Here is a 57,671-nt window from a genome sequence, read left to right on the forward strand (position 1 = left end):
AATATGTCATATTTTTCCTTCTGATTCTTGAATGCTTTTGATTCCTTCTTCCAAAATTTTCATTTGTAAGATTGTTTCTTCATCTTTGATGACTTTTTCTGCGCCATTAACTAATGTCTCGTAAATCCCTTCGTAGACACGGCTGTAATCACCAACCTCGGAAATTACTTTTTCTTCATGATAACTCCCTTGTTCATCTATATAGGTCAATACACCATAATGTTCGGGCAAATCGATACCAAAGTCTTCATGATCAGGCATGTAAAACATTTTCAGATGTTCTTCTTGTCGATCTTTTGTTTGTTTCACGAACATCCCTTTTTTTCCGTAAACGACGAAACTTGGACGTTCTTTGATGCGGAAATAACTGGATTTTATCGAAATTTTCATATTTCCATAGAAAAAATCCAGATCGAAGTAATCATTCATTCGTCCTTTCCCTAAAAGTTGACGTACATCATAGCTGATATCATCTGGTTCGCCGAAATAAGAAAGAACTTGATCTACTGTATGACAAGCATGTCCATATAAATAGCTGTTCGCAGTAGAAAATTCATGCGTATTTTCTGGTACTTCCGGTCTGAAATAATCATAATGCATTTCTACTTCTAAAATATCTCCTAATTTTCCGCTTTCGATTACTTTTTGGACTGTCAAGAAGTCAGAATCGAACCGTCTGTTTTGGTAACATTGGATAAATAGCCCTTTTTCTTTTGCTAATGCAAATAACTCTTCTGCTTCCTTTGACGTTTCTGCAAAAGGTTTCTCTACTAGTACATTCTTACCATATTCGAGTGCCATTTTTCCATATTCATAATGAAATTGACTAGGTGTAGTGATGACAACTAATTGGATCTCAGGATCATCCCAAAGATCAGACAGCTGATCAGTATATTCGATGTCTTCGAATGTTTTCCACACTGGTTCAGATGGGGAAAAAATTTTTTTGATATTGATTTTGTTCGTAAGTTTTCTTGAAAAAGGCAAATGATAGCGATTTGTACTCTTTCCATTGCCAAGATAAGCGATTGTAAGCATGAGTGGTGCCTCCTTTTATTGATGTTTTCAGTATATCCTAGAAAAGCGCAGAAAGTATTTATAATAGCTATTCTGGTAAAAAAGTTCAGAAAAACACTTGTTATCATTCGGTTTGGTGAAATTAATGTTCAAAGTAAGGATAAAAATCAAAAAGATAATAGCGGAACCAAGTGTTTATCAGTAAGATAGAATTTGGAGGTCAGATCATGCTTATTGAAGAAAAACTAACAAAACAAGAGTTGTTTACCACGACAGAGAAACGGATTGCCGATTACATCCGTAGGAATATCGAAGCTGCAGTCTACATGACGATTGAAGAATTAGCAAAAGCTACGTATACTTCCCATTCAGCTATCATTCGTTTATGCAAAAAAATGGGATTCAGCGGATTTAAAGAATTCCGTTTCGAGCTGGGGCGGGAAGTTCATCAATTGATTGCTCAGTTCAATCAAACGATTGATCCTAATTTTCCTTTTTCAAGTGAAGATAGCACTCAGCAAATTGCAAAGAAAATGGCGGATTTATCGATCCAGTCAATAAAAAAAGCACAATTGCAGATTGAACATGAAGATTTAGATCAAATCGGTAAAGTATTGAACAAGGCACAGCGAATCTTTCTTTTTGCAAAAGGTGATTCTCAAATCACGGCAAGGAAATTCCAGAATAAAATGGTCAAGTTGAATAAGTTTTTGATCATGGCCGAAGAATACAGTGATTCTTCTTGGAATGCAGCCAATTTGACTAGCGAGGATTGCGCTATTTTTATTAGCTACAGCGGTCGCATCCATCATTATGAACGAATAATGACCTATTTGAAGCATGTAGAGGCCCCTACCTTGCTGATTACCGGAAATCAGCATTCAGAAATGGCCAAACAGGCTGATATGTGTCTTGTTATATCGCAGGAGGAATATGATTTTGCTAAAGTAGCAACTTTCTCCTCTCAAATTGCCTTCGATTACGTATTAAATACGTTATTCTCAGTGATATATTCTCAAAATTTTGAAGAGAATATCCGCAACTTGAAAAACAAACAAGAATTGATGCAAAAAGGCCTTCTTAAAGAATATCGAAAAACTTAAGAAAAGATCCTCATTTAGTAATAAGAAAGATAGTGTTTGATAGGCTCTCTTTGATATCATCATAAAAACAGGCTGAAGTTTTCTTTTTCAAACTTCAGCCTGTTTGTTTACGGAACGATTCGAATAGATATATTATAGAAATGAGGAATAGCTAATTTCTGTTTCTTATTTTGAACGATTGACGAAAAAGATATATAAGAAGGAGGAAAATCAGTATACATGCAGCTAACAATCCATACAGGAAAAATCGTTTGTTCTCGGATACTTTCTGTACTTCTTTTTGAACTTCTCTTGCATGATAAGGAACCCGGTGCCCTCTGACAAGTAAGCGATGACTGTTGACCATATAAGGTGTACAAGTTAGGAGTGTCACGAAATCCTGCCCTTTTTCGATTCTCAGATCTTTTGTATCAGTCGGTTCTACCGTCTTGATCTGATCGACTTGATAAGCGAGTGTCCGTCCATTGATTTCGATATAGAAAGAATCACCTAAAGTCAGTTTCGGTAAGTCTGTGAACAACTTTGCTTGAGGCAGTCCTCGATGGCTGGAAATAACGGCATGTGTATTTTCTCCCCCCGTAGGATAAGACGTTCCTTCCAATAATGAGGCACCTTTTTCTAGCAGCACAGTATTCGTTTCATCAAAAATTGGCAAATGGACATTGATCTCAGGGATCGTCAAAATACCGATCGTATGTTTCTCAAAATAGGTTCTATCCTTTTTCGCAGGTTCTTTTTTCTTAGTAAAGGGATCTGCACCTGGATTTCCACCTTCTTTTGCTAATTGCTGGTTTTTCTTTGTCATGTTTTCTTGGATTTTAGCCATGACTTCTTCATTTTCTTTGACCGCTTGTTGCTGATAATGAGAGATGATCTGCTGATCCAGATAATTATTCAGCGCGTCGCTAACAAATGGATAAGCTAGTATCCCTATTCCTGAGAGAAGCAAGAAAAGCATCAGCAGATCTAGAAGTTTCCTTTTCTTTGGTTTCATTTGTGTTCTCCTTGTGATGACTGTTTGATAATAAAAGAAAAAGGAGCATTTGCGTAATCCGCTGCTCCTTTTTCCAATTCTTGCAAAAAGACTAAATCTGACTGTGCTTGCGTCTAGCAAAGTACAGTCCAGCAATCAGTAGAAGGACTACTCCTGCACCGATATACACATAGATTCCCTTACCGCCTGTTGAAGGAAGTGTACCTTTGTGTTTATTTGGTATTTTTTCAGGAGAAATCAACTGTCCTGCTGTTACATAAGATTGTTCATCGATAGTAAATGCTACACGGTTTGTTAATGGAACATATTTTTCTGGCGCTTTCGTTTCTTCCAGATAGTACGTGCCATATTTTAGACCTGTCACATCGATTAAACCGTTACTTGTGGTTGTAAAAACCGTTGCTGATTCTTTCGCCGATACCCAGCTGACGGCTTTTGTGGATGGGTCGATCGATAAATATTTCGCTGTGTCACTATCTTGATCACGAACGACGAATTCTGCTCCAGCAAGTGTTTGATCTGATGTAACGTCACCATCTACTTTAACAAATCGTTTGCCCCCAGTAACGACATCGACTGACGGTGGTGTTTGATCATTTGTATGCCCGTTATCGACATTTGCTTGGTTAGAAAATCCTTTGGTTGGATCTGCTTTTTCGTTCAAATGCATATAGTAAACGAATTTCAATGTACCGCCAGGAGTTAATGAAGGAATATAATTCGGATCAACTGAAACCGTGAATCCGTTTGTTTGCTCAGTGACAGAATAATTTACTGGGTCGATTTCTTTATTTCCATCATATAAGGCATAAACATACGTTCCTGAAGAATCATTATCAAATGTCAAAGCAGCGTCATGAGTATCGATAAGTTTGAATGTTGTGTACTTGTTTTGCGTTCCTTCTTTATCAGCGATACCTAATGGGATATTGACAGAAATCTCATATTGAATTTTTTCACCGATTGCGACATCTTTTCCATTCAATTGAGGTGTTGTTTTATCAACTTTAGACGTATCATTTTTGATGGTCTTTTCTACTGGTGTTTGGCTATTTGCCAGGATCTCAAAAGGCGTGATTGTTTGCTTTTCAATCATTTCCGCATTATCAGGAGCTTTTACTTCTTCTAAATTATATTTTCCAACTTCTAAATGATTAACGATCAACTGGCCTTTTTCAATAGATGCCTCGGCAAAGTCATTGTTGCCGATGTCATAAGAATGACCAGTAATGAAATGTTTGGCTTTGGTTTGATCAGTTGTCCAAGTGTACAATCCATCTGTGACACTTTGGATGTATTTTTTGACGCTTGGTGTTCCTTCTTCTTTAGAAATAATAAATTCTGCTCCATTTAGTGCTTCGTTTTCGGCAGTACCGATTTTTGTAACTTTCAACGTTCCATCATTACCGACTGTATTTTTAGGGTAGAGATGGATAGTATCTAGTTCTTCTGTCCCGTATTTATAAGAGCCATCTGCTTGTTTGATCATCTCATATACAGGGAAAGCTAAAACCATGTTTGCGGCAGCTGACACTCCGTCTTTTGGTTCTTCTTTGATCGTGTAGACTGCATCTTTCCCATTTTGTTTTTTAGGTAAAGATAAAGTGACATTTCCATCAGCATCTGTCGTTCCTGAAGCAACTGGTGTACCAGGAGTCAAAGACTGGACTGCTTGTTTTGCTGCATCCACGGACGCTCCTTTATCTCGTTGCGCATAAAATTCTTGAGTGACGTTATAAACTGAAAATGAAATATCGGCTAATCCTTGGTATTGATCGAATTCGCTCATTTCTTTCCCGCTGTTTTGGATTAAAGGATCGGGTAAATCAGTCATTTTCTTTTTATGAAGGATGACTTGAGCTGCTGTCTCCTCTGCAAACACTTTTTTTGCGCCGAAGCTGTTTGTGAGTAATGGTAAAATAAGGAAAAGGACTCCTAACATAACGTTTATTTTTTTATGATTTTTCATTTTTTCACTCCTGTTCTTTTTTTGATAAACAACCAGATTGCAAAGCTTGCGAATACCATACCAACAACGCCTAAAAGTGTATTTTTCGTTTCGTTTGTTTTTGGAAGAAATGGACGGCTATTTTCTTTTTTATTGACTACTTTCAATATACTGTCCGCCTCTTTATCCTCAGAAAGAAAAGTTGAAATGGTAAACGGAATTTCTGTTTCACTTAAAATATAACCAGAAGGTGCTTCGATCTCTTTTAATCGATAACTTCCTGTTTTCAACCCGGAAATTGAAAAAGCGCCATTTTTATCGGAAATCAGGTGAAGCGCATCTGATTCGTTCTTTGTCCACTTGTATCCGTTGGCTGTTTGCTGGAGGTAATTTCCTGCTTTGTTTTTAATAAGGAATACTGCGCCAGCTAATCGTTTATCTGGTTTATTTGTCTCGATTTTGACAAATTGCTTACTCCCTGTATATACAGAAACTTTCTTTGTACTGATACCAAAACCAAAATCCAGTGTTCCGTTGTTGTTGATTTCCTTGTTCGCCTGTGCTGTACTGCTTAGCTGCATCTGATAAGAAATGGTCAGTTTTTTTCCAGCATATTTTTCCAACGAAGGGATCGAAAATAAAACATCAAATCCGTGAGGTTTCTTGTGTATGACAAAGCCTTCTGTCAGCTTTTCTCCATTCGATGAAATCGTTAAACTATTAGGTAAAAACGTTAATGCTTCATCCGCACTATCTGACAATTCGAACTTTTGATAGTCAAGGATATTTACAGGAATTGTCGTATGCAAGGAATAAGTGATTTTTTCACCAATCGTAAAATCATTTCTAGGCTCTTCTAATACCTTCTCAAAAGGTGGATCAGGGTAGTCGTTTTCTTCATTTTTAGGATACAAATGGATAGTTGAAAGTTTTTGATTGTTTTGTCCATGTACAGGAAGAACAACTACCATATTCTCTGCCTTTTCTTTGACGACTTCTGGTACTTTGGATTCAATGAAAAGATACGCTTTATCTCTTTTTTCTTGATCTTTAGCGGCCAGAGAAAAAGAAGCGATACCATCTTCGTTGTTAAGAGTTGTAGTTGTTGCTTCTGCGGTAAACATACCGGAAGACGCACCGTTTTTTGCGATCTCTGCTTGTGCTTCTTCTACCGTTTTGCCCTTTTCCCGTAGATGGTAAAAAGAATCTGTGACATCATAAACTTGGAATGTGACACCATTTAATCCTCGATACGTTTGTAATAAAGCTTTTTCTTGTCCGTCATTTGGATGATTTTTCGGCAGTTGCCCGTTTGGGAAAAGCAATTTGTGTAAAGTAATCTGAACCATTTCTGTTTCTGTTTCTGTTGCTGCCTGAGTAAAAGCTGGTTTAAATAGTAACAAGAAGAGACACACACTAAGCCAACCAAGTTTTTTCATATTTAGCTGCCCCCTCTTTCTTTTTTCAAAAAAAGATACCAAATAGAAAACGCACAACCAATCATCCCTACTAGATAGATTCCTAAACGGCCAATTCCTCCCGTTTCAGGTAATGGTACTTTTGCCTGATTCGTGATGTCTAAAGAAATGTGGTTGTTTTTGGCTCCTGGTGACAGAACAGATTCATGATCTTGTCCATCCACTTGAATTGACCCATCTTCGTGTATAACTATAGTAACTGGCTCTTTTAGACCTTGGTATCCTTCTGGTGTAAAAGTTTCGGTCAGCGTATAAGTTCCAGGTTTTAAATTTTCGAATAGAAAGGTATCTGTTTCTTGTCCATCTTTTGGCAATTCTAAGTCCATTTCTGGTCCTTGCAGTCTGAATTTGGCTCCTTTTAATGTCTGTCCGTTGTCTTCTTTTTTGTGTACCGTTAGATCAAACGATTTTAGTCGATTTTGATGAGTGAGCGTCCATACATTATTTGTCATCTCGGTATTTTTTCCCGTGTAAATGATTTTTCCATATTTATCGATTTGGAATTCATAATTTCCCGGCGAAGTATCATATCCGGCAGGACCAGCTGTTTCAACGACTCGGTATTCTCCAGGTGTGAGTGAATCAAAAATGGCAAGGCCTTTTTCATTCGTTGTTTGGCTGTCCATTGGCTGATAAGCACCGTTTGCTTCTTTTTTCTGTAGGGAAAATGCTGCTCCTTTAAGATTTATCTCTTTGTCCGTCCCTTGCATCGTATACTTACGTACTGCTATAGGAATTTCAACAAAAGGATTTTCAATGGTCAACTGGATCGTATCATCGGAAGTAGTGACTGTTTTTCCATCAATGGTTACCGTACCATCAGAAGCAATCTTGATTTCCCAAGTAGTCTTTTTGCTTAATTCATGACCTTCTGGAGCTTTTGTTTCTGTCAGCGTATAGGTCATTTCTTTTTGCAATTTGACATTTTCTGGAAGAGAATAGGTTCCGTCGCCATGATCTGTTAGTAAAGTATCAATAGAATCTCCTGTTAATTTGAAGACAGCACCGATGAGATTCTTTTCACCTGTAGAGGAATTTTTCGTTATTTTCAAGTTTAACGGTGTGAATTGTTTAGTATTTTTCCATGTCATTGCATCTATTTGTTGAGAATCGTATCCTGGTACAGGTAATTCTTTGATTGTTTGGTAACTGAATGCTTGACCTTGATTATTGTATTGAGGTAGTGATAATATCTCTTGATAACTTTCTCCGCTATTTGCAGATAATTTGTCAATGTCTGCACGTTCCCACGTATTTGTTGTATCTTTAGCTGGTTTAATGATTCGAATATATCCGTTTTTCCAAGCTGCAGCATTTGTCGTATGTTCCCGTTGAATCTCAAAAGTAACTTGATCTGGACGATCAGCTAGATTGTTGTCAAATTCTTCCCATAACTTTTTGATGTGAAGACTGACTCCGGGAGCTTTAGCAGATGGTATACCGAATTCAGCTAATTCATTGGTATCAATGTTTGGCTGGAAAGTTGTCCTGCCGTTCATTTGATACCAGAAATTTGGATGGAAGTCCTCATTTTCTGTTTGGATTCTCACTTGGTAATGGATTTGGATTTCTTGTTCTTTTCCTAAATAGATCTGATTGCTCTTGATGGTATTTCCTTCTATGGAAATAGATGGAGTGACCGTTGTAGGACTTGTCCCCACACTCTTGACTGAAAGTGTACCAGGCTGATAAATGAATGGTTCTGCGATTGGATCATTTATTTGTCCATTGCTTACAGTTGCTGAGATCTGTACAGCTTTTTTGGCTAGGTATTCAGAGATATCTGTTGCATGATCAGCTGATTCATAGTAAAGATCGCCTTTTTCATCTGATGAAACCATTTGTCGCATACGAGACTCTACTTCTGCTTTTGAGAGACCAGCTGCCGGATCGCTTTGAAGTTGGATGCCAAGACCATGTATTTCGATTCCTCGTTCTTTGAGTGCCATCGCTTCTCCGATGGTTGCGATAAACGTACTGTCGATTCTTCTGGATAGATTGTTTTGGTCAGGTGCATAATAGCTATTTGAGATTCGAGAAGTATTTCCCGGCTGATCTTGCGTATTAGAAAACTGAGTTCCGTAATAATTGCTGCTTGATTGTGCGTGTACCCGCTGTACTTTATAGGAAAATGTTGGTACACCATCCGTCAGCAAAACGATCACTTTTTTATGTCCATTTGGAACGGATAGCATGTTTCCTGCATCTCTTAGTGCTTTTTGTGTAAAAGTACCACCATTTGTCCGTGAAGGTGTAATGGATTTTACTTGATTTTTCACTGAATCAAATGAACCCATCTGTACTGCACCGTTACTGTAGCTATATCCTTCGCTTGAGTAGCCGACATATCCCATATTGATTTTGTCTGTGATACCGCTATCTGCTAAAGTATCGACAAAACGATCGACACCAATCTTTACTTCACCGATCCGATTATTGTCGTTCATACTTCCTGACCAGTCTACGACCAATACGAGATCAAGAGGCGTGATATCTTTTTGTACATTTCCACGAGCATTCAAATAAACATCAAACAATCCGGGTGTACTTGTTTCCTTTGCATACTTTCGTATCGCATAGTCTGCTTGATTACCCGTTCCTCCATATTCGATATACGAATGGGTCCGATCATTAGGATCTCCATTCCAAGAATTTATACCATCCCATTGATTTGTTCCGTTTTTATTGCCTTGATGATCAAGAACATTTGTATTTCCTGTAGGTTGCCAACTGGCTTTAGGATAAGTGCCCTGATCATCTGTTGTATATTCTGTAGGAATCGTTTGATTAGATGGCACACTCACAGCTGGCAAGGATAATGTAGGCAATGTAAATGGGCTGACAGAATTTTCGTTTTCTTTTGATGATTCTTCTTCTATTTCGTCTACCTTTGGTACTGACACATCTGTATCTTTCTTATTTTCTGTCTCATCAATAATGTCATATTCTTTATTATCGAGGATCAGCTTGTTTGCCTGGCTGTGGTAAAGTGCTGGATCGATTGGAAAACTCAGATCGATAGTTTGTTTAGTGTTTGATGAGATTTCCAACGTAATTTTCCCGCTATTTACCTGATAAGCATAGCCATCTCCTTCTTTTCTTTCCACATCACTTAAGTAATTTTCGACTAGATCAATTTCTTTTTCTATCTTTTCAGCACTGGTGTTATTCGCATTTAGCTTGATGTTCAGTGCTTTTTTTCCAGACTGATCTGAAATGACTTCAGCTGAAATTGTTTCTAAAACTGTTGGATCATCTGTAGTGTCTGCTATTGCAGATAATGGCACAAAGTTTGATAAACTCAATATTATCAGCATGAAAATAACTTTCAGTTTCTTCCCTGTGGTCGTCATTTTTCCCCTCCTTTTTCTTTTTTTCTGTTTTGACGTGAATAGTGAAAATTATTAAAATAAACAGGCGTTACATAATTTTATTTATTTTAATATGATAATTATTATACGAAGGGCGCTAAAGGGAATCACACCAATTTTCATACCAATTGGTTTCATTTATGAAGTTGATTCCTTCGATTAATGAGCGTTTCATTGAAAGAAAAGGGTTGAGGGAGAAAAACATATGATCAGGTTGTTGGAAGGAAACTATAGAAAGATGGAAAAAATCATTCGAATTCTGTCCATTTCTGACAAGTGGATGACTAAAAAAGAACTTGCCAAACGAATTGGTAGTTCAGAATCTACATTTGTAAGGTATATCGAAGAGATCAAAATCCGCTGGGGAACGGATGTAACGATTCAATCTTCACAAAAATTGGGGTATCGTCTTGAACGTTTGAATGTACCAGCTTATTTAAATGTTCTGATGGAAATGTCGCAAAGTTCTACAAACAGTCGTTTATTAAATGAGATTATTGTCAATCCGGGTAAAACAATCGAGTATTATTGTGAAAAAATTTCCATCAGCCGGTCTTCTTTTACACGTAAGTTGAAACAATGCAATCAAATTTTAGAAAGCTATTTATTAAAAGTGATCGTTGACCAAGGTTTTCAGTTAACTAGCCTTAAAAGTGAGCTCCAGTTGCGTATCTTTGTCACCTTTTTCTTTTTAAGTTACTACGGAAGACGCACGTTGCCATTTCCAATCGAAAAAAAGAAGATCAAAGAAATTATGGTCAAGAATAATTGTCAGTTGAATTTGTTTCAGGAAGAAAGCCCATATGAGCAATCTTTCTTTATTATGTATTTTGTTGTGCATCTCATGAGAGAATCCCAAGGAACTCCATTTGAATGGAAAGCTGGAGACTCTTATGTACAGTTGATAAATATCGATAAAAAAGACTTCTTAATCTTGAAAAATCTCTTAGGAAAATTGAAGTACAGCAGCTATATAAAAGTAGTGAACTATTTTGTCAATACGATTTTTTCAGAATTTTCGGAGAAAGAAAAAAAATGAAATCAGTGAGCAGATACGAAAAAATATGTCCTACTGTTCGTTTTCATCCTCTGATTGCAAAGAAAAAAACGAAGAATATGTTGTTCAATTATTAACGCAAATTTATTTTTTCTCCCGTATTTTCCCATACAATACGACTCATTTGACGATCCGTGCAACTTACTTTGCACAGCAGATGCAACACCGCCAGATACGTCTATATGCTGGATTTCGTGCAGAACTTCAATTTTATTCCACTCTACTGAATCAGAATCTGATTTATTATTTATCTAGCTATATCTTTTGGATGCTTATCGGTAATCCTGAAATTCACCATTATACTTCTGATAAAAAAATACTGATCATCAGTGACTTAAGTCTTCGACATAGTCAATATATTGAAGAATATATCAGTGATATTCTTGCTGTGCATAAAATTCATTCTGAGACAACTGCTATTACTGAAGATCAGCTGTCGAAATACAATCTTCTCGAGTATGATCTGATTGTTACGAATCAACCCATTTTGAATGCCCATGTTCCTCATATATTGATTGATGATAGTCTGTCATTCGCAAATGAAGAAGAACTCATCCGCTTATTCGAGTTATGAATAATCAAAAAACAGCTATGTATAAACCACCCTGATAAAAATTTCAGGACAAATTCACATAGCTGTTTCTTTTTATTGTATTCCTTCAGCAATCCAACGAGATTTATAGCGAAAGTCTTTTAACAACTCTTCTTTTGTCCAATTATTTGCAATGAGATCCGTCAATGTGTTCATTACGAGGGACATGGAAAAATATAGGAAACTAACTGCTTCTTCCGACAATTGAATGGAGAAATGATTGATTCTTAATAATTCCAGCCATTTTTTGTTCATTGGAGAATCAGCCGATAGTTCTCTACGTTTGGTTGTCTGCTGATCATTTCGCTGGGTTAACAAGTATAACCTTTGCCAATAGATACTTTCGTGATCTAAGTCGCAGCACCACTCTAAATATTTTTCGATCCCCAAAAAGAAATGTTGTTTGTTTTCGCTAATGAATTTTAAGATATCTTGATGGACTATGTGAGAACTGCTTTTGATCGTATACAAATAAGCATCTTCCAAATCTTGAAAATATTTATAAAAAGCACCGCGCGACATCCCCATCTTGTCAACAATCTCTGAGACTTTGACTTGGCTGATGTGCTGTGAGCAAAATATCTCCAGTAATAGGTCATCGATTCTCTGTTTCTTTGCTTTCGATAAATTGAAAAAAGTTTCTTTTGGCATCCACATCTCTCCTTTATCTCTGATTATACGTGGATAGCCCTTCATTGTCATGAAGGATTCATTCCTTCTTTTTCTCTTCTTCTGTCAAGTACCCATCTTCCATTCGATAAACGCGATCACTCCATTGAATCATACGGACATCATGAGTAACCATAATAGTCGCTTTTTGTTTCTCATGAGCTTCTTTAACTAGTAATTTGACGACTTCATATGCATGATCGGTATCCAAACTAGCTGTTGGTTCGTCTGCTAAGATCAAGCTTGGCTCATTATATAAAGCGCGAGCAATTGCCACTCTCTGTCTTTCTCCACCAGAAAGGTCTTTAGGATAACTATTTTTAAGTGACTGGATATCTAAAGATTGCAGCAAGGAATCGATTTTTGTTGAATCTTCTTTTTTTGAAGTAACTTGGTCAACTAGTTCAAATTGTTCCTTTACCGTTAAAAAAGGAATCAAATTAGAGCTTTGGAGAATAAATCCTATTTCTTTAAAGCGTAAATCTGCTCGTTTTTTTTCTGGAAGCTCAGTTAGTGAGTGACCGTTGATCACTATTTCTCCGGAAGTCGGTGTTTGCAATCCTCCTGAAATGGTAAGGAAAGTACTTTTACCTGAACCAGAAGGACCAATGATGCTGACGAATTCTCCTTCCTTTACATAAAAATCAATTGCTTTCAAAGCTGAGACCTTTGTATGACCAGAACCAAATGTTTTGGTAACTTTTTTCATCGTTAATATTTTTTTCATTTTTATTAACCTCCTATTGCTGTAATTGGGTCTACTTTGGTTATCGTACGTATCGAAAACAATCCGCCTAGCATTGCGACAATGATCAAAATCCCACTATATAGCAACCATTGTGACCAAAAAACAGCAAAAGGCATCGCGCTTGGTAAAATCAGACTAGTCAAATAAGCAAACAAAAGAGCAAGCAGAACGCCTACCACCCCAACAATAAAGGACTGTGCTACTAAAGATTTAGCGATGAAGAAATTTTTGATCCCTTGTGCTTTCATTACTCCAAAAATAGCAGTCTTCTGAAGTGTCATCACGTACATGAAAATACCGACCACGGCAGCAACCACTAAGAACAAAAAGTATATCATCGCATTTAAGGTCATATTTTGGGCAGAATAGCCAGGAATACTTTCAATGAATGTCCCAATAGTTAATAACTGTAGACCCTTCGATGCTTTTTCTTTCGAAATTTTAGCTGAATCCTTTATTACGATCCCATTGATCGGCTGTTCTTCTTCAGAAGCAAACGGCTGTTGTCCATACTTCAAAGCAGTCCACGTATCTAGGGACGCATAGATGACGGGAGAAACTGTGTAATAAGTTTCAGGAAAGATACCGACAATCGTCAAAGGATCGTCGTAACTGCCAATTTTGATCGTATCTCCAATTTTATAGCCTGAATCAGCCAGATTTTGAGAGATGATGATTTCATTCTTTGTTTTAAATTCATGCCCTTTCGTGAGTTTTGGTAATAAAAATGCTTCTTTCGTTGTGCCGAAAACTGTAACATTTTCTTTGTTTTTTCCTTTGATTGCTCCGCTGTACAATCCGATTGGTGCTTTCTCTCCTCCTTCAATGTATTTCAGATCTCCTCTTGTTAATTGTGAAGCTGCAAATACTTGATTTGCATCCTCCGACAAAACAATCTCTTGTGCGTCCCAATCATCGATTGCTTTTTTAAACTCTTCTGAAAGTCCATTCGCTAGTCCTGACAACATGAATACGACATACGCAATCAAGAACATAATACCGACGATCAAGCCATATCGTAATTTAGAATAGCGAATTTCTTTGATAGCTAGAAACATTTGTTTTTCCTCCCTATGATAGATTGATAGTGACAAAATGTCACTTGTTGAATAGTGTAACTCTAAAGTGACAATTTGTCACTTGTGTTGTTTTTTTCTTATCAATAAATTGTCTAAGACATCTTTCGATAAAACCTTAACATGAGTCATAAAAAATTTATTTAAGCCTTATTTATGCTTTCCATGATAAACTAAAGTGACCAAATCAATGAGGTGGGAAAATGATTAAACTATTAGTAGTAGAAGACGATAAAGTATTATCCAATAATATAAAAGAAATACTCGCTGCAATCGGCGAGATAACACAAGTTTATGATGGTAGTGAAGGACTGTTCGAGTTGGAAAGTGGAGTTTATGATCTTGCAATCTTGGATTTGATGATGCCGGAAATGAATGGATATGAAGTGTTAGCAAAAATACGGAAAGAAAAAATACAGACTCCAGTATTGATTTTGACTGCAAAAGATAGTTTGGAAGATAAGATTGAAGGATTTGAACGAGGTGCAGATGATTATCTAACAAAACCTTTCTATCGAGAAGAACTGATCATGCGCGTGAAAGCATTATTGAAACGCTCGCTAGGTCTCTTTGATGAAAATGTTCTGAAGTATAAGGATATCAGTTGTGATTTAAAAAGCAATGAAGTCTTGTATAAAGAACAAGTTTTGCCCATACAAGGAAAAGAGTTTGAATTGCTCGTTTATTTTTTACAAAATAAGGGAATCATTTTGACAAAAGAGCAGATATTTGACCGGATCTGGGGATTTGATTCTGATACGACGATTACAGTTATTGAAGTTTATATGAGCAACTTACGAAAACATCTGCGAAGTACTGGATTGGATAAAGAAATCAAAACCTTACGTAATGTCGGTTATATACTGCAAAGGGTGTGATACAATGAATGGAGATATTACACGAAAGCAACGTAGTCGCTTTTTTGCGACAAATGTAGCAGCATTTGCTTTTATCTTTTTTCTTTTGGGATTCATTACTTTACAGATATTAAACCAATCTGCATACAGAGAAACAGATCTGTCATTAGAGAAAATAAATTTTGATTCTCGAACAGTACAATTAGAGATACAAAGATATCAGCAAGGCGATCCCTTTTTAAACCCGACTCAAACGGAACAAAACAGAACAAACATGGAACAGCCATTAATGGAACCATCAAATGACCGTTTTAACACTCAAGTGATCTTGTGGTCTAAAAATGGTGAGATATTGAATAAAGCAGCTATTGGTGGGCGTTTCAACCAAATCAAAGAATTAAAAATGGATACGAAAAATCTGAATACCATCCAAAATATTGAATTAAATGAAGACAGTGGCTCATCTGCCCTCTCTTTCCGTTCGATTACGAAAAAAGCGGAGACGAATCAAGATGGCGTTGCCTACATCCAAATTTTAGAAAATACAAATCAAATCAAGAATTCATTAGCGACTTTTCGCACGATTATGATTTTGTGTATGATTGTTTTTTGGATTCTCTCTATTGGTATCAGTTATTACTTGTCTAGTCTAAGCATGCGCCCTATTATTCTTTCTTGGAGAAGACAAAAAGAATTTGTTGAGAATGCTTCTCATGAATTGCGCACACCGTTAACGATTATTCAAAATAGTTTGGAACATCTTTTTACCAAGCCTAATCATACTATTATTGAAGAATCCGAAAGCATCGCTCAAGCATTGTCAGAGACGAGGCGCCTCACTGGATTGACTTCGGATTTGCTGACAATCGCTCGGAATGATTCTGATCAGCAGCTGCTTTCAAAGCAAATGATCAATACACAAGAATATATCGAACAACTTGTTAAACCATTTCAAGAGATGGCCACCATAGATGGAAAAGAGTTTATTCTCCATAACGATGCAACATTAGAAGTGCCAATTGACGAAAAAAAAATCCATCAAGTTTTGGTTATTTTGCTGGATAATGCATTAAAATATACGAATCCAGAAGATAAGATCATTTTGGATTCATCTGTTAACCATAAAGAATGGCTGATTCACGTAAAGAATACTGGCCCTTCTATCAGTGAAGAAGATCAAGCAAGGATTTTTGATCGATTTTATCGGGAAGATCAATCTCGGGCGAAAGAGACTGGCGGATACGGGCTTGGCTTGGCAATTGCAAAACAGGTAATCGAACAGCATCATGGACAAATTTCTGTATCCAATTATCTTCCACAAGGAGTCGATTTTAAAGTCCAATTGCCGTTGAAGCCTAAAAAATAATGCTTATCCCTAAAAAAGAGCTGTGACAAAAATCTTGTCACAGCCCTTTTTTGTTGCGAATAAACGGTGTTCCAGAAGTAGCTTCTTCGGAAATAAGCCGAAATTTCTTTAAGCTGACCACTTCTGTCACAACCTCTTTAGCTTACGTTTACGATTTTTTATTGCGGTCTTCAATGTGTACATCACCGCTTGTGTCAATATCCAATTCTTCTCGGCTAACATCTTCTGTCACTTTTTCAACATCTTCATGTTCTTCTTTATGAATCCCAACTTCTTCGCGAACAACTGTATGTTTGCTTACATCTACTTGCTCTTCTTTGATTGGGATAGTAATCGTGTCATCTTCCAAGTTTTCGTCTGTTCCCTGTGAAGATTGATCTGTTACTGGTTTGCGTTCGATGACGATTTCTTCACGTTTGACCGGTACTTCTACCGTTTCAGTATCGTTGACCACATGTTTGTGGATGTCGACTTCTCCAGTTGTCACATCATGTGTATTTACATCTAATTTTTCTTCTTTTAGTTGAATTGTATCATCATCTAGATTTGGTTTGCGATCGATGTCTTCAGTCTTGCTTGTACCCATTGTATCAGTCTCGCCAGGTACGTCCATCGGATCAGTTCCTGGTGTCATATTAAATGGATCCGTTGTATTTTGAAAGCCTGTCGTGCCACCTACGTCCATTGGATCTGTTCCAGTGCCAGTTTCTAATCCAGTCCCCATTGTGCTTGCTGGGCTAACAGTATCTTGTGTATCCATTGTATCTTCTGTTGTTTCTGGCTGACGATAGCCTTTTACTGTGATGACAAATTTTCCATCAGAAATATCTCCTCTATATTGATATAAAGGATCATTTTCTGGTGTAGCCGTCTCAGAATCATAGGTATCAAAAGAAAAAGTATCTTTTATTTTTTCCCATAAAGAACGGTCTTCTTCACCATCCATCCGATTTTCATCTGTTTCAACATCTATACCAGACAATCCGTCAAATCCTAGTCTAGATGCTGCTTCATCAGTAGTATAAATAACGATATCATCTCGTTCATACCCTTCGTTACGCAACCGTTCAATTACTGATAATGCTTCTTCCCTCGTACTATAGCTTCCGATGACCGTTAAATTTTTCTCTTCCATGTAAATTCCTCCTAGCAAATAGATTTATGATTGGTATATTGTTACTTATAAATTTATTCTATAGGAGACGATTGTTTTCTACAAATATTTAGATTGGAATTTGATTAAAACAATTTAATTGAAATTTGAAAACATTTATGTTAATGAAAGTCATATTCTAATAAAATGTCATTTGTTTCTATATGAATTTTTATGAAAAGTTTCATATAATTTCCACTCGTTGTGATGGTTTAATTTATCCAATCCATCAATAAGCAAACAACTTATATAAAAAAGGATTAATTCTCAATATAATTGCTCCTACCATAGAATAAATCTTCATGTAAAGTAATGAAGTACCAACTATTTCTAATACTTCTTTAAGAATTATCCCAACAATATCGTTAGACAAACCATTATTGAATAAATGGAGAGCCAATCGATTCTGAAAAAATGTTTTCTAATTTTTCGGAAATAAAAGAAAGAGCCTCCTGCCATTAGAACGAACCAAATTCATTTCATTGCTCATGAAGTAACCACATAGCTAAAAAGAGGATAAATCAATTAAAAGATCAAAAGAATGACTGCACTAATAAAAAATAACTAAAAATGTATCTTCTTACTTCATATCTTTTAACTAGTACTTTTAAAAGACAGTTAAAAATTTGCTTCCTAAGATCAAGACAAACTGTCTATCTTCATTTGATGAAATGCGGTAAAATATAGAAAATGAACACTATTGGAGGGAATTTGTAATGGACAGCAAAACTAGAAAACAACTGCAAGAAAAGTTAAAGCAACGTACACACTTGCTCCCTTCCGTCTTTCAACAGTTTTTAGAAGAAAATCGTTCTTCCCTTTCATTAGGCAGTCGCTATGAATACGCAAAAGATTTTCATCTGTTTACTGATTATTTGAGAAAAGTATTTTCTGAAGAAGTGGATGATCAGCTGATTATCCATTTAGAAAAACAAGATTATCAGAATTTCTTAGCTAAAATCTATCGACATACTCGTTCGTTCCAAACTACAGCGAACCAAGAAACGGAGCAATTGTTTGAAAATAGCTATTACGGGATTTCAAGGAAGCAATATTCATTAAATCATTTTTTACGATTTTTGTATCAAAAAGGACTGATTGAAGAAGAGATTTCTCTTTTGGGTACAAGTTTACCGGAAACAACCAAAGCAGCTCCGCGATATATCGATGCAGAACTTTTCAAAGATTTTGAGCATTTGTTTATCCCGATTGAAGGCTTTCGAACAAGCAGAGAAGCTAGCTTTGAAGAAAAGAATCGACCGAGGAACCTTGCAATTACTGCCATTCTTCTGTATTGCGGATTAAAGATCCATGAAGTAGTAGAACTTAAACGTAAAGATGTATCTTTGACCAAGCAGATTCTTAATCTGAATAGAAAAGAAAACAGACTGAATAAAGTACCAATACCAAAAGAAGCGATGCCGTTTCTGGAGAACTATTTTAAGTTAACAGCACAAAATACGGACGAAGATTCTTTTGTTTTTCGTTCCTCACATGATCAGCAAATTTCTCCTCGGACTATTCGCCAAATTTTGAGCAAAATTACAGTATATAAAAACGTATCGCCAGAACTATGCAGAAAAACATATCGTTATTATGCAGAACTATATTTATATGATGCTGACGCGGTAAATTATTTATGTGGTAATCGATACCTCTCATCCCATTTTTTTCAAGATATCTGGGAAAAGATGGTTGATTTTTCTTATCACGAATTAGCGGCATTCGTTCAGGTTTCTTCCATATAAAACAAATGTATGATCTTTTTTTCACAATAAACTATGTTATTATATAAAGGATTATGTTACGATTATCTTGAATTTGTATATTACTTAACAAAAGATAATGGAGTGTGAATGATGGAGACCATAACGTATTCCCCTTTGAACTTATTTACGAATTTTCAAGAAGCTGCAGCTAACTTTTCCGAGACCCCGATTATCTTTGATGAGCCACTTTCAGCTTTCCCAGAATTAGGACTTGAAACAACTTACAAAAAATGCTGCGAAAGTGTGTTGAAACGGGCTTATCAATTGGCTCATCTTGGAGTGAAATCCAAAGACAAAGTTATTATTTATAAGAGTTCCGCTTTTGACACATACCTTCTAGCTGTTTCTGTGTCTTACCTTGGTGCAGTGCCTGTCATGACTTCTTATCATCTACCAACAACAACAATGGAAGTATTTATCGATCGTTTAGAAGACCCTTTCATTTTATTTGATGATGAGACAAAAAAGCGAGTGAGAGAAATTTCAAATGGAACAAAATCAAAACAGATTCCTATTCTTTATTTAATGGAACAACCTGCTTTGTCTGTTTCTCAATCATTTTTAGACAAAAATGAAATTTCTTATATGACCCATACTTCTGGTACAACTGGTATCCCTAAACTTATTTGTCATTCTGCTCATTCTATGGGATGGCGGACGAAATGGCAAAAAACAGTTTTCACAAAAATTTCGGAAAAGAAATTAATCGCTTTTCACATCTCTCCAGTGCATTCCAGATTCAATATTGGTATCTCTTCTTTGATGTCCATGGGATTTCCTATGATGCCTTTAGCAAACGCACAAAGTTCAAAAGTTGTTCATATGTTGGAAGCTCACCGGCCAATTGCACTAGAGACCCATCCGAATAACTTTGTTCAGTGGCATTTTACTGCTAAGGAGCATCCAGAAGCTTTTTCGGGTATCCGATACTATCACTCCACTTTTGATGCTATAAACAACCAGACAATGAAGACATTTTTGCGAACGTCGATGGCACAGGATGCGGTATTTCTTCAAGTATATGGCCAAAGTGAATGCGGACCAATGATTCTTAAGGCTCATACACTAGAGAGTTTGAAAACAAGTGATGCAAGAGATATGGGCGTTGGACTGGAAGACATGACAAGCGCTAGGATTACAGATTCAGTTGGGAATGTCCTACCTGAAAACACAGATGGTCATATACAATTACTGTCTAAAGGACGGGCTTTGACTTATTACAAGGAAGATGCACGGTTCCAGGAAAATGTTTATGGCGATTGGTGGGATAGCGGAGATTACGGTTTTATGGATAAGCATGGCCACCTATTTTTGAAAGATCGGCAAGTGGATTTGATCGAAACGATCAATAGTACATTAGCTATTGAAGACTTTTTATTAGATTCGTTAGATTTTTTGGCAGAAGTAGTGATTGTAAGGGATAAAAATCATTCTCCACAACCGATTATTGCTTTAGCTCCTGATAAAGAAATGGATTGGAATCGATGGTGGGAGCAAGTCCATGAACTTCCTCGCTTGAACGTCCCTATCATCCGTGATTTTGATGCAATCCCGCGAACAGCTACGATGAAAGTGCAACGGCTTCAAATCGAGAAAGAATTAAAATCACAAAAGTCCTAACTATTTAAGGAAAGAAAGATCCATTTTGATCTTTCTTTTCTTTTTGTTTTTTTAAATTGGATGAGATAAAAATATGCCAATTGGCTGTTTTTCTTTTTTGAAAATTTCGTTATACTCTTATTCATGGAGGAAAATGTTATGAAAAGAATCTTGACAATTGGCGGTTCTGATCCATTTGCTGGTGGAGGAATCCAAACAGATTTAAAAACTTTTGAGAATTTTGGTCTATTCGGACTAAGCGCCTTGACTTCTATAGGGGCACTAGATATTAATGAGCGATTTATGCTGGAATCTATATCTTTGGAATTGCTTAAACGACAGTTAGTTTCGATTGATAAAATGACTTCATTAGATGGTATCAAAATTGGGTTATTGAATTCAAGTGAAGCAATCATGGTTGTTCGAGACTTCATAAAAACAAAACAAAATATCCCAATCATTTTAGACCCTGTTTTGGCATTCAAAGAAACTGAAGCTGTGATCAATCAATTGTATATTTCGCAGCTCATCGAAGAACTTTTTCCACTTGTTACGATGATTACGCCTAATTTGGCAGAAGCTGCTTTACTTTCTGGTCAAGCTCTTCCCTCTTCGTTAACAGAAATGATCCATCTCGCTAAAGAACTCACTGCTTCAGGAACAAAAAACATTGTGATCAAAGGCGGCACAAGGATGGCTGGAGATGAAGCTGTGGATCTTCTCTATTCAATTGATCATTATGAGGTATTTTCTCATAAAAAAATCGACACTACAACAGTAAACGGGGCCGGTTGTGCCTTTTCTTCTGCAATAACAGCGAATCTTGTGTTAGGGGCAGATTTTACCAAAGCAGTAGCAGAAAGTAAAAAATTTGTTGCCCATTGTATTTCTAATGGCGTGCTGATGAACGATCATACCGGAAGCGTCTGGTCTGGCGGTATTCAAAAAGGAGGAATGAGAAATGAAAACTAAGCAATTAACGATCTATGCTATGCTGATTGCGTTGACAGTTGCCCTTTCATTAACAATTTTGATCCCTGTACCGGCTACGAATGGATTTGTGACATTATGCGAGGCCGGGATCTATACCGCTGCTTTTCTTTATGGTCCAACGGGTGGATTAGTTGTTGGTGCTTCCAGTGGTCTATTGATCGATTTGATTTCAGGATATCCGCAGTGGGCAGTTTTTTCATTAGTGATCCACGGGTTACAAGGATATGTTGCTGGTTCTTTCAGCAAATCTTCTACTCGTATGTGGGGATTAGGGCTTTTATTAGGAAGCTTAGTTATGATCCTCGGCTATGGTATCGCCGGTTGGATTTTATATGATTGGCCGGCTGGAGTGGCTTCTATACCAGGAAACATCTTCCAAAATCTGATTGGAATGGGACTTGCCTTTCCTATAACTGCAAGTCTTCAACGTATTCAAGCACGGAAGCAATATTAATTGAAAAAGAAGGTTTTAGAAAATGAAGTTGTCAGAAAAAGAATTAAAAGACCAATTGACTGAAATAGTTAATGACATATTGGCTGAGGCACACTTGAAAAAAGGTGATCTTTTTGTTTTAGGATGCAGCACAAGCGAAGTCGTTGGAGGACATATTGGAAAAAATTCCAGTGCGGAAGTTGGTCAATGGATCATCCGTACGTTAAAAGAGTTGTTGGATCCTAAAGAAATTGCGCTAGCTGTCCAAGGTTGTGAACATTTGAACCGAGCATTAGTAGTAGAACGAACAGTGGCAGAAGCAAAAAATTTCGAAATTGTCTCTGTTGTTCCTGCACTACATGCTGGAGGTGCTTGTTCTGTTGCTGCTTTTGACCAGTTCAATGATCCTGTCGAAGTGGAACACGTAGTTGGACAAGCCGGTATCGATATCGGTGACACATCAATCGGTATGCATATCAAACATGTCCAAGTACCTGTCAGACCTCGTTTGAAAACCCTTGGACAAGCTCACGTGACAGCCCTTCGCTCTCGTCCTAAATATATCGGTGGTCCTAGAGCGAATTATTGAAATGAGTAATTGACAGAGCAATCTGAAAAACTTCCTCGCAAAGTCCAACTAATGAACTTTAACGAGGAAGTTTTACTTGTTTGTTTTATATAATCGAGCTTCATAAGGTGCTAGTATGCCTTTAGCTTCAAATTCTCCGCTAGAGGAATTTGACAAGAGTAATGTCCAGGACTGATCTGCTTCTTTTGGAAGTTCATAGTCAGCAAGTGATTCTGTTAAGTTTACCATAATAAGATATTGTTCATCTTCTAAATATCTTTCATAGACATAAAGTTGTGGATGTTCATGAAGATATTCTTTATAAGAACCGTATATCAGACCTTTATTGGTTTGTCTAATGCGGATCATGTTCTTATAGAATTGCAGGACCGACTCTGGTTCATATTCTTGTTGTTCTACATTGATCGTTTTGGTATTTGGATTAGTGATCAGCCAAGGTTCATGTGTAGAAAAACCAGCATATTGTTCCGAAGTCCATTGCATGGGTGTCCTGCTGTTGTCTCTCGTTGTTTCACGAATGATATCCAATGCTTCTTCTCTTGTCTTACCTTCCGCAAGCAGCCTTTTATAAAGTCTTTTCGAATCTACTGCATCAACTTGATCGATCGATTCAAAGGGCATATTCGTCATTCCGATTTCCTGTCCTTGATAAATAAATGGCGTACCTTGCAAAAAGAAATACATCATAGCGATTGCTTTTGCAGACATAGCCCAAAACTCGGGACGAGTATCTCCAAACACTGAAACGGCACGAGGAACATCATGGTTTTCCATATATAAAGCGTTCCATCCGATACCATCCAATGAAGTTTGCCAAGCGCTTAATGCATGTTTCAATTTAAGGACATCTAATTGCCCTTCTTTTTCTTGCTGCCAGATATGGATATGATCAAATTCGAATATCATATCGAAATAACCGTCTTTCCCTACCCATTGTGGTCCTTCTTCTGCAGTGACACCACTTGCTTCTCCGACAGTCATGATATCGTACTCTTCAAAAACATGTTTCAAATCGGTCAAATGTTCTTCGATTCCTGAGACATTTTGAAAGGGTGAGAAAGGGTTCTCTGTGGCTTTTACTGAATATTCATCTTTTTTTACATGAGAAATCGCATCTAAACGAAATCCATCTATCCCTTTATCCAACCACCATCGGATCATATTGAATAGTTCTTCTTTCAATTTCTCGCTTTCCCAATTTAAGTCTGGTTGTTCTTTTGCAAAAACATGCAGATAATACTGTCCAGTTTCATGAGAATACTCCCAAGCAGAACCGCCGAAAATCGATGTCCAATTATTCGGTTCTTTGCCATCTACCCCGTCGACCCAAATGTAATAATCGCGATACGGGCTTTCTTTAGATTTTTTCGATTCTTCAAACCATTGATGCTGATCCGAACTATGGTTGATGACAAGATCCATAATCACTTTGATCCCTAATTCATGTGCTTCTTTTAGCAATAAATCAAAATCTTCCATCGTTCCGAATCTCTCTTCTATATCTTGATAGTCACTTACGTCATAACCATTATCGACAAATGGAGATTGATAGATCGGATTGATCCAGATAAATCCGATACCAAGATCTTTCAAATAATTAAGTTTTTCACGGATCCCATTGATGTCTCCTTGACCATCGCCGTTGCTATCTTTGAAACTAGCAGGATAGATTTGATAGCCTACTGCTTCTTTCCACCATTTTTGTTCTTGTATCATATCGTTTCACTCCTTTAACGGTCCCTCTTGATTATAACCGATTCTATTTTAGAAGTATCCTTGTTACCGGTAACTAGAAACGAAAAGCTCAACGAATCTGCTAAGTGCGTTCGTTGAGCTTTATTTTATCATAGATAGCGGGCAATCAGTTGAATCATTTGCTTGGGAAATTCATTCAAGTCAGTAATATCTACAAAACGACTTTCACCGTAGATTGACTTGATTTCTTCTTTGTCTTGGCCAATAGCTGCGGAGACAAATAAGATTCCTTGACGCTCATATTCTTTCAAAACAGACTGGATATCTTCTTTTGCTTTTTTGCCTGTATAATCCGGCAACGCTTTTGGCTGACCGTCACTAATATTAAGCAACAGTTTGGTTGTTGCGGATTGTCTGTTTAATTTTTCTGCTGCTAAACGAAGTGCCGCACCATCACGATTGTTTTGCCTTGGTTTCATAGTGACTAATTTTTCATTTAACCATTGAAATCCGTCTTCAAATTCTTTATAAGAAAACAAAGAAGTCTTTTCTCTTGACGAACGGTCTGCTGTATCTCCGTAAATCAACAATGGGATATCGACTTTCTTAGAAAATTCGGCAATGGCAATCGCTGCTTTTTTTGCCGCTTCGATCCGATCATCCCGTATCATTGACCCAGATTCATCGATCCGTACAGCTACCGCTAAAGAAGGTTGCTCATGTGGCGGGTTCTTTTTGTCAAAATTTCTCAAATCACCATATGCTACTTTGCTTGCATTGAACCGCTGACCTTCGTATTTTCCTTTTTGGTACGTCTCTGTTTGTTCATTATCCAGTAACTCTAAAATTTGCCGGCTAAGTGATTCTACTATTGGCATTACTTGCATGTGTAGCTCACGTGCTTCCGGCGTTTTTCCTTGGAAAGCTGGTCGGTGAACGATGAGACCTTCTTTTTCATGAATCGTTTCCTTCATGATTTGTCGCGCTTCTTTATTCAGTTGCTTCTTGATTTCCTTATCATGTGCTTCCATGTCAGAAGCAGACATTTCTTGAAAATCATCTCCTGTTTGTTGTTCTTTTTGATTTTTTCCTTCGATATCGCTACTGCGTTCTTTTTGCATTTGAGGAGGAATCTCGTTTTTTTCTATTGTTTCTTCTTGTTTCTCTTCTCCTTCATTTGGTTCTTCAGCAGACAACGATTTCTTTTCATCTAAGCGCAGAATTTCTTCAGCATTTTCAGTGATGTTTCGTTCATTTGCTTCTTCGGCGCTAATGGTTCTTCCTTTTGTATGCTCAGATTGAGGATGACCCCATTTTTCTTTTCTCAATATGTCCTGAAGTTCCAGTAGCAATCCACTGTCAGACAAAGCTTGTTCAAGAATTGCCAATTCATCTGGATCAGTGGATAATTTATACAAAACTTTTGGATAAATCGACTGGAGTAAATCTTGTCCTTGCTTATAGGTATTTGCCCAATAAAAATAAGAACGCATTCCTGCTACACCTTTGATGGCGTTAGCTCTTGCAGTTTCATCCAACAAACGGATAATCTCTGCCATCTTTAAGAGAAGTTCTTGTTTTTGGATCATAGTTTTCGCCATCGCACGTTCTGCCATGACTTCTAAGGCAGGAAGATCCATTTTTTCCGCATGTTGCATCCGATCTCTTAAAGATTCATTTAATGGGCGATTTCCTTGGTAATTTCGATTTGTAGTGATCACAATGACGCAATCTGGATGGCGACGAATGATTCCTGTCGGTAAATTCAACATCCCATTTGGTTCGAGCGCTGAGTTAAGTGCCACAAGAACAGAGGCATCTCGGATGACAGTCGGCTCTTGAATCTCTAATAAATATCCTTTTTCAATCGCTCGAACGATTTCAGAAGGGTAATAGCTGTAATGGATTGCATCTGGATAATCAGCTTCGATCCTTTGAACTAGCTCTGCTAATTTTTCTTTAGCAGAAAAAGGATCAATGCCGTAATGGTTCTGGATCAGTGTCAGTACAGCTTCAAGTGTATCTGTTTGGTAAATAGCTTCTAGTAATTCTTGGTCTTGTTCCTTATTAGAATCTACTACAGGTAATAAGGCTCCGAAAACATCTGATTTGTCCATATCTGCAAAACAGGTCACTTTTGTATAGGGAAGTTGCAGATCAGCAGATAGTGCTTTGGCTAATTGTGTCTTCCCCGACCCGGCATCTCCTTCCAAAAGTACGTTACTGATTTTCATTTCAGGATCTTGCCAATTCCCTTTGATTTCGGAGGCGATCCGCCATTCTTCTGCACTTGTCCGATGGCTTTTCGGTTTCTTCCAGATCATTTGCTTTTCTAGCCGTGAAAAGGTTCGGTTTTCTGTTAGTGAGAAATTCTCCATGCTTCTCTTCCCCTTTTGATCATCTCTGTCTATTAATATCCTAGCTCATCTAAAAGACGTTTTAAAATACGGAATCGTTCCCCAATCAGTTCTCCGTCTTTTTGTAGTGTATCGTAATACAAAATGATGTCTTCATCGATCTTTGGATTTTTGGTATCTACTTCTACCGTCATTCGGTTCCCTTGCAATCCAATGATGTCTACGACTGGATTTTCTGGATCATAAAATTTTTCATAACGATAAGCATCTTGGAAGTATAAACTTCCTTGCGCAGCTAAGATCGCTAAGTCTAAAATACGTGTGATTGGTAATTCTTCCGACTGTCGTGACCATTTTTCTCCAGTATGTCGCCATACCTTGCCTGAGATATCGACTTTTCCACGATCATTCCACTGAGCAAGGCCCAGTGAAAGCCCTTTTGCATCCGTATTTAATGCATTTCTTCCATCAACTTTATCATAGTCTTCTACAACGATTACTGGTTTATGTTTTAAATTTGTTGGTATTTCCATTATTTTAACTCCTCATCCTTTTATTTTTAGTAAATAAGTAAATTAGTAGTTTACTCATTTACTAAACTATATGCGACATTATAGAGGATTGAAGTGAGGATTGCAAAGAAAAAGAGCTTCGTTGATAGAAATAAAAACACCATCTCGTTCTTTTACACGCTCATTAGTAACATGTAGAAAGTCCAAGATGATGTTGGAATATTTTTGGTATGTTTTTTGAATAAAAGGAATTATTGCGCTGAAATGGCAATGCCGATGGCTTTTTCACCTAAATGTGTACCAATGACTGGTCCGAAATGACCAATTTCGATTTCTGCATTTGGATATTTTTTCTGCAATTTCTCTTTCTCCGCAATCGCTACTTCTAAATTATTTGCATGTATCACGTAAAGTTTGACTGGCGGTTGTATTTCGTTATTTCTTCTACCAATAATTTCTTCAGCTCGAGCAAATGCTTTTTTACTTGAACGGATTTTTTCGAATAAAACAATTTTCCCTTCAGAAAATGTCAGGATCGGTTTGATTTTTAATAAGCTGCCAATCAGCGCTGCACCATTTGTCAAACGTCCTCCTCGTACTAAATTGTTCAAATCATCTACAATCAGATAAGCGTAGGTATTATCTCGGATTCGATCGACATGTGCAAGTATTTCATCAAGGGACTGACCTTCATCATTTAAGTCTAAGGCAGCTTCTACCATGTGTCCCATCGGCATACTAGTGATCTTAGAGTCATAAGGAATGACCGTTACTCCGCTGATGTCATCTTTCATCGCAAATAATGTGTTGACAAAGCCAGAAATACCTGAAGAAAGATGGATACTTAAAATCGTGTCATACCCTTTCTCTTTCAATTCCTCATATAAACCCAAAACTTCCCCTACGACAGGTTGTGAAGTAGTAGGAAAATCTTTACTGTTTTTTAAAAGTCCATAATATTCATCCGCTTCGATATCGATTCCTTCGTTATAAATTTTCCCATCCATAATCAAAGGGATTGGAATAACGAATAAGTCGGGATGGTTCTTGATACGTTCCGGCAGATATGCCGAACTATCTGTAACTACTGCAAGTTTCATGTGTTTAATTTCCTCGTTTCAAAGAATTTTTCCAGACCTTATAACTATATCATAAGTAAGATTAGATATGAAACTAAAATTGGAAAATAGAAAAACGACAAGCGTAATCATACGAGTTGCCGTTTTTCAAGTGACAGCAAAAAACGATTAGTTAACCTATTCTTTGCTTCTACTATGATGTTTAACATTTTTCAACATTCGAAACCCATTTTTTCCGAATTGAGAAAATAAAAATACTAAGCCGCCAATACTTCCTACAGCCACACAATAAATCATTGCATAGCTTTTTGGTTCCATTGACAATCGCTGATTCAGCAAAAAGAAAACGGCAAAACATACTGCAAGCATAATCAGGGTGGAGCGGAAAGTTTTTAAGAAAAAATTGCTGATCTTTGCTAAAGGTGCTATTCGGTATTCTTTGCACATAAAGTGATAGCCGCGAACAAAGACAATACCGAATGCTAAGCCATTTGATAAGCTCATCCCGTATCCGCCAACTAATCCTAATCCGATTACTTGGAAGATGACTTTCAGGATAATTGCTTCTACAGTTAATCGGATCGCAAAACGATGGTGATTCAAAGATTGAAGCATCGTAGATAGGATCGTGAATAAAGAGAAAAACAAAGAAGCTAGCAAAGCCATTTGGAAATATCCGACACTTTCAGGATCATAGCCAAAAAACAATGTGTATAGTGGTCCAGCTAATAAAGACATTCCAGTCAATGAAGGAAGAAGAATCAATAACGCAATCGAAAAACTATCTCCTACTGTTTTTTCGATTTGTATCCGATCTTTTTTCTTCATCGTGCTTAATATTGGCAAGCTGCTTATAGCTACTGTTCCTACCATGGAGATCAGGATCAATGTCAATTTATTTGGATTGACAGAAGCACGGCTGAATAAGAATTCCAGTTGCTGATCTGCGATCTCTGGACGGAAAAAGTGAAGCAGTGGTTTCATCGTTACTTGGTCGATCATTTGAACGATAGTAATGACTGAGCCGACAAAAATAAACGGTAGTGTTTCCCGAATGATAGAGACAGAGGCAGATCGGTTTTCTCTTTCGAAATAACGGCTGGAAATCAAAAAATCTTTAAGTTCGAAGAAGTCTTTTCTGCGTCCGACGATATACATATGGATAATCGCAGCTAACCCACCGAAGAAAGAAGCGACTGTACTGATCAATACAGCTTCTAATATGGTTCCGTCAGTCAATACGCGCAAGTAATAAGTACCAGCCAAGATAACGATCACTCGCACAGCCTGTTCGATAATCAAAGAAGTTCCATAAGGCCGCAGATCATTTTTTCCTTGGAAATATCCTCTCATTGCACTAAGAATTGGGATAGCAATCAAAGATGGGCATAAACTTCGGATAGCTAGTATCCCATTATTAACGTTAGCAATCGGACTGATTCCGGCTAGTAAAGGAGCAAATAAATACATCAGTGCAGCAGAGGCAATACCGATGACAAACATGATATTGATCGTACTTCTAAAAATCAGCCGACAAGCAGCGTTATCTCCTTCTTTTGTGGCTACAGCTACTTTTTTTGCAATCGCATTTGGAAATCCGACTGTACCAAGCATCAGGAACAATCCATAAGGAAGATAGCCAACATTATACAATGTCGTAGCAAGCATACCATCTTGATTGTTCCCCATCATACTTAGCCAGGGAATCAAATAGACTACCCCTAAAACTTTACATAGAAGATTAGCAAAGGTTAGCCAAAATGTTCCTTGCATCAATTTTTTATTCATTTAAATTCCCTCAACTATTCTTTCATAAAATAAACATCTTCCCTATTATAGCAAAAAATCATAGAAGGACAAATCCCTCTCTAATTCCTAAAATAAAAAAGAGCTTGCATCATAAGCCAACACTAATCTTTTTTATCCCTACGAATAAACTTGCATCCAGAATTGACTGTTGCAAATGCAGTTCGGATAGATCAGTTTGAACAACTTATGTCGCAATCTCTGTTTTTAATAAAATAAAACAGTTTAAAGCATAGACAGCAAAAAGACAGACGCAAGTCCTGTCAAAACTGACAACGCCATCGAACGTGTTTTGTAAGCCACGCCTGCTACTAGAATCATTGCAGCTATTTTGATATTCCAAGCAATATCCAGATGTTCGTGAGTAATGAAAACATCTTTAAAAGCTAACGCCGCAAATAATGCCACCGGTACATATTTCATCCAGTCACTGAACCAGGATGGCACTTTTCGATGAGTAAAATAAAGCATCGGGAACAAGCGCGGGATATATGCCACGATGAACAGACAAGCAACTAAAAGTAGCAAATATAGTTTAGTCATGGTGATTGGCCTCCTGTTCCGGGAAGTTGAAGAGCGGCTCATTGACATCTTTACCGCGGTCTCTTAGTTTCTTAGCTTTTTCTTTTTTGAATGCCTTCTCCAGCATAAATCCGGCAAATGAAGCAATGACTGTTGCTGCAATCAATCCGAAAGTATTTTGGAATAATACCATGAATACGACCCCTAATACGCCTGAGAATAAACCTGTAAAGATCAGTAGTGCGCTTTTCATCTGCATGATAAACATGAAAATGAACATGGCCGTCAAAGCAAAATGGACAAGGTCAGCATCTACTCGAATCACCGAGCCGAAAAAATTACCGATCATATTGCTACCGGCCCATGCAGTCATTGAGAACCAATTGACATATAAAGCCTTTCTTTTATTCCAGGAAGGGTCAGTTGAAAACTTTAAGTAGTTCACCGCATAGTTTTCATCATTCAGTGATTGAGAAAAGACAGCCAAAAACGTCCGCTTTTCTTTTTTCATAAAACCGGCAAGACTTGCTCCTAATAATGTATAGCGTAATTCTAAAAAGAAAACCATCAATAATGTCGTTGCAAATGATGCTTGCGTCGTAAGCATAGATGCAACTAAAAACTGCGCGCCACCGGAAAAGACCAGAATCGATAACAGTCCTGATAAGAGAGGATCAAATCCAACTTTTTGCAACAATACTCCGCAAGCTAATCCTACTGGTATATAGCTTATACAAAGTGGCATCACTGCATGCAAAGCTTGAAGCCATGGCGCACTTTTCTTTTTGTTCATTAAAATATCTCCTTTAATTACAACAAATAAACAGCGGACTCATTGTAACATAAATTCGCTAAATTGTAGCCGTTTTATTTAAAAACAAGATTATATTTTTCTCATTTTTGCTTCAATTCATGAATAAACGTTTTATTTACGAGAATAATTTGGGTCATATTTATCTGTTTCAATGTATATATACATCTTCTTGTCAGGAAGAGACTGACGCATATTTTTTTCAATATCATTGATGACCGAGTAAGCTTCATTCTCTTTGTTACCAACGATATCTGCTTTTGCTGCAACTAAAATCTCCGTTGGACTTAAATGAACTGTTTTGATATCAATTAGCCGACTGATTTCAGGTCGTTCAAAGGCTAACTTGATTTTTGACAAATCGCTTGCTGTCACGCTTTCACCGATGATCAGACTATAAAATTCTTTTGCTAGGAAAATGGCGGCTCCCATCAGCAAGAAACCGATCAGCAATCCGCTGATCGCATCAAATGCAGCAATCCCGGTTGCATAAGTCAATATTGTTCCTGCTAAAGCCAAGACCAAACCGATTACAGCACACAAGTCTTCCGTAAAAATAATCAGTATTTCACTGTGTCGACTTTCGCGCAAAAAGCGCATCGTGGAAAGTTTTTCAGTATTCAATTCTTTGATTTCTTTCATTGCCACGCGTAACGAACTTCCTTCGATTACCAAACCAAATAACAGTATTGCTATAACAATGATCGGATTACCCACTTCATGGGATGGATGCGTCAACTTTTCAAAAGCTTCCATCACCCCAAGTGCCCCACCGCCGAAGAAAAGCATCATTGCGACGATTGTACTGAAAAAGTATTTTGCTCGTCCTTCACCAAATTGATGCAACTCGCTCTGTCCTTTATTGGCTTGTTTATCACCGAATAACAGCAAAATCTGATTGCTGCAATCAACGATACTGTGGATGCTTTCGTTTAGCATGGCGGCACTGCCACTGATTGCATAGCCGACAAATTTGCTGATAGCCACTAGAATATTAGCCCCTAGAGCAGCAATTACGGAAAACATTCCGCTTTTTTTAAAATTTTCCATGTTATTTTCCTTCTTTCATCAACTGAACTCACTGAATTATGGCAATATTCGCCCTTTAACAGTTTTTTATGAAACTTATAGTTTAGACAAATTGAAAATGACCGATTGTCCATCATTCAATTTGATCTCTTTGGCACCAGTAGTAGCACTTTTCCCGTCCACAGTAAACATCCAATAGAGTTGATTTTTCTCATCCTGTGAGTGCCCTTCAAGCGAAGTGATGAAGCCGTTATCTTCTTCGACTTCAAAATTTCGTTTCAAAATACTCAGTAAATCATCGCCTTTTTTGAAGACCACTTCTTTTTCCGAAAAGTTTTGACCATTTTCTTGTAACGTGATTGTTGCTTTTTGCGATGTTTTTACTTCCTCCTTTTGGTTGGAAGCCGATTGTGTATAGGTTGTACTGCAACTTGTCAAAATGAGTATACTGACACTCATTGCAAGCAAACTATAAATTATTTTTTTCATTTTTTCCTCCTGAATGATTGTAAAAACGTTTGACGACTGGCAGAAAAACAAGAAAGAACACAACATTGCCTATACTGTGCATCAAATCAAACGACACCCCTTGAAGGTAATAGATCCAAGGTTGAGGCAAACGATATAACAGCGTATCAAAAACGGTCATACCTATTCCGTAAACCATGCCCGCCAGAAAAAAACAGACTCCCTTTAACCATAGATTCCTTTGCACTGTTTTTCTCAAGCAGACGATTGAAAACAAACTCAGAACAACAGTATAGCTGATCCATTGGCCGATGACCCATGGTCCAACACCAAAATAAAAACTGCTGATTGCAATAGAAAGACTCATGACAATTAACGCATCTTTTAAGCTTAAGTAAAGTACTATAAATAAAAAAATAGCAGTCATTGGCTGGAAATTCGGAATAAATTGAAAAGCGATCCTACCTGCTACACAAGCAGCAGACAATAAGCTAAGCTGTGCTATTTTATTTGTGGACATTCCTAATGAAATCCCTCCTTCATCAGCAAGTTATTCACGTTCATTTAGTACATACAGAAAAGACTTGTGACAATTATTCTGGATAACTGCCGCAAGTCCTTTGGAACAGAATTATCTGAATGACATCTGGTAATCCAACTTATCCAATCAGGACTTTCTCACCATTAATGGGACCAAGAATTCGTAATTGATAAAGAAATCAATGACAGATCGTGGGTAGTCTCCAGATGAGATCGACAAGACTGTTTGATCTTTTTCGTTTGTTGTTATCGTTAAAGACTGTCCTTTATCTAATCGTACTTGATAAGTAGTTTCGTTGATCTTTTCCATATCGTAGGATGGATTTTTCATTGCCACGATAAAAATATCATCCAATACTTCATTCGTCAATTCAAATTCGCTCTGAAGATTCAAACGAAGTGGCTTCGTATTGTCTAGTAATGTCTGATTAACGGTAAAACCAAGTGTTCTTGCATGGGCTAATAATTGATTCAATTTGTGATTGAATATCGTGATCTGCCCTGCAGAGAATACTCGATCCACTGACCAGTGTCGGATCAAAGAAAGCACCCGGTCATCTTGGACATTGATTTCCATTGTCTCTGGTGATACGTTTAGGAGACTCATCGATTCCACTTGGTATCGTTGATCGATGGTCGGTAATACAAAGGAAAAGACTAATTCGTTTTGTCCATTCAACGTATAATTGATCGAAAAATGTCTTGTTTTCCATGTGTCATAAGCTGAATTTGACCGTTCCAGACCAATATCATTCAACGGTTTCAGTAATTCATACGTGAAGTATTCGATCAGGCTTGTCTTTCCGATCGTGGAGATTGGTTCTTCATTCAATATAAAACGATCATATGATTCTAATAATTGTGGAAAATCTGATTCGATCAAATCTTTTCTCATACGTAAATCCGCTAATTCTGCTTCCGCTGTTTCAATCAAACTGACGATATCTTGATGATCTTGCTCTTTTCCTTCTAAATACCCGGGATTTTCAGTTATTTCGTAAGCATGGGTGTTTTCTGCAGTATTCGTATTCGTCGGAGTTACTTTTTCTTTTTCGTGTATTTTTGTTTCCTCTAGCATAGGGATTTCTTCTGTGTCATCCAGAGGATTACTTGTTTGTTCTTCCAATGAAGTGTTCGTTTCTTCATGATCTTCTGTTTGTTCTTCATTTTTTGTCCATTCTGCTTCATCGTGTTCATTCATACTCGGAACCTCCTTCATTAGATTGATTATTAGGATTCTCATTGCCAAGATAATTCATCAAGAATTCATGGATTGCTTGACCGAATCCCTCTTTGCTACCGAAATAGCGTCTGATTTGCCTTTGTTCTTTTTCTACGATGGCTGCACGAAGCTGGTCCGCTCTTGCTTCTTGCTTCAATGCTTCTTTTTGCTGCTGGATTGTTTCAGGCGTCTCAATATAAGGAAGCCAGCCTAATTTTTCATTAGATAGTACTTGCTTCTTCTTCTCTAATTCTTGAATTTCTTCCTCGATTTTTTTACGATTCAAGAATCCTTTATTGTCGTTCAAATCAGTCATTTGTCGATTGATTTCTTTTATTTGTTCATCTAAACGTTCAATTTCTGTCTGAGCAGTGATCACCTTTGCGTCTAGCTCATTGATTTTTTTGTCATAGTCCGTTGACTCCGGTTGGGAATATTTCTCCCACTCTTCATCGATCTTAGGCAAAACAAAAATTTCTGGCAGACTTGCATCAATACCGACCGTGGGCCGATCATGGTAATAAGTGCCGATTTTGTAATAGCTCATCGTTGGCGAGATGCTTTCTACTTGTTCCATAAAAGGAAATTCCTGTAAAAAACGATCATGGATCTTACGCATCAGCAATTGATCGATCTCGTGATTTTCATTTGAGCTTCTTTTTAATTCTTCATTCAATCGGCCATTGTATAAACGGTAGATCTCAGGGATATCTTCTTCGCGGACAGCTTTTTCAAAAGCCTGTAAGTCTTCTACTAATTGGGAAAGATTCATGCTTGCTTTTTCTTTGATATCGTAAAAAGAAGACGATTCTTGTCCTGTATCCTGATCCGCGTTCGTCTCCTCTAGTTCGTCTGGCTCATAATTTGCATTTGTATCTGGCTCTTTCATACTACTTGCCTCCTCTTACTCATCTGTTTTTCACTTATTAATACTTCAATAGTACCATTTTCTGTAAAAAATTGTTATAAAAAAGAGCGGGCAATGCTCCATAAAACAGGCTGCACCAAAATTTGGTACAGCCTGTTTTTCGATCAACTAGTCTTTCCATCTGATAGGACAGAATCGAATCCAATGACCTTTATCTTATTTTTTATTTACTAGGCAGATCTCTTGTTGTGAAATGAATGCGCTGATGCTCATCACGAGTTAGCTGCGTTTCTTCGTTTAGATAAGTAAACGTCAATTGTTCCAATTCGGGATCTTCAAGCATTCTTTCATAACCGGTAAAAATCGAACGGATATAGTGTTTATATGCGTTTTTCTTTTTCTGTCTTTTTTTCATGTAGCACCTTCCTTATCAAAAACTATCATACCAATGAATAACTATCTAGACAAGTTGGATTAAACCATTTTCTTTGTTTTTTTGAGGAATTTCGCTCTTCCAGTTGACGAATCCTCAAAAAAATGAAAAAATGCTTTAGTACTTAAGGAGGGAACCTAGTGAAAAAAATTGGTTTTGATTCAGAAAAATATATTGAAGAGCAGTCAGCGTATATTTTGGAACGAGTGAACCACTATGACAAATTATATTTAGAATTTGGTGGGAAGCTAGTTGACGACAAGCATGCGAAACGTGTACTTCCAGGATTTGAAGAAGATGCGAAAATCAAATTGCTGCAAAAATTGAAAGATCAAGCTGAAATACTGATTTGCGTCTATGCTGGAGATATTGAACGTAATAAGATCCGTGGTGATTATGGGATTACTTATGATATGGATATCTTGCGGTTAATCGATGAATTACGTGGTTATGGCTTATTAATCAACAGTGTCGTTATCACTCGCTACAGTGGACAGCCTGCCACGAAAGTCTTTATCAATAAACTAGAAAGACGAAACATCAAGGTCTATAAACACTCAGAAATCGAAGACTATCCAGTCAACGTAGAAAAAATCGTCTCAGAAGATGGTTTTGGAAAAAATGAGTATATTGAAACAACTAAACCAATCGTTGTAGTGACAGCTCCTGGCCCAGGAAGTGGAAAGCTCGCTACTTGCTTGAACCAACTGTATCATGAAAGCCAAAAAGGGCATGCAGCTGGTTACTCCAAGTTCGAAACTTTCCCAGTATGGAATGTTCCGTTGAAACATCCGCTGAACATTGCTTATGAAGCAGCCACAGTCGATCTAAAAGATGTCAATATGATCGATTCCTTCCACTTTGATGCCTACAATAAAGTAGCTGTGAACTATAATCGGGATGTTGAGACATTCCCTGTAATCAAACGTATTATTGAAAAAATTACTGGTAAAGAATCTGTTTATCAATCTCCTACTGACATGGGTGTGAATCGTGTAGGATTTGGGATCGTGGATGATACCGTTGTCCAAGAAGCTTCTAAACAAGAAATCATCCGTCGCTATTTCCAAACAGAATGCGACTTCAAAAAAGGATTGATCGACGAAGAAGCAGTTAATCGAATCAAACTGATTATGGAAGAAGTCGGTTTACGTCCTGAAGACCGAAACGTGGTAGTCCCTGCCCATGACTATGCAGATAAGATTCAAGCGCAAAGTCCTACAAAAGATCCTTCTGCTGTGATTGCAATCGAATTACCAGATGAAGTCATCATTACCGGGCGTACAAGTTCATTGATGGATGCGTCAGCGGCAGTTATCTTAAATGCAGTAAAACATTTAGCCCATATCGCAGATGACATTCCTTTATTGTCACCATTAGTTCTTGAAACAATACAAGGATTGAAATCAAAGACACTTCATTCCTCTTTGGATGCACTAAGCATCAATGAAGTCTTGATCGCTTTATCAATCAGTGCAGTAACGAATCCAATCGCTCAAGTTGCTTATGATAAACTAGCTGAACTTGAGGGAGCACAAGCCCACTCTACTGTGATGGTCAATAAAAATGATGAACAAACATTGAAAAAACTAGGAATCGATATTACCTGCGCACCTGTCTACCCTTCCGAAAATCTATATTACCAATAGAAAAAGTTTACTTATAAATGTTGAAAACGAAACTATTAGCTTAATCAATAGTTTCGTTTTTTATAGACTTTACTAAGACGTTACACTTTTTAAACCTTTTATTTTGTTCGCTTTATTTTCTAATGGAAAATGAATGCGTTTCACTCTAAAAAAGTAATGAAAATTTCACTAAAGATTAGTATTTTATTTGCAAAACAGGTAAAATAAAACGGAATTTGGAATAGGAGTGATTATTTGAGTTATTTATTAGGTATTATTGGTTTATTTGTCACATTAGGGCTTGCTTTTTTGATCAGTAGTAACAAAAAAGCAATCAAATTGAAACCACTAATTGTGATGTTCGTTTTGCAGCTTGTTCTTGGTTTCGTATTATTACGTACAACTTTTGGTACAGCGGTTGTTTCTGTATTGGCAAAAATGTTTGATCATCTTCTTGCTTTTGCTGGGCAAGGTGTTGACTTTGTTTTTGCCGGTGTAGCAAATAAAGGAAGTGCACCTTTCTTTCTTTCCGTATTGATGCCAATCGTATTTATTTCTGCTATTATCGGTATTCTACGCTATATCAAGATTCTTCCATTATTTATGAAAGCTGTTGGTCTAGGATTAAGTAAAATCAACGGGATGGGCAAATTGGAATCTTATAATGGAGTAGCTTCTGCTATTTTAGGACAATCGGAAGTTTTTATTTCCATAAAAAAGGAATTACCCTTCCTATCTGAGAAACGTTTGTTCACCATGAGTGTATCGGCTATGTCTACAGTTTCTATGTCGATCGTCGGATCTTATATGGCACTGATCGATTCTAAATATGTGATCACTGCCCTTGTTTTGAACTTATTTGGCGGTTATATTCTGGCTTCAATTGTAAATCCCTATGTATTAGAAGAAAAAGAAGATGAGCTGATCATTGAAGAAAACAAAGAACAGACATTTTTCCAAATGTTGGGAGAATACATTCTTGATGGTTTCCATGTGGCGATCACGGTTGCTGCTATGCTTATCGGTTTTGTTGCTTTGATTGCCATGATCAATGCTATCTTCCACGGGATATTCGGCATCACTTTCCAAGAGATCCTAGGTTACATCTTTGCCCCTCTTGCCTTCATCAGCGGAATCCCATGGAAAGAAGCAGTGGATGCCGGTAGTATCATGGCGACTAAACTGGTTACAAATGAATTTGTTGCTATGACAGAATTAGCAAATGGTAATTTCCATTTTACTGAGCGTACAACAGCAATTATATCTGTCTTCCTCGTTTCATTTGCCAACTTCTCTTCTATCGGGATCATTTCTGGTGCGATGAAGGGATTAAATGAAGAAAAAGGAAATCTTGTCGCAAAACACGGATTGAAAATTTTGCTAACAGCGACTTTAGTCAGCTTTTTAAGTGCTATTGTGACTGGCTTGCTGGTATAATATACAAAAAAGCAAAGTTGCTTTTAAAAGCTTTGGAAATATTTTCCAAAGCTTTTTCACTTGTTCAATCATCAAAGGAGAAATGACAATGAATTATTGCTATGTATTTATCGGTCCTTCTGGTTCTGGAAAAACTTCACTCGCAGAAGCTATTTTTCAGCCGGAACAAAAGATCATTACTTACACGAATCGATCACCAAGACCTGGGGAAAAAGATCAAGAGGATTATTATTTTGTTTCTGACAATACATTCAATCAGATGATCAAGGGAAATGAGTTTGCAGAGTGGGACCAATATGCTCAACATAAATATGGTTCCAGTAAAGCAGAAATTAAAAAGAAACTGACAGTAGGAAATTGTTACGCCGTTTTGACAGCAAATGGTTTTTGGCATTTATATGAGTATTTCGGGACGGTAGTCCGTCCTATCTTTATTACGATCTCTAAAGAAACATTGCAATCGCGCCTGAAAAAACGTGGAGATTCATCTGAACAGATTTCAGCCAGACTGGCGGTTTATGTAGAAGATTTAGCACAGTTGAAACGTTTGAAAGCTATCCCCTCACTTTTAGTCGTGTCAAACGATGGAGCGTTCCAAGAAGCTGCAGATAAAATAAAAAAAGGATTATTGATATAAATGTATCGAATAATACTCGTAGGATAAGCCGAGAGGTCGTGACAAAAGCTATGTCACGACCTCTCGATGAAGGGAGTTTCAGAAAGCAGCTTTTTCGTAAAATACGCTAAAATTCCACAAAAATTTGAGAAGCATTTTCGGAAATTCTTTCTTGTTTTTTGAAGCTGGCCACTTCTGTTACAACCTCTTGGCTATCATATGATTGTTTTTTTCAGTAGTGTTAATGTCTTTATCTTTGCTCAGATGATTTTATAGTCAATTGATGATTATTTGATATGCTTTTCTTTCGCCGTGTTCAAAAGGAAATTCAATCATCCCTTGATAAGTGAATCCAGCAGAATAGATGGTCTTTTCCATCGGTTTATTAGCTGGATAAGTATCGATACGGATATCTTGGATATTTTTGCTGGCTGCAATCGTCAACAAATGTTCTAAGAACGGTTTTGCTAGTTTTTTTCCTCGAGTACTTTCTGCTAAAGCGACACGATGAATCGATAAATAAGGACCAGTTGATTCTTTCCAACTACCATCTATTTTTGTGTAAACGGGATCCACGCCTGAGACTAATGCAGCTGTTCCAGCAATTTGATCTTCCACTATTAATACATAACTTTCTTTTCTTTCAATATCGTTCAAAATCGTTTCTTTTGTTGGTTTCTGCCCGTTTTGCCATTGAGGAGAGCCTTGCGAAGCAATGAAATCCGCTGCGGCATTAATGATTTCTACCACTTCTTCTACTTCTTCTTTCCTTGTTTGCCGAATATACATCCAGTTTCCTCTTTTCTATTCCTTTTTCATTTACATTATCTAATCATTGGATCACTTCATATAGTTCCTGAACTTTTGAATAATATTTAAGCCAATCTTTTGGATGATCTAGCAGGTGACTAATAAGTTCTAAATGATGCATAAGTGACCACTTTTTCAACACTCCCAGTCCAGGGAATTTTTGTTGCTGGTAAAGAGCCAATAATTCAATCATTCCTGAAGTAATCAAGAGTTGATGATGGTGACGCATGATCCATTTTTTCATTTTATCTCCTGCTTCAAGAAACTTCAATGCTTGGTCTTTAGCAGAGTCGTTACTGTCAGAGACAAAATGTTTCACGCGTATATTGCCGTAAGCATCAATATACGTTAGATGGATAGCAAGCGCTCGGCTAGGGAACCCTTTATCGAAATAACGGCTACCTTCGATCGTGAAATCAGAAAATCCAATATATCCGTCTGCGTGGAAAAAAAGATAGTCATCACTAAAAAAGTCATCTGTTTTATCTGCATAACTTTCAACATGCTTTCTCGTTTGAAAAGAGTCACGGATCACAATTTTGTTTTCGGGCAGCCAGATGCGAAAGCGACTAGTATCTGGTATCAAAAATTTCGAATCAACTCCTGCCAACTGTTTCCACACCTCTGTATCTTTTGGGTAGTGCTGTCCATCGAAAACAAGAAACGCTGGAGGTGAATCCAGTACTTCACTGAGATTTTCTGGCGTTAAGATCTGTGCAGGGACGACAGAGCTATTTTCTTTGACTGTCCAACTGTGCACATGCTGATCGAATAATTTGAATTGTCCTACTTGGGGATTTTGGATCACAGCGATTGGATGGTGCTTTTTTTGAAATAATTCGATCACATTTTTAAGCGTAGCGGAATCACGTACTGGTTCGATCACTGGTTGGATTTTATTGGAGAGCAATCCTCGCGACAGTCCTTCTTTTAATGCTAATAGATCAAATTGTTTTCCTCTTAAATAAGGATAGTACATATTTTTCACTCCAATGGCTCTGTAGGCAACCGACGGATCTGCTGTTGTTGCCTCAAATATTCATAATCATGCTGAAGCGCGATAACTTCTTCTTGCAACTCATTGATTGCCTGACTAGCTATTTCCTCTAAAAACCGTTCATAATGTCGTTCGTTAGAAAATGGATCTTGATTTTCTGAACGTCTTTTCAATTCTTTGTACAATTGATCTGTTGGAAAATATTTTACGCCTCGCTCCATTTGCTTTGCTTTTCTTACTTCCCTGAATAAAGAAGCCATGAAGCGGTTTGTCAAAGCTTCTTCCGGTACAGCAAGCTCTTTCTTTGCTGCTTTTTTCGCAATCAGAAATGTACCAGAGGCAGTCATCTCCTCTTCAACCGTGTACGGACGATACACTAAAACACCTATTCCTGTAGGGATTTCAGTTTTTACTTCTTCATATAGTTTACTTGGTAAAACAAAATAATTATAATGTCCAACAAATGACAGTTTGGCTGTAGAGCGAAAATCTGCTTTTGTCACTTTCAGCTCATAGCATCGCCATTCTCGGCTTCCATCAAATTTTGTCAAGCAGCTAAGCGTATCTACAATTCCTTGGTCATCAGGCATCGTGACTTCTTCTACAACCAAGCCGCCTTGCTCGATGCAATATTGGTATAACGAGGATTCTATTTCGATGGTTAGCGGGGTCTTCATGTTTTCTACCTCCGAACATATTTTCGATTTACATTTTACATGAAATGGTTTTAAAATACTAGGCAGAATATACAAGAAACAAAAAATAGAAATGGTGCCAGCCACGCTAGCACCATTTCTATTTTTCAGATTGACTGATGGATAGAACGTTTTTCTAAATACTGTTGCACTTTTTCGATCCCGATACAAATGACCCAATAAATCAGTGCAACTAAAATATAGAGAGAAAAATAATCGAATGTCCGACCGCCTATGATCTTTGCTTTTTGAAATATTTCTGGCACTGTGATTGTTGCTGCTAACGAAGTACCTTTCACTAGATCCATAGCTACGTTACTGAGTGCCGGTACCGAGATTCGAAAAGCTTGCGGCAAAACGATATATTTCAATACCCCAAAGAAAGAAAAACCAGAAGCTAAACCAGCGTCCCACTGACCTGAAGAAACGCCTGCTAGTGATCCTCGATAGATTTCACCAATAAATGCACTGCTGGTAATCGTAAAGCAGATGACTGAAGCCGTTAAGGCACTTAATTGATAAGGTAACCCGAAATATAACAGAAACAGCAGGACTAGTGCGGGAATGCCTCTAAAGAACGATAAATAAAAACGAATAAATACATTCAGAGGCAGCCAATCCAAAAGACCTAAAACTGTCAAAAGCAACCCTACCAAATTTCCTAAAAGAAACGACACGAAGCCAATCCCTAATGTGTATACCAAGCCTTGCAGTACGAAAGGAAGTGAAGTCCACATGAGGGAAAAATCAATTAGAGGAAAGTACATCACTCACTCACCGACTCAGCCATCGTTTCTTTCGGTTTGACTGAAACATCAGTTTGAAAATATTTTTCAGATATTTTCTTTGTCGTCCCATCTTCTTTCATCTCTTTTAATACGCCATCGATTTTCTTTTTCAGAGCATCATTTCCTTCTTTCAATAAAAAACCACTTTCGTTTTCATTGAAATAAACGTTCTCCAGTATTTTTACAGGGATATCTGGTAAAGCAGATACGGCCATTTTCTGCAGATAATAATCATTTAGAATAACGTCTGTTCGACCATTTGCTACATCGCTTAAATACTGATCATTCGTGGCATTGTCATATGTGACTAATTTAGCTCCGTGTTTTTCCGCTAAACGCATATAGCTAGTATTGGGTTCGCCAGCTGCTTTTTTCCCTTTAAGATCTTCAAGTGAGTGGATTCCTGAATCATCTTTTTTTCGTACGATCATACTGTCAAATGAATATTTGAAAGGCTCTGAAAGGGAGAATTTTTTTTCTCTTTCTTTTGTGATACCAAAATCGTTCGCAGCAAAATCTGATTCTCCTTTTGAAACAGAAGTGATTTGTCCATCCACGTTGTATTCTTTAAAGGAGATTTTGACATTTAACCGTTTAGCCACCTCTTTTGCCAAATCTACGTCATAACCAACTAATTCATTTTGATCATTATAATAAGATGCGGGAAACAGTGTGCCAGAAGTCGCTACTACTAATTCTTTCTTTTTTTCTACATTACTCCAGCTGTTATCTTCCTGATTAGCGGCAGCTGTACCGCAAGCGCTTAAAATAAAAAAGGCACTAGTTATTAGAGCAAACAATCTTTTTTTCTTCATTCTTCTTCTCCTTGTTTCTGCTATTTCCATGGATTTGGTAAATGGAACTGATGATTTGCTTCAAATAGATAGCCGATTTGAAATAGCAAATCTTCTCTTCCTCTGGCAGCCATAAATTGGATTCCTAGAGGCATGTTTTCTTTTGTCAAATGAGTAGGCAAGCTGATTGCTGGTTGTCCAGTCAGATTAGCCAACTGTGTATAAGGTGTGATCTTCAAGCTCTCCTCAAACATGGAAGAAACAACGTCTAAAGCTTCTACTTCAGAACAATCACTGATGTGTTCCATCTGTGCTCTTATCGCATCACTTTGCAAATCTTCGCTGATTTTAGGGGCGGTAAATGCAGTCGTTGGTGAAAGGAATAGATCGTATTCTTGATGTAGGTTTTCCATGACAATTGCTGCTTCATCCCATACATGCAGAGAATCGATGTAAGTAGCGGCAGAGAGCTTCTGACCATATTGGAACAAAGTCCAAGAAATGGGTTCAAGTTCTTCTTTTCTGACAGCTCGCTGGATGCCTGTTTCAATCGAGCGGATCATTGCTGCTGTTTCTGCGCCATTCATCTGATAATAAGACGTGATCAGTTTACGACCATCTAGTGGGTAAGGAATCTCTGTCAAATCATGCCCTTCTTTTCCAAGGAAATCTACAGCTTTTTTTACAGCAAGTACTGCCTCTTCACTAATCTGTGAGTGGATCGGTGAATCAACACAAAAAGCTATCTTCAACCGTTTTTTTCTTGGATGTGTTTGCCACTCAACTGGCGATACTTGATATGGCGCACCGGAATGGATACTTCTCATCCCATAAAATAAAGCCTCCGTGTCTCTCATAGAAACTGTCAAGCCGAAATCAATAGCAGCTCCTTGCCATCCTCTCCAAGCATATGGACCAACTGGCATCGTCCCTCGCGAAGGTTTCAGCCCAATCAATCCGCAAAACGAAGCGGGTATTCTAATAGAACCACCGCCATCACTAGCACCAGCTAAAGGAACGATTCCTGATGAAACTGCAGCAGCAGCTCCTCCACTTGATCCGCCCGGTGTACATTCAAGGTTCCAAGGGTTTCTTGCTGGGCCATAGATGACTGGGTCTGTAATATTTTTGAAACCAAACTCTGGCGCATTGGTTTGTCCAAAAGGAACTAGACCTATCGCTTCTGCTTGCCGCACATAATTAGATGTATGAGAAGCTCGGTGTGTTTCAAATAAACGAGATCCTGAAGTAGCTAGCCATCCCTTTTTTTCTTGACCGAGCATTTTTAAAGGAAATGGGATACCAGCCAATGGCCCTTTTTCTGACTGGGGAATCAATAGCTCGTGGGAATTACTCTCGAATGGTTCAAGCGCGACAAACGCATTCAATTCATGATTTTGCTTCTTTATTTTTTTCTGTATATCCGTAACTAGTTCTTGAAAACTAAATTCTTTTTCTTTAAGCTCTTTTGCTAATTCTGTTGCATCATTCATATTATCCTCCTTTTTGCCTCTGTTATTTTCCCACAAGTTCGTCTAACATACAATGAGTACGCTTGCACAGGAATGAACAGACGAGTGTTTTTTATAAAAAAAGACGAAGATCAATCATGACCTTCGTCTCTTTGCTATGAAATGGTGCGTAATTTGCCTTTAAATTCGTCAATTGACGTATATCCTTTTTCTGACATAATCTGCGTTAATTCTTTTATGATTCTAGAAAAAATTTCCGGCCCTTCTTTATGAAGCTCGGTACCAATCTGTAACATGCTTGCGCCACATAGCAGATGTTCAAATGCATCTTGTCCTGTCCGAATCCCACCTGTACCAATGATTTGGATTTCTGGTTTCAAACGTGTATAAAAAGCGCGAACATTTGCCAAAGCAGTCGGCTTGATATACTCTCCACCAATGCCGCCGAACCCTTCTTTTGGTTTGATGACTACTGCTTCTTGTTCTGTATCGATATACAAACCATTGCCCACACTGTTGATAGCATTGACATAGGTCAATGGAAACTGATTCAAGATATCAGCCATCTGATCAAAATGAGCAAAATCAAAATAAGGAGGCAATTTGATTCCTAGCGGCTTAGAAAAGATGCTGAATACTTCTTTCAGTGTTTCATAAGTGGCCTCAAAATCGTAAGCTAGTTGTGGTTTTCCAGGCACATTGGGACAAGATAAATTTAATTCAGTGATCCCATTAAACCCACTTTTTTCTATTTTCTCAAGCATTTCCAAGTTTTCCTGGACACTCATCCCGGCAATGGAAAAAAATAACGGTTGATTTTGGTTTTCCTGCACTTTTTCATACGCAAGAGCATACTCTAGATAATAAGAAAAACCTAGGTTTGGAAGTCCCATAGAATTGATACTGCCTAAAGGAACATCAAAATAGCGTGGTTCGGGATTTCCTTTTCGTTCATTGATCGTACAGCTCTTAGTGATAAATGCTCCTGCTTCTGAATGAGCCAGTTCATCTAATTCCTGGGTAGTCATGCAGTGGACACCAGATGCATTCATCAAAGGATTGGCAAAGATATGATTGGCAAAGGTCGTTTCTAAACTCAAGTAAATCGCTCCTTCAAACAAGTTATTTTATCTAGTGTATCATGACTAAAAGAAAAATCAACTCTTGTTTTCCGAAGAAATTCTTAATCATCTTGTTCAGTTGACAGTACTTCGCCTGTTTGGCTATTGATCTTGACTGATGTACTTTGATTGCCGTCTTTTACTTTGACTTCCCAATAAGTAGTACCTAAATCTTTATCCAAATCCCAATCTGTTGCCGTACCGCTTCCTACTTTGTCGACGGCGATTTTTGCTGCTTCCTCAATCGTGATCAATTTATCAACATCCAGACCATCTTCTTTTTTCTTTTGACCATTTTGTTCATCTCGATCTAGAGTTCCTGGATTCTCTGTCTCCATTTTTTCATTTTGAGCATCAATTCTTGCTTCGTATTCTTTTTGATCATCGACACCTTCTATCTTGTAGAAGTAAGATCCCCAATCACTATCTAATTCCAAACTAGTAATTGCAGTATCTGGGTATTTATCTTGGAACAATTCGATCGCACGAGTTGCAGACACTTTGATATCTGACTGAGTACTTGCTTCACTAGAACTTTTTGTCTGGCTAGACGAAGATGTGCTTGCTTTTGTTGAGGAGTCCGATACCTGTGAAGAGCGCTGTTCGCTACTGGAAGACGTATTCCCAGATGTGCCTTGATTGGTATTTGATTGACAAGCAGCTAAAAACAAAGCTGCAAATAAACTAGTATAAATAACAGTTTTTTTCATTGATTCGATCCCCTTTGTTATAAAATAGTATTCTATTACAAGTATAACGAAGAAAAAATTTTCTGTCATGTTTAAAAATTAAAGAACCAAACTTTTATTATGAAAATATAAAGAAAAAGAAACTAAGCTTTAGAGACAATCCTAGAAGTTAGACAAAAAAGTTCACTTCTGGAGCATCATAAAACTTAGCTTCTTTTTAAATAGTCTTTAAACAGTACTTTTGCCTCAATTATGCCCGATGCATTGGGATGTCATTGTTTCCAGGTTGAACAAGCAAATATTGAATCACATCGATATTACTTGATTCAAATGAAGCTGCACAAGCTTGTAAATATAGATCCCACATTCGATAGAAGGAATCACCCATTTCTTTCGTGACTTGATCTTGGACTTGATGAAAATTCTTTGTCCAATGTTCTAATGTCAATTGGTAGTCACGACGTAAGCTTTCCAAATCAATCAGTTGCAAATCGTTTTTTGTAATATTATCAACTAATTCAGTAACACCAGGGACATAACCGCCAGGGAAAATATATTTATTGATCCAAGCATTTGTCGCACCGCCTTGTTGTCGGCTGATTCCATGGATCAAAGCTGTTCCTTTTGGTTTCAATAAATCTTTTACCACTTTGAAATAACCTTCAAGATTTTCAGAACCTACATGTTCGAACATACCTACACTTGTTATATGATCAAACGTTTCGCCTTTTAGTTCGCGGTAATCCATTAATAATACACGGCATTTATCTTCTAAATGTTCTTCTTTTATTCTTTTGGTAATCAAATCGTATTGTTCTTCACTTAGTGTGATCCCAGTTGCCTTGACATTATACTCTTTGGCAGCAGTGAACATCAATGTTCCCCAGCCACAACCGATATCAAGCAACGTTTCGCCTTCTTTGATAAAGAGTTTGTCTAAGATATGATGGACTTTATTGATTTGTGCTTGTTCCAACGTATCTTCAGGTGTGTTGAAATAAGCACAAGAATAAGTCAAAGTTGGATCTAGCCAAAGTTTATAAAAGTCGTTACCTAAGTCATAATGCGCATGGATATCTTCTTTGTTTTTTTGTTTCGTATGTTTTTCTTTCTTTGGCAGCCATTTTAGATAATCTTTTCCTCGTAAAAAGCTGTTTGCTTGCTGATAAGCATCATTGATCAATGCTTGGATACTTCCCTCGATCTCGATTCGATGATCCATATAGGCTTCTCCTAGTGCCAAAGAAGCGTTACTTGTAATCTCTTTCATTGGGATTTCTTCATGGATATTGATTTTGATTTGGGGAGGAGTGTCCGTATCTCCGTATTGTTTCGTTGTACCGTCCCAATAATTTACTTCGACAGGGAGCGAGAAAGAACGTGAAAATAATTGATTGTATAAAGTTTTCTCTAACATGATTTTCCTCCTTAAAAAAACTACCCTATTACGTTAATACTAAAAAAGAAAAGAATCAACTAAGAAGTTTAATTTTTTCAGAAATTTTTCAAAAACTACTTTATTTTTCATTTTTTTCACATTCATTGTCGCATAAATCGCTTAAACTTGTCATTCGACACGCTTATCTTTGAATCTTGTTTTGACAAAAACCCATAAAAGCAGCAAGACAGTTATCGTTGTTTGGACACTTAGCATCAAGATAAAGTCAAAGTGGATAAACCCTACAACTGCTGCTGCCATGGAACCTATTCCCATAACATTCAGCATCAAATTTGCACTCTCTTTGAATGTATGAATGGATGAAAGTTGGCTTTTTCTTGTCATCCACAAGAAAAAGGAAGCCCCGAATAAAATGAGACTCGTCATGACAAATAGGACAAGACCAAGACTTAAACTATAAGATAAAATGATTGTTGGACGATTACTGGCATAAAATTCTCTTTCTAAAAATCGTTGGAAATCTTCGGGCATACGTACAGAATCTGGTTGGAAAGATGGGCTATAATTCATCGTATAGCGGCGTATACCAGATTTGTCCTTTTGTTGGATCACCCATTGTTCCTTCTCAAAATCAATAAAAGTTCCATGATCGGATTGTTGTTTCTCAGATAAAGACACACCTACCAAAATTTCAGGGGTCACAGCTATCGTTTGTTGCGATGATTGTAACCCAGTTTCAGATAATTCAAGTTCAGAAAATTTTTTGGTTCCTTGTTCATCGATCAGCGAATGAACGGATAGAAATTGTTCTAATGGAATCGCTTGGATCTGATTGGCATAAAAAAGAGTCACAGGCATGACCATCAAGGAAACTAAAAATACAAATATCAAGAAAAATTTAGGCCATGATAATAGTTTGCGTCCCGCAAACACTTGAGTTGGCGTACGTAATGCGGAAAAATAGTTTAACGGAAATGTTTGCATGATACTCTGCTCCTATCCTTTTGTTCCGCCAGATGTCAGGCCGGTAACAAAGTTCTTTTGTAAAAAGAAGAATAATAGACAAATCGGTAGTGCAATCAAAATTGCCCCAGCAGCAAAAAGAGAGACTCTTTGGTTTGTCACATCAGAAATAAATGTTTGTAAGCCGACAGCAACAGTCTGATTTTCAGGTGTTCGAAGCAGGAACTTAGCTAACATGAAATCCCCAAAAGGTCCCATAAAAGCCCATAATGCTTGAACGGCGAGCATCGGTTTGACAAGCGGTAATACAATCTGGAAAAAAATCCTGAAATGCCCTGCCCCATCAAGTTTAGCAGATTCATCTAAATCTATTGGTACAGTGTCAAAGTATCCTTTCATCAGCCAAGTATTCATTGGAATTCCACCGCCTATATAGATCATTGTCAAGAACCAGTACTTATCTAGCGCCTCTAATAGGAAAGCCATGACATAAAAGGCAGTCAATGCTGCCATAGTCGGTACCATCTGAATCACTAAAAAGAACATCAAACTTGATTTGCGGCCGATAAAACGATAACGGCTATACGTATAGCCAGCTAAAGTTACTACAGTTACTTGTACGATCATCGTTAGGACAGAGATGATTAACGTATTTTTATACCAAGTCCCGTAAAGTGTTTCACTGAATAGCCGAGTAAAGTTTCCTAAAGTCCAGTCACTTGAAAGATCTAAACTAAAAGCCGCAATATTTCCTGACTTGAAGGCAGTACTTGCTGTGATCAAAAGCGGATAGATGATAATGACTGACAGTATTAAAAGAAAAAAGTAAGTAAAAAAGTGAGAAAGTCGTTTTTGGAATCGAGCACTCGAATGAAATTTTTTCATTGTTAATCCCCCATATTGAACGCATTTGTCTTTTTAAATACCAGCAATGACACACAGATAACGATGATGGAGATAATCAACGTGATTGCTGAAGCCATAGAATATTGCGGAGAAGTTCCAGTCGTAAGTTTATAGATCCAGGAAATAAGAATATCAGTAGAACCAGCTCCTCCGCCTACGCTTCCGGGACCACCATTGTTAAACAGATAGATCATGGAGAAATTATTGAAATTCCCCGTATACTGTGTAATAAATGTTGGCGCTGCCACTAGGAAGACAGCAGGAAGCGTGATGTTTGAAAAGCGCTGCCATGCATTTGCTCCGTCGATTTTTGCTGCTTCATATAAGTCTTCTGAAATCGATTGTAAGATTCCTGTAACCATCACATAGATATAGGGAAATCCTAACCAGCCCTGCACTAAGATAATTGCTACTTTCGTCCAGTTGGGATCTGTTTTCCAAGAGATTGCACTGATATCTACAAAAGGAAACTGGTTTAGGAAAGGAATCACTTGAGTATTGATGGCTCCTACGCTGTCGTTGAATATATTCGAAAAACTCATGATAGTAATAAAAGCTGGGACCGCCCATGGTAATAAGAAAATGATACCGAAAATACGTTTGAATTTAATAAATTTCTGGTGAGCAACAACCGCTGTGAGAATACCAAGGGTGATTTGCAAAGTTGTTGCACATAAAGTCCAAATCACGGTCCACGAAAAGACTGCAAAAAAAGTATTACGATATGAGCTTAAAAAGAAGATACTAAAAAAGTTTTTAGCCCCTACCCAATCAATCAAACTGGCTGGTGGAATATGATTGAAGTCATAATTAGTAAATGCAGTGAACAATGTAACTAGGACTGGGAAAATGATCGTAAAAATCATGAGAAGATAAGCGGGAAGTGTCAATAGATAAGGAAAACCTTCATCACCTATATTATGTATGACTTCCTTCATCGTCCGATTGATTTTTTTGCCCTCTTGACGCATCTTCGCTACTCGATAAGCGTCTAAAAGATTCAAACCGTAAAAAATCAAGAAAATGATTGTAATGATGAATTGCAAAGTGCCTTCAATCAAAATAAATAATGAATGATCTTCCATTGGTATACTTCCCAAAGTAACCAATCCTACCAATGCATGAAATCCGCCCAGAAGCATCTGACCAATGAATAGGACGAATATGGCGAAAAAAACGATACCTTTAAAAGCTTGGCCATTTACAAACTGCCCCATCCCTGGAATAAGTGAACAAAGCGTGATTTTTTTTTCGTTGATATTACTTGTTTTATCTTGCTGCATCTGAATGCCCCCTCTAAACTTGCTAAACCGCAAACTGCTTTTAAGATAATGGCAACAAGAGCAAGATAATTTTCCATCTCGCTCTTGCCACTTTTATCTGAAGCACCTGTTCCATTTTTTATAAAAATGGACGGTTATCATTTTAATCAGTATTTTTGTTCTATGGCTTCACTGATTGTTTTTACTGCTTCATCTGCGGATTCTTTTGGTGTTTTTGAACCTGATGCTGCATCGAACATCAAGTTTTCTGCACCTGTCCAAACTTCGCCCATTTCTGGGATGTTTGGCATCGCTTGAGCTGTTTCATATTGTTCAATCACAGCTGTTGTTAATTCATCGTTTTTAGCCTTTGCTGTTTCCCTAGCTTGTTGGTTTGCAGGGATTTCATTTACCATTTCAAAGAATTTTTCTTGATTTTCCTGATTCGTTACATAATCAAGCCATTTTTGAGAGAGGTCTTTGTTTTTAGCATAATTGCTGACTACCCATCCTTTTCCTCCGCCAAACGGTTGATAAGGCTGTCCATTATTTAGAGTAGGAATTTTGGCTACACCATAATTGATATTGTTTTCTTTGTATGTTTGCGCTTGCCATGGACCGTCAATGATTGCTGCAGTTTTATTGGACATGAATTGCTGGCTGGCGAAGTCTCCTGCACTTTTTATGTCTTGCATTCCCTTTGGCCAAACATTTTTGAACCAATCTGTTGCATAAGAGATTCCTTCTACAGCACCTGCATTATTCAAACCGATATCTGAAGGATTTGTACCATCATCACCAAATACATAGCCACCGTAACCTGCAATTAAACCATAGGAATAATAAAAGTCAGTCCATTTAGCTAAAAATCCTGTATTTTTTCCTGCTTCTGACTCAAAAGCAAAACGACTGTCTTTGGATAGATTCTCCAAATCTTTAAACGTTGATGGTGCTGTATCGACTAAATCTTTGTTATAGTACAAAACAAGGGTCTCGATTACTGCAGGTTCTCCGTAGATTTTTCCATCATAAGTCACTTGGGCTTTGTCTGTTTCATCGTAAGCTGCTTCATTTCCCAGTTTTACTTCCGCCAGATGTCCTTGCTGTCCTAACGCACCGATCCGGTCATATGCTGCCATCATAACGTCAGGTCCCTTTCCAGCAGGCCCATCTAACGCTAATGATTCCAACTGATCGAACATGTCCTTTTCTACTAGCTTGATTTTCACATCGTTTTCTTTTTCGAAAGTGTTTTTTATTTCGTTTATATAATCTTTATATCCAGAATCAACGGAAACTGTTAACGTTTTTCCTTCATCGGCTTCCCCTTCTGCTGAAGAGTTACCATTGCCACAAGCCGCTAATCCGCCTAAGATTCCTAAAGAGATTAACCCTAAACCCAACTGTTTCACACTTCTTTTTTTCATCCTCATTTCCTCCTGTGTATTCAACGTGCTGTTACACCCTTATTATAATGGGCACAAATCTTCATTTGCAAACGCTTTCTTGTTGTTACCGGTAACAGTTTTCAACACATGATCAAAAATCCGTATTGTCGTATCTCTGCTTTCCCGTCTTCTAACAACTGACAATTTTGACTAAGAATCACCTCATTTTCCTGTTCTACTACCCAAGGTTCTTTTGACTGATTAAAGTAAACATAGATGATCTGTCCCTCTAGTTCCCGTGTGAAATAGAGCTTATCTTCACGATCATTTACTATTAGCCACTGAGTAGAACCTTCAGAAATAATCTTAGACAACTGTTTCCTTAGAGAAACAAGTTCTTTTATAAAACCGAATAGCTCTAGATCTTGTTCCTCCTTCTCCCATATCATACATTTGCGGCAATCCGGGTCATCTTCACCAGTCATCCCTATTTCTGTCCCGTAATAGATACAAGGAGACCCTTTTTGAAGAAACATAAAGGCCATCACAGACTTCATCAATTCTTTGTTACCTTGGCAAAGGGTCAAGATCCTGGCAGTATCATGAGAATCTAATAAGTTGAATGTTCCTTCGTTCACCTGATCTCTGTAAAGCATTTGCTGATGATTCATTCCACTGACCATTTGTGAAGCTGTGATTTTCTTTTTTGCAAAATAATCTTTAATCGAATCTGTAAATGCATAATTCATCACTGCATGGAATTCATCCCCTTGCAGCCAAGCTTGAGAGGAATGCCAAATCTCTCCAAGGATATAGATGTCTGGTTTGATTTCTGTAACTGCTTCTCTGAATTTTTTCCAAAAATGATGATCGACTTCATTAGCAACATCAAGACGCCATCCATCAATATCGAATTCTTTTATCCAATAAGTTGCGATATCCAGCAAATATTTTTGCACTTCTGGATTTGCTGTATTTAGTTTCGGCATGAATGGAGTAAAAGCAAAAGTATCATATGGGATATTTTCAGCAGTTTCTGGTAAGTCAGTCATCTGATAAGAATCTACTGGGAAAAAACGGATGTGGAACCAGTCTTTATAGATCGATTTTTCTCCGTTTTTGAGAACGTCTTGCCACTGTGGTGAATGGACACCCATATGATTGAATACAGCATCGAACATGATACGTATCCCTCGTTTATGTGCTTCATCAATCAAGTTTTTTAAAAGTTTTTTATCGCCAAAAGCGGGATCCACCTCATAATAATCAATCGTATCGTATTTATGATTGGATGTGGCTTTAAATATGGGACAAAAATAAATGCCATTGATGCCAAGGTCCGTCAAGTAATCCAAATGATCCATCACACCTTGCAAATCTCCCCCGAAGAAGTCTTTTCGGTCTGGATCTTTACTTCCCCAAGGTAAAGTGTGTTCGGGGTCATTTGCTTTGTCCCCGTTTGCAAATCTTTCGGGAAAGATTTGATACCATACTGTTTCTTTTACCCATTCTGGAATAGTGAATCGATCGATTTGATGAAAATAAGGTATTCGAAAATAAAAATTTGGTTCAGTAATCACATTTTCTCGATAAGGAAAAATTCCTTGATCACCGTAAAAACAGTCCGTGTTATCTTCCCCAACAACATGGAACGCATACTGTAAGCGCCTTGTTTCGCTTGTCACTTCAATTTCCCAATAATCATGAACATTGGTACTTAGACATTTTTTCATTGGTCGTTGTTTTTGATACCATTTTTCAGTTGTTATGGTATATGGATCTCCACATAGCACATATACTTTTTTGATATCATTTTTCCTAGTACGAAGCCGAATACGAAATCTTGTATTCGTATATAGAAATGCATATTCACTTTCCGGTCGATGATAAATTGCAGCTGTATCCATTGATTTCCTCCTTGTGTTTTAATATGACGTCATCACTATAAGTGATAGAGAAGAAAAAGACAACGCTTTCAAAAATGTTATCGGTAACAGTTTTTTGATACCGAATTTTTATTTTTTAAACTTGCCAAATAGATAGACTTAAAACTTTTAAAAGTTTTAATCTACTTCCTGTACTATTTAGTGTCCTGAATTTATCTTAAGCGATCAATTTATCCAATTTTCTAAAGTAAAAGTTTTTTAACAGTTTTTAACGTAGAAGTATATTCTAGAAGAATGAAACATAATAATTTAGACTAGCCTAATTTTTTTATTAATTAAAGTTAACTTAAGGTGAAAAGTAAGTTATAATAAGATAAGAGTATTATTAATGAATTAAGGAAGTGGATAAATGAAAGAAACGAGACAATTTATATGGACATACATTAAGATTATTTTTGCCCTCTTCATATTAGGAGTCGCTATCAATATGTTTTTAGGGCCTCATCATATTGCTGCTGGAGGTGTCAGCGGTCTAGGAATATTACTGGAAGCTGCTTTAGGCTTTGACCGAGCTATAGTTATTTTAGTGTTGAATATCGTTATGTTGGTACTAGCTCTTCTATTTTTAGGTAAAAAACCCTTTTTTAAAGTACTTTTCGGAAGCTTGGTTTTTCCTTTAATCATTGCAATAGTTCCAGAAACAATGATTACTTCAGATCGGTTGTTGTCTGTCATTTTTGGAAGTGCGATTTTTGCTTTAGGAGTTGCGATTTTATATAAAAACAACTCTTCTAGCGGCGGTACGACGATCCCTCCCCTCATTTTTAAAAAATATTTCCACTTGAATACTTCGATTGGCTTATTTTTTACAGACGCATTCGTTGTTTCTCTTAATCTGTTTGTTTTTGGAATAGAAGAGTTTCTTTATGCTATTTTATCTATTGCAATCACTTCAATTGTCATGACTTATATCGAAACAGGTATCAATCGAAAGAAATCTGTTATGGTCATGAGTGAACATTATTTGGAAGACATCCGCCTTCGCTTAAGTGCTGAGATTGGACGTGGCCTTACCCTGCTAGAGGCAAAAGGCGGGTATAATCGAAAGTCAAAAGAGGTTTTATTGATCGTTGTGACTGATCATGAATTTTCCCGAATGAAACCATTGATAGAAGAAATCGATCCAAGTGCCTTTGTCATTGTCAGCAGCGTAGCAGAAGTAATGGGACGCGGATTTACTTATCATCCAATCGAATGAGTTGGTAAGTAAATCCGCTATTTTTTTGAATGCGTTTTCTTTAACTGGTATAATAAAAGAATCTAGTAACTGTTCGACTGAAAAGGAGAGGAGATCTTTATGCATAAAGGAACGGAAATCGATTTTGTATTAAATGATAGTTTGAAAGCACTAGAACTGTATCAAACAAATCTTTGATGAAATACAACTGATTGAGGCAACAGATTACCCTAGAGGCAATAATGAAGTCATTTTTACCTTGTATGGCACGAGATTCCATATGCTGGATGAAAACACGTCTCTTGGTTTGACTGCTCCTACTGCTGAACATCCAAATACGATCTGGTTCAATATCATCGTCTCTGATATCGAGGACACACATAATAAAGCATTACGAAATGGCTGTGTAGAGATTCAAGAAATGACAGAAATGATGGACTTTGGTGTGACTAACTCAATGTTCAGAGATCCTTTTGGTTATTTATGGATGCTTCATCAGGTCCATCGTGAAGTAAGTTTTGAAGAAAGAAAACAACTTTTTGAGAAATATATGTAATGTTTATGATGAGATTAGTTTTTGTCTCTGATATTTTTTGTATATGTTTGCTATTCGAGAAAGCGCGTCTGTTTCATGTGCTTTCTCTTATTTATCTTATGCCAATCCATTTCTTTGCTTTTCACAATTATATTGTGTAAAATTCAATTGTATAAAATATAATTAAAGGTGGTAATTTTATGAAAAAAATGTATTCTACGAAAATGATCAACACAGGCGGACGCTCTGGAGAAGTGCATAATCCCGATCGTACATTCGAATTGAATATTGCAGCTCCTGGTAAACGCGTCGAAAATGCAACCAACCCTGAACAATTGTTTGCAGCTGGTTTCAGTGCATGTTTTAACAGTGCATTAGAATTGATCAAACAGCAAAAAAATATCTCTGGAGCTTCTACTGTCAGTGCACAAGTTTCCCTTTATTCAGAAAGTGAAACGAGCTTTGTCTTAGGTGTAGAGATTGAAGGATCTATCGAAGGTCTTTCTCTGGAAGAAACGCAAGAATTATTAGAGGCAGCGCATAAAGTGTGTCCGTATTCAAAAGCTACAGCTGGAAATATAGAAGTTACTCTGAAAGCAGTTAGTGAATAGACTTTTTTGTGTAAATCCGCTATGATACACTATAGTAAAACAGCGGAGGTGGAAAAATGGAAGATCTATATTTAGTTAATCAAGTATGTTTTCCTTTATATGCCGCCTCTAAGGAAATCATTAGACACTACACTCCCCTCCTCAAGCCGCTGAATCTTACCTATACCCAGTATCTTGTGATGTTAGTTTTATGGGAAAAGAAAAAGACTTCAGTGAAAGAGCTAGGAAATGATTTGTGTCTGGATTCTGGTACGCTGACTCCCTTACTAAAAAAGTTAGCAGA

At 37.4% G+C, this 57,671-nt stretch carries 50 protein-coding genes and 2 pseudogenes (1 of these 52 cut by a window edge); 16 read left to right on the top strand and 36 right to left on the bottom strand.

The window, feature by feature from the left end; genetic code table 11:
- Positions 1–6 precede the first annotated feature (6 nt).
- The gene (locus OZ002_RS05180) at positions 7–1,038 is read right to left on the bottom strand and encodes a Gfo/Idh/MocA family oxidoreductase (RefSeq protein ID WP_156249001.1); all 1,032 of its coding nucleotides are present in this window, start codon (positions 1,036–1,038) and stop codon (positions 7–9) included.
- Positions 1,039–1,244: 206 nt separating this feature from the next.
- Here OZ002_RS05180 and OZ002_RS05185 point away from each other — a divergent pair, with 206 nt between their 5' ends.
- Positions 1,245–2,120: a MurR/RpiR family transcriptional regulator gene (locus OZ002_RS05185; RefSeq protein WP_002295882.1), complete on the top strand. Its 876-nt coding sequence runs from the start codon at positions 1,245–1,247 to the stop codon at positions 2,118–2,120.
- Positions 2,121–2,271: 151 nt separating this feature from the next.
- On the opposite strand, the gene OZ002_RS05190 is transcribed toward OZ002_RS05185, so the two are convergent.
- From OZ002_RS05190 to OZ002_RS05205, 4 genes are all read right to left on the bottom strand, one after another.
- Positions 2,272–3,114, bottom strand: coding sequence for a class C sortase (locus OZ002_RS05190; RefSeq protein WP_156249000.1), 843 nt, complete (start codon positions 3,112–3,114; stop codon positions 2,272–2,274).
- Positions 3,115–3,205: 91 nt separating this feature from the next.
- The gene (locus tag OZ002_RS05195; RefSeq protein WP_002306734.1) at positions 3,206–5,083 is read right to left on the bottom strand and encodes a SpaH/EbpB family LPXTG-anchored major pilin; all 1,878 of its coding nucleotides are present in this window, start codon (positions 5,081–5,083) and stop codon (positions 3,206–3,208) included.
- Positions 5,080–6,501: a SpaH/EbpB family LPXTG-anchored major pilin gene (locus OZ002_RS05200; protein ID WP_002331774.1), complete on the bottom strand. Its 1,422-nt coding sequence runs from the start codon at positions 6,499–6,501 to the stop codon at positions 5,080–5,082. Before OZ002_RS05200 ends, OZ002_RS05195 begins: the two co-directional genes overlap by 4 nt.
- Positions 6,502–6,503: 2 nt before the next feature.
- On the bottom strand, positions 6,504–9,893 hold the full coding sequence (locus tag OZ002_RS05205) for a vWA domain-containing protein (protein WP_156248999.1): 3,390 nt from the start codon (positions 9,891–9,893) through the stop codon (positions 6,504–6,506).
- A gap of 256 nt (positions 9,894–10,149) precedes the next feature.
- On the opposite strand from OZ002_RS05205, the pseudogene OZ002_RS05210 reads away from it, so the two are divergent.
- Positions 10,150–11,542: pseudogene (locus OZ002_RS05210) on the top strand (helix-turn-helix domain-containing protein).
- A gap of 72 nt (positions 11,543–11,614) precedes the next feature.
- Here OZ002_RS05210 and OZ002_RS05215 read toward each other — a convergent pair.
- From OZ002_RS05215 to OZ002_RS05225, 3 genes are read right to left on the bottom strand one after another with little or no spacing between them, the layout of a single operon-like run.
- Entirely contained in the window at positions 11,615–12,262 is a 648-nt protein-coding gene (locus OZ002_RS05215) for a TetR/AcrR family transcriptional regulator (protein ID WP_002306728.1), read from the bottom strand.
- A gap of 7 nt (positions 12,263–12,269) precedes the next feature.
- Positions 12,270–12,956, bottom strand: a complete 687-nt coding sequence (locus tag OZ002_RS05220) for an ABC transporter ATP-binding protein (RefSeq protein WP_002286060.1) — start codon at positions 12,954–12,956, stop codon at positions 12,270–12,272.
- A gap of 5 nt (positions 12,957–12,961) precedes the next feature.
- Positions 12,962–14,035 carry an ABC transporter permease gene (locus OZ002_RS05225; protein WP_002286061.1) on the bottom strand — a complete coding sequence of 358 codons (1,074 nt, stop codon included), beginning with the start codon at positions 14,033–14,035 and terminating at the stop codon, positions 12,962–12,964.
- A gap of 221 nt (positions 14,036–14,256) precedes the next feature.
- Between OZ002_RS05225 and OZ002_RS05230 the strand changes: the two genes are divergently transcribed.
- Together OZ002_RS05230 and OZ002_RS05235 are read left to right on the top strand one after the other, a co-directional pair.
- Positions 14,257–14,931, top strand: a complete 675-nt coding sequence (locus tag OZ002_RS05230) for a response regulator transcription factor (RefSeq protein WP_002286063.1) — start codon at positions 14,257–14,259, stop codon at positions 14,929–14,931.
- A gap of 4 nt (positions 14,932–14,935) precedes the next feature.
- Positions 14,936–16,276, top strand: coding sequence for a sensor histidine kinase (locus OZ002_RS05235; RefSeq protein WP_002297809.1), 1,341 nt, complete (start codon positions 14,936–14,938; stop codon positions 16,274–16,276).
- Positions 16,277–16,424: 148 nt separating this feature from the next.
- On the opposite strand, the gene OZ002_RS05240 is transcribed toward OZ002_RS05235, so the two are convergent.
- Positions 16,425–17,411: a DUF2382 domain-containing protein gene (locus OZ002_RS05240; protein WP_002306727.1), complete on the bottom strand. Its 987-nt coding sequence runs from the start codon at positions 17,409–17,411 to the stop codon at positions 16,425–16,427.
- Positions 17,412–18,145: 734 nt separating this feature from the next.
- On the opposite strand from OZ002_RS05240, the gene OZ002_RS05245 reads away from it, so the two are divergent.
- From OZ002_RS05245 to OZ002_RS05265, 5 genes are all read left to right on the top strand, one after another.
- On the top strand, positions 18,146–19,177 hold the full coding sequence (locus OZ002_RS05245) for a tyrosine-type recombinase/integrase (protein ID WP_325082904.1): 1,032 nt from the start codon (positions 18,146–18,148) through the stop codon (positions 19,175–19,177).
- 108 nt (positions 19,178–19,285) lie between these two features.
- The gene (locus tag OZ002_RS05250) at positions 19,286–20,818 is read left to right on the top strand and encodes an AMP-binding protein (RefSeq protein WP_156248998.1); all 1,533 of its coding nucleotides are present in this window, start codon (positions 19,286–19,288) and stop codon (positions 20,816–20,818) included.
- 138 nt (positions 20,819–20,956) lie between these two features.
- A complete protein-coding gene (locus OZ002_RS05255) occupies positions 20,957–21,769 on the top strand; it encodes a hydroxymethylpyrimidine/phosphomethylpyrimidine kinase (RefSeq protein ID WP_002286068.1) in 813 nt (270 codons plus the stop codon).
- Complete coding sequence (locus OZ002_RS05260) at positions 21,759–22,244, top strand: ECF transporter S component (protein ID WP_156248997.1); 486 nt, start codon at positions 21,759–21,761, stop codon at positions 22,242–22,244. Before OZ002_RS05255 ends, OZ002_RS05260 begins: the two co-directional genes overlap by 11 nt.
- 22 nt (positions 22,245–22,266) lie before the next feature.
- Positions 22,267–22,812, top strand: a complete 546-nt coding sequence (locus OZ002_RS05265) for a TIGR01440 family protein (protein ID WP_002286070.1) — start codon at positions 22,267–22,269, stop codon at positions 22,810–22,812.
- Between the two features lie 72 nt (positions 22,813–22,884).
- Here OZ002_RS05265 and OZ002_RS05270 read toward each other — a convergent pair whose 3' ends face one another.
- The 13 genes from OZ002_RS05270 to OZ002_RS05330 form a co-directional block, all read right to left on the bottom strand.
- Entirely contained in the window at positions 22,885–24,528 is a 1,644-nt protein-coding gene (locus OZ002_RS05270; RefSeq protein ID WP_010724069.1) for a glycoside hydrolase family 13 protein, read from the bottom strand.
- 128 nt (positions 24,529–24,656) lie between these two features.
- On the bottom strand, positions 24,657–26,885 hold the full coding sequence (locus OZ002_RS05275) for an AAA family ATPase (RefSeq protein WP_058140327.1): 2,229 nt from the start codon (positions 26,883–26,885) through the stop codon (positions 24,657–24,659).
- 32 nt (positions 26,886–26,917) lie between these two features.
- Positions 26,918–27,397, bottom strand: a complete 480-nt coding sequence (locus OZ002_RS05280; protein ID WP_002286073.1) for a DUF6530 family protein — start codon at positions 27,395–27,397, stop codon at positions 26,918–26,920.
- 230 nt (positions 27,398–27,627) lie between these two features.
- Positions 27,628–28,476 (bottom strand): DegV family protein, encoded by an 849-nt coding sequence (locus OZ002_RS05285; protein ID WP_002298432.1) that lies wholly within the window; start codon positions 28,474–28,476, stop codon positions 27,628–27,630.
- Positions 28,477–28,632: 156 nt separating this feature from the next.
- Positions 28,633–30,243 carry a polysaccharide biosynthesis protein gene (locus OZ002_RS05290; RefSeq protein ID WP_002331766.1) on the bottom strand — a complete coding sequence of 537 codons (1,611 nt, stop codon included), beginning with the start codon at positions 30,241–30,243 and terminating at the stop codon, positions 28,633–28,635.
- Positions 30,244–30,486: 243 nt separating this feature from the next.
- Positions 30,487–30,804 carry an AzlD domain-containing protein gene (locus OZ002_RS05295; protein WP_002295896.1) on the bottom strand — a complete coding sequence of 106 codons (318 nt, stop codon included), beginning with the start codon at positions 30,802–30,804 and terminating at the stop codon, positions 30,487–30,489.
- Positions 30,797–31,576, bottom strand: a complete 780-nt coding sequence (locus tag OZ002_RS05300; RefSeq protein ID WP_002295898.1) for an AzlC family ABC transporter permease — start codon at positions 31,574–31,576, stop codon at positions 30,797–30,799. Before OZ002_RS05300 ends, OZ002_RS05295 begins: the two co-directional genes overlap by 8 nt.
- A 132-nt stretch (positions 31,577–31,708) precedes the next feature.
- Positions 31,709–32,644 carry a cation diffusion facilitator family transporter gene (locus OZ002_RS05305; RefSeq protein ID WP_002295900.1) on the bottom strand — a complete coding sequence of 312 codons (936 nt, stop codon included), beginning with the start codon at positions 32,642–32,644 and terminating at the stop codon, positions 31,709–31,711.
- Between the two features lie 75 nt (positions 32,645–32,719).
- Entirely contained in the window at positions 32,720–33,112 is a 393-nt protein-coding gene (locus OZ002_RS05310; protein WP_002339261.1) for a DUF4430 domain-containing protein, read from the bottom strand.
- Positions 33,093–33,611 (bottom strand): membrane protein, encoded by a 519-nt coding sequence (locus OZ002_RS05315; protein WP_002295904.1) that lies wholly within the window; start codon positions 33,609–33,611, stop codon positions 33,093–33,095. The genes OZ002_RS05310 and OZ002_RS05315 overlap by 20 nt, the downstream gene beginning before the upstream one ends.
- A 147-nt stretch (positions 33,612–33,758) precedes the next feature.
- Positions 33,759–34,832 carry a hypothetical protein gene (locus OZ002_RS05320; protein WP_002295905.1) on the bottom strand — a complete coding sequence of 358 codons (1,074 nt, stop codon included), beginning with the start codon at positions 34,830–34,832 and terminating at the stop codon, positions 33,759–33,761.
- A complete protein-coding gene (locus tag OZ002_RS05325; protein WP_002331763.1) occupies positions 34,825–35,742 on the bottom strand; it encodes a coiled-coil domain-containing protein in 918 nt (305 codons plus the stop codon). Before OZ002_RS05325 ends, OZ002_RS05320 begins: the two co-directional genes overlap by 8 nt.
- A 202-nt stretch (positions 35,743–35,944) precedes the next feature.
- The gene (locus tag OZ002_RS05330; RefSeq protein WP_002295907.1) at positions 35,945–36,136 is read right to left on the bottom strand and encodes a hypothetical protein; all 192 of its coding nucleotides are present in this window, start codon (positions 36,134–36,136) and stop codon (positions 35,945–35,947) included.
- Between the two features lie 158 nt (positions 36,137–36,294).
- Between OZ002_RS05330 and OZ002_RS05335 the strand changes: the two genes are divergently transcribed.
- The 3 genes from OZ002_RS05335 (at position 36,295) to OZ002_RS05345 (ending at position 39,856) form a co-directional block, all read left to right on the top strand.
- On the top strand, positions 36,295–37,803 hold the full coding sequence (locus OZ002_RS05335; protein ID WP_002295908.1) for a DUF1846 domain-containing protein: 1,509 nt from the start codon (positions 36,295–36,297) through the stop codon (positions 37,801–37,803).
- Positions 37,804–38,037: 234 nt separating this feature from the next.
- Positions 38,038–39,219 (top strand): NupC/NupG family nucleoside CNT transporter, encoded by a 1,182-nt coding sequence (locus OZ002_RS05340; RefSeq protein ID WP_002295909.1) that lies wholly within the window; start codon positions 38,038–38,040, stop codon positions 39,217–39,219.
- An 88-nt stretch (positions 39,220–39,307) separates the two neighbouring features.
- Complete coding sequence (locus OZ002_RS05345) at positions 39,308–39,856, top strand: guanylate kinase (protein ID WP_002295911.1); 549 nt, start codon at positions 39,308–39,310, stop codon at positions 39,854–39,856.
- Between the two features lie 255 nt (positions 39,857–40,111).
- Here OZ002_RS05345 and OZ002_RS05350 read toward each other — a convergent pair whose 3' ends face one another.
- The 14 genes from OZ002_RS05350 to OZ002_RS05415 form a co-directional block, all read right to left on the bottom strand.
- On the bottom strand, positions 40,112–40,624 hold the full coding sequence (locus OZ002_RS05350; RefSeq protein ID WP_002331762.1) for a GNAT family N-acetyltransferase: 513 nt from the start codon (positions 40,622–40,624) through the stop codon (positions 40,112–40,114).
- A 43-nt stretch (positions 40,625–40,667) separates the two neighbouring features.
- Positions 40,668–41,624 (bottom strand): sce7725 family protein, encoded by a 957-nt coding sequence (locus tag OZ002_RS05355; protein WP_125179341.1) that lies wholly within the window; start codon positions 41,622–41,624, stop codon positions 40,668–40,670.
- A 5-nt stretch (positions 41,625–41,629) separates the two neighbouring features.
- The gene (locus tag OZ002_RS05360; protein ID WP_125179342.1) at positions 41,630–42,319 is read right to left on the bottom strand and encodes a hypothetical protein; all 690 of its coding nucleotides are present in this window, start codon (positions 42,317–42,319) and stop codon (positions 41,630–41,632) included.
- A 125-nt stretch (positions 42,320–42,444) separates the two neighbouring features.
- Positions 42,445–43,104, bottom strand: a complete 660-nt coding sequence (locus OZ002_RS05365) for an amino acid ABC transporter permease (protein WP_002321153.1) — start codon at positions 43,102–43,104, stop codon at positions 42,445–42,447.
- Positions 43,104–43,940: a transporter substrate-binding domain-containing protein gene (locus OZ002_RS05370; RefSeq protein ID WP_002298445.1), complete on the bottom strand. Its 837-nt coding sequence runs from the start codon at positions 43,938–43,940 to the stop codon at positions 43,104–43,106. The genes OZ002_RS05365 and OZ002_RS05370 overlap by 1 nt, the downstream gene beginning before the upstream one ends.
- 20 nt (positions 43,941–43,960) lie before the next feature.
- A complete protein-coding gene (locus tag OZ002_RS05375; RefSeq protein WP_002324849.1) occupies positions 43,961–45,412 on the bottom strand; it encodes an amidase in 1,452 nt (483 codons plus the stop codon).
- Positions 45,413–45,546: 134 nt separating this feature from the next.
- Positions 45,547–46,491 carry a dihydroorotate oxidase gene (locus OZ002_RS05380; RefSeq protein ID WP_002295918.1) on the bottom strand — a complete coding sequence of 315 codons (945 nt, stop codon included), beginning with the start codon at positions 46,489–46,491 and terminating at the stop codon, positions 45,547–45,549.
- 83 nt (positions 46,492–46,574) lie between these two features.
- Positions 46,575–47,222, bottom strand: coding sequence for a PepSY domain-containing protein (locus OZ002_RS05385; RefSeq protein ID WP_156248995.1), 648 nt, complete (start codon positions 47,220–47,222; stop codon positions 46,575–46,577).
- 229 nt (positions 47,223–47,451) lie between these two features.
- The gene (locus OZ002_RS05390) at positions 47,452–48,618 is read right to left on the bottom strand and encodes an SAM-dependent methyltransferase (protein ID WP_002324076.1); all 1,167 of its coding nucleotides are present in this window, start codon (positions 48,616–48,618) and stop codon (positions 47,452–47,454) included.
- A gap of 150 nt (positions 48,619–48,768) precedes the next feature.
- A complete protein-coding gene (locus OZ002_RS05395; protein WP_156248994.1) occupies positions 48,769–49,584 on the bottom strand; it encodes a maltodextrose utilization protein MalA in 816 nt (271 codons plus the stop codon).
- A 12-nt stretch (positions 49,585–49,596) separates the two neighbouring features.
- Positions 49,597–50,448, bottom strand: a complete 852-nt coding sequence (locus OZ002_RS05400) for a sugar ABC transporter permease (RefSeq protein ID WP_002288156.1) — start codon at positions 50,446–50,448, stop codon at positions 49,597–49,599.
- A gap of 2 nt (positions 50,449–50,450) precedes the next feature.
- Positions 50,451–51,752, bottom strand: a complete 1,302-nt coding sequence (locus tag OZ002_RS05405) for a carbohydrate ABC transporter permease (protein WP_156248993.1) — start codon at positions 51,750–51,752, stop codon at positions 50,451–50,453.
- A gap of 146 nt (positions 51,753–51,898) precedes the next feature.
- The gene (locus tag OZ002_RS05410) at positions 51,899–53,158 is read right to left on the bottom strand and encodes an extracellular solute-binding protein (protein WP_002288159.1); all 1,260 of its coding nucleotides are present in this window, start codon (positions 53,156–53,158) and stop codon (positions 51,899–51,901) included.
- A gap of 101 nt (positions 53,159–53,259) precedes the next feature.
- Positions 53,260–55,026, bottom strand: coding sequence for a glycoside hydrolase family 13 protein (locus tag OZ002_RS05415; protein WP_156248992.1), 1,767 nt, complete (start codon positions 55,024–55,026; stop codon positions 53,260–53,262).
- A gap of 388 nt (positions 55,027–55,414) precedes the next feature.
- Here OZ002_RS05415 and OZ002_RS05420 point away from each other — a divergent pair, with 388 nt between their 5' ends.
- From OZ002_RS05420 to OZ002_RS05435, 4 genes and pseudogenes are all read left to right on the top strand, one after another.
- A complete protein-coding gene (locus tag OZ002_RS05420) occupies positions 55,415–56,263 on the top strand; it encodes a YitT family protein (RefSeq protein WP_002288161.1) in 849 nt (282 codons plus the stop codon).
- Between the two features lie 99 nt (positions 56,264–56,362).
- Positions 56,363–56,798 (top strand): annotated as a pseudogene (locus OZ002_RS05425) (VOC family protein).
- Between the two features lie 179 nt (positions 56,799–56,977).
- On the top strand, positions 56,978–57,388 hold the full coding sequence (locus OZ002_RS05430; RefSeq protein ID WP_002288163.1) for an organic hydroperoxide resistance protein: 411 nt from the start codon (positions 56,978–56,980) through the stop codon (positions 57,386–57,388).
- Positions 57,389–57,444: 56 nt separating this feature from the next.
- On the top strand, positions 57,445–57,671 hold the 5' portion of the coding sequence (locus tag OZ002_RS05435; protein ID WP_002311986.1) for a MarR family winged helix-turn-helix transcriptional regulator. Its footprint extends 214 nt past the window's final position; the window shows 227 of its 441 coding nt (coding positions 1–227); the start codon lies at positions 57,445–57,447; its stop codon lies off the right edge, out of view.

The organism is Enterococcus sp. E4-150 (assembly GCF_035726465.1).
GTDB lineage: Bacteria > Bacillota > Bacilli > Lactobacillales > Enterococcaceae > Enterococcus_B > Enterococcus_B faecium.

What these genes read in the sequence shown, in the direction of transcription:
- OZ002_RS05255 (WP_002286068.1), top strand. Translation starts at nt 20,957, where the DNA reads ATGAAAAGAATCTTGACAATTGGCGGTTCTGATCCATTTGCTGGTGGA.
- OZ002_RS05410 (WP_002288159.1), bottom strand. Translation starts at nt 53,158, where the DNA reads ATGAAAAAAAGAAGTGTGAAACAGTTGGGTTTAGGGTTAATCTCTTTA.
- OZ002_RS05325 (WP_002331763.1), bottom strand. Translation starts at nt 35,742, where the DNA reads ATGAAAGAGCCAGATACAAATGCAAATTATGAGCCAGACGAACTAGAG.
- OZ002_RS05220 (WP_002286060.1), bottom strand. Translation starts at nt 12,956, where the DNA reads ATGAAAAAAATATTAACGATGAAAAAAGTTACCAAAACATTTGGTTCT.
- OZ002_RS05320 (WP_002295905.1), bottom strand. Translation starts at nt 34,832, where the DNA reads ATGAATGAACACGATGAAGCAGAATGGACAAAAAATGAAGAACAAACA.
- OZ002_RS05240 (WP_002306727.1), bottom strand. Translation starts at nt 17,411, where the DNA reads ATGGAAGAGAAAAATTTAACGGTCATCGGAAGCTATAGTACGAGGGAA.
- OZ002_RS05390 (WP_002324076.1), bottom strand. Translation starts at nt 48,618, where the DNA reads ATGTTAGAGAAAACTTTATACAATCAATTATTTTCACGTTCTTTCTCG.
- OZ002_RS05360 (WP_125179342.1), bottom strand. Translation starts at nt 42,319, where the DNA reads ATGAAGACCCCGCTAACCATCGAAATAGAATCCTCGTTATACCAATAT.
- OZ002_RS05330 (WP_002295907.1), bottom strand. Translation starts at nt 36,136, where the DNA reads ATGAAAAAAAGACAGAAAAAGAAAAACGCATATAAACACTATATCCGT.
- OZ002_RS05280 (WP_002286073.1), bottom strand. Translation starts at nt 27,397, where the DNA reads ATGGAAATACCAACAAATTTAAAACATAAACCAGTAATCGTTGTAGAA.
- OZ002_RS05265 (WP_002286070.1), top strand. Translation starts at nt 22,267, where the DNA reads ATGAAGTTGTCAGAAAAAGAATTAAAAGACCAATTGACTGAAATAGTT.
- OZ002_RS05230 (WP_002286063.1), top strand. Translation starts at nt 14,257, where the DNA reads ATGATTAAACTATTAGTAGTAGAAGACGATAAAGTATTATCCAATAAT.
- OZ002_RS05180 (WP_156249001.1), bottom strand. Translation starts at nt 1,038, where the DNA reads ATGCTTACAATCGCTTATCTTGGCAATGGAAAGAGTACAAATCGCTAT.
- OZ002_RS05300 (WP_002295898.1), bottom strand. Translation starts at nt 31,576, where the DNA reads ATGAACAAAAAGAAAAGTGCGCCATGGCTTCAAGCTTTGCATGCAGTG.
- OZ002_RS05200 (WP_002331774.1), bottom strand. Translation starts at nt 6,501, where the DNA reads ATGAAAAAACTTGGTTGGCTTAGTGTGTGTCTCTTCTTGTTACTATTT.
- OZ002_RS05370 (WP_002298445.1), bottom strand. Translation starts at nt 43,940, where the DNA reads ATGAAGAAAAAAAGATTGTTTGCTCTAATAACTAGTGCCTTTTTTATT.
- OZ002_RS05215 (WP_002306728.1), bottom strand. Translation starts at nt 12,262, where the DNA reads ATGACAATGAAGGGCTATCCACGTATAATCAGAGATAAAGGAGAGATG.
- OZ002_RS05275 (WP_058140327.1), bottom strand. Translation starts at nt 26,885, where the DNA reads ATGGAGAATTTCTCACTAACAGAAAACCGAACCTTTTCACGGCTAGAA.
- OZ002_RS05350 (WP_002331762.1), bottom strand. Translation starts at nt 40,624, where the DNA reads ATGTATATTCGGCAAACAAGGAAAGAAGAAGTAGAAGAAGTGGTAGAA.
- OZ002_RS05430 (WP_002288163.1), top strand. Translation starts at nt 56,978, where the DNA reads ATGAAAAAAATGTATTCTACGAAAATGATCAACACAGGCGGACGCTCT.
- OZ002_RS05375 (WP_002324849.1), bottom strand. Translation starts at nt 45,412, where the DNA reads ATGAATGATGCAACAGAATTAGCAAAAGAGCTTAAAGAAAAAGAATTT.
- OZ002_RS05270 (WP_010724069.1), bottom strand. Translation starts at nt 24,528, where the DNA reads ATGATACAAGAACAAAAATGGTGGAAAGAAGCAGTAGGCTATCAAATC.
- OZ002_RS05345 (WP_002295911.1), top strand. Translation starts at nt 39,308, where the DNA reads ATGAATTATTGCTATGTATTTATCGGTCCTTCTGGTTCTGGAAAAACT.
- OZ002_RS05385 (WP_156248995.1), bottom strand. Translation starts at nt 47,222, where the DNA reads ATGAAAAAAACTGTTATTTATACTAGTTTATTTGCAGCTTTGTTTTTA.
- OZ002_RS05205 (WP_156248999.1), bottom strand. Translation starts at nt 9,893, where the DNA reads ATGACGACCACAGGGAAGAAACTGAAAGTTATTTTCATGCTGATAATA.
- OZ002_RS05415 (WP_156248992.1), bottom strand. Translation starts at nt 55,026, where the DNA reads ATGGATACAGCTGCAATTTATCATCGACCGGAAAGTGAATATGCATTT.
- OZ002_RS05400 (WP_002288156.1), bottom strand. Translation starts at nt 50,448, where the DNA reads ATGAAAAAATTTCATTCGAGTGCTCGATTCCAAAAACGACTTTCTCAC.
- OZ002_RS05405 (WP_156248993.1), bottom strand. Translation starts at nt 51,752, where the DNA reads ATGCAGCAAGATAAAACAAGTAATATCAACGAAAAAAAAATCACGCTT.
- OZ002_RS05260 (WP_156248997.1), top strand. Translation starts at nt 21,759, where the DNA reads ATGAAAACTAAGCAATTAACGATCTATGCTATGCTGATTGCGTTGACA.
- OZ002_RS05310 (WP_002339261.1), bottom strand. Translation starts at nt 33,112, where the DNA reads ATGAAAAAAATAATTTATAGTTTGCTTGCAATGAGTGTCAGTATACTC.
- OZ002_RS05420 (WP_002288161.1), top strand. Translation starts at nt 55,415, where the DNA reads ATGAAAGAAACGAGACAATTTATATGGACATACATTAAGATTATTTTT.
- OZ002_RS05295 (WP_002295896.1), bottom strand. Translation starts at nt 30,804, where the DNA reads ATGACTAAACTATATTTGCTACTTTTAGTTGCTTGTCTGTTCATCGTG.
- OZ002_RS05395 (WP_156248994.1), bottom strand. Translation starts at nt 49,584, where the DNA reads ATGCAAACATTTCCGTTAAACTATTTTTCCGCATTACGTACGCCAACT.
- OZ002_RS05225 (WP_002286061.1), bottom strand. Translation starts at nt 14,035, where the DNA reads ATGTTTCTAGCTATCAAAGAAATTCGCTATTCTAAATTACGATATGGC.
- OZ002_RS05235 (WP_002297809.1), top strand. Translation starts at nt 14,936, where the DNA reads ATGAATGGAGATATTACACGAAAGCAACGTAGTCGCTTTTTTGCGACA.
- OZ002_RS05315 (WP_002295904.1), bottom strand. Translation starts at nt 33,611, where the DNA reads ATGTCCACAAATAAAATAGCACAGCTTAGCTTATTGTCTGCTGCTTGT.
- OZ002_RS05190 (WP_156249000.1), bottom strand. Translation starts at nt 3,114, where the DNA reads ATGAAACCAAAGAAAAGGAAACTTCTAGATCTGCTGATGCTTTTCTTG.
- OZ002_RS05195 (WP_002306734.1), bottom strand. Translation starts at nt 5,083, where the DNA reads ATGAAAAATCATAAAAAAATAAACGTTATGTTAGGAGTCCTTTTCCTT.
- OZ002_RS05185 (WP_002295882.1), top strand. Translation starts at nt 1,245, where the DNA reads ATGCTTATTGAAGAAAAACTAACAAAACAAGAGTTGTTTACCACGACA.
- OZ002_RS05285 (WP_002298432.1), bottom strand. Translation starts at nt 28,476, where the DNA reads ATGAAACTTGCAGTAGTTACAGATAGTTCGGCATATCTGCCGGAACGT.
- OZ002_RS05365 (WP_002321153.1), bottom strand. Translation starts at nt 43,104, where the DNA reads ATGTACTTTCCTCTAATTGATTTTTCCCTCATGTGGACTTCACTTCCT.
- OZ002_RS05245 (WP_325082904.1), top strand. Translation starts at nt 18,146, where the DNA reads ATGGACAGCAAAACTAGAAAACAACTGCAAGAAAAGTTAAAGCAACGT.
- OZ002_RS05305 (WP_002295900.1), bottom strand. Translation starts at nt 32,644, where the DNA reads ATGGAAAATTTTAAAAAAAGCGGAATGTTTTCCGTAATTGCTGCTCTA.
- OZ002_RS05250 (WP_156248998.1), top strand. Translation starts at nt 19,286, where the DNA reads ATGATGGAGACCATAACGTATTCCCCTTTGAACTTATTTACGAATTTT.
- OZ002_RS05290 (WP_002331766.1), bottom strand. Translation starts at nt 30,243, where the DNA reads ATGAATAAAAAATTGATGCAAGGAACATTTTGGCTAACCTTTGCTAAT.
- OZ002_RS05355 (WP_125179341.1), bottom strand. Translation starts at nt 41,624, where the DNA reads ATGTACTATCCTTATTTAAGAGGAAAACAATTTGATCTATTAGCATTA.